This window comes from Sphingobium abikonense NBRC 16140 (genome assembly GCF_001598335.1).
GTDB lineage: Bacteria > Pseudomonadota > Alphaproteobacteria > Sphingomonadales > Sphingomonadaceae > Sphingobium > Sphingobium abikonense.
Map to the genome: position 1 here is coordinate 168999 of NZ_BCYT01000005.1, position 55589 is coordinate 224587.

Sequence of the window (55589 nt, forward strand, 5' to 3'; positions counted from 1 at the left end):
GGGGCCGTTTGGATTCATGATTGAACCGGTTGCCATGGCTGAATTCGGGGATGTTGCTGTTGACCAGCCACACCTGGTTACCCTTCACCTCGGCATAGCTTTCAGCGATATTGCCTTCGCCAAAGCGCAGCGATTTGACCTCGGTGCCCTGCAGGGCGATGCCGGCCTCGAACACATCCTCCAGGAAATATTCGAACTTCGCGCGCCGGTTTTCGGCGACGATCTTCTTCTTGTCGAAGGTTTCGGGGCGGGGGCGGGCCATTATTTTCTACTTCATTCCGTTCGGTTCGGTCCTGTCGCTTACCCTGTCATTCCGGTTCCCGACAGGTTCGGACCGAACGGATGTAGGGTTTTAAACCAGTCCCGCAATCTCCAGCGCCCGGTCCACCGCCGCCCGGCTCGATTCCGACGGCCAGGTGATGGGCAGTCGGACGTCGCCGGGCATGTCGGGGCGAACCCGCGTGAGGGCATATTTAACCGGGCCGGGTGAAGAATCGCTGAACAGGGCATCGTGCAGCGGATAGAGACGATCCTGGAGCGCCAATGCGCCATCCCAGTCATGGCGGGCCATCGCGGACTGGAAATCGGCGCACAGGCGCGGCGCGACATTGGCGGTGACGCTGATGCATCCCTTGCCGCCCATCGCGTTGAATCCCAATGCCGTTTCGTCATTGCCCGACAGTTGGCAGAAGTCCGGGCGGCAGGCCAGACGCTGCGCGGTGACCCGCCCCAGATTCCCGGTCGCGTCCTTGATGCCGACGATGGTCTGGAATTCCTCCGACAGGCGGTGGATCACCGGCACGCCGATGTCGGTGATGGTGCGGCTGGGCACATTATAGAGGATGATGGGCAGGTCGCAGCGTTCGGCCAGATAGGCGAAATGGCGATAGACGCCTTCCTGATTGGGCTTGTTGTAATAAGGCGCGACCACCAGCGCCGCATCCGCGCCCGCGCCCTGCGCTGCATACATATGGTCGAGCGCGATGCGCGTGTCATTGGACCCACAGCCTGCTATCACCGGGACGCGGCCCGCCGCCTGGTCGACGCAGATGGCGATGACGCGGTTATGCTCCTCCACCGTCATCGTCGCGCTTTCGCCGGTCGTCCCGCACGGCACCAGCGCGCTCGATCCTTCCGCGATCTGCCAGTCGACGAACGCGCGAAAGGCGGCCTCGTCGATCGTCCCGTCGCGGAACGGGGTGACCAGAGCCGGAATCGAGCCCGAAAACATGATGAAACTCCTTCAAATCTCCGGGCTGCCGGGGCATGATGGGACAAGCGGCGCGCTATAGCGCGTCATTCAGGGCCTGATAAGGACGCAAATGCGATTATGTCCAGCATGCGCACCCCTCCTCCTGTCGAAAGTTATCTGATCCGCATGCCGATTATTGCCTTGTTGCTGATGACCGCTGGCGCCAGCGCGCAGACCGAAGACGCCGCGCCTCCTGCGCCCTCGGGCGCGATGGTGCAGCCGGTGCCGCCCGAATATGGCCAACCCAGCCAGTGGAACCGCGTCCAGGCGCAGATCGGGCAGCCCACCGACGGCTCGATCGCTGGAACGATCAGCCAGTGGCGCGCCCTGCAACAAAGCGATGGGCTGGGCTTTGCGCCCTATGCCAGCTTCATCATGGCCAATCCGGGCTGGCCGGGCGAAGACCGGATGCGCCGGCTTGCCGAAACCGGCATTAATCCCGACAGCTATGCGCCCGCGCAGGTCGTCGCCTTCTTCGCGCAGTTCCCGCCGCGCACGCCCGTGGGCCACGCCCGCAACGCGGTGGCGCTGATGCAATTGGGTCGGATGGACGAAGCGCGAATCGCCGCGCGCAACGCCTGGGTCGGCGGCACGCTGCAACCCAGCGACGAAGCGCGGCTGCTTTCGCTGTTCGGATCGGCCTTCACGCCTGTTGACCATGATCTGCGCGCCGACATGCTGCTATGGAATGGCGACATTGCCGGCGCGATGCGGATGCTGCCCTATGTCAGCGCCGCGCGCCGCCCGGTCTTTTCCGCGCGCATCGCCTTCAAGCGCAAGGCGCCCGAAGCGACCGCGCTGATGCAATCGGCCGATGCGATGGGCGCGGCCGATGCCGGCTATGTGGCTGACAAGGCTGTCTGGCTGCGCGACAGCGGCAACTGGATCGCCGCGCGCCAATATCTCGCCAACCGCCCCGCCGCCACCTATCGCCCCGGCGATCCGGAGGAATTTTACGAAGTGCTGCTCAATCACGCGCGCAGCGCGGCGAATGACAGCCAGTGGAGCTTTGCCTGGGGCATCGCCAGCAAGATTGACGACGCCGTGCCGCCCGGCTCGGACGTCAGTGATCAGCCGATCGGCGTGCGCGACGATTATACCAGCCTTGCCTGGCTGGCGGGTACCACCGCCTTCTACAATCTCAACCGTCCCTCGGACGCGGTTGGCATGTTCCGCCGTTATGCCGACGCGGCCAAATCGCCCCAGACCCGGTCGAAGGGCTATTATTGGGCCGGCCGCGCCGCCCTGTCGGCGGGCGACAGCGCCAGCGCGAACAGCTATTTCGCCCAGGCCGCCAATTATGGCGACCAGTTCTACGGCCAGCTGGCGCTCGAACGGCTCGGCCGTCCGGTGCCCGCGCCCGCCACGGTCGAACGGCCGGTGGCGATCTCCGCGGCCGAACGCGCGGCGTTCAACAGCCGCTCGGTCGTGCGCGCGGTCAAGGCGCTGGGGCAGATGGGCTATTGGGCCGACCAGAGCAAATTCGCCCGCGCCATCGCCAATAATGCCGACAGCGACACCGATCATTTCCTCGCCGCCGAACTGGCGCAGCAGATCAACCGTCCGGACATGAGCGTGATGGTCGGCCGCCGCGCCGTGTCCAGCGGCCTGACCGGCTATGGCGACAGCGCCTTTCCACGCGTGCCGGTGCCCAGCCAGGCGCAATATAACTGGACCATGGTCCACGCCATCGCCCGGCAGGAAAGCCAGTTCGACAAGCAGATCGTCAGCCATGCCGGCGCGCGCGGCCTGATGCAGCTGATGCCCGGCACCGCGCGCGAACAGGCGGGCAAACTCGGCATGAGCTATGATCCCGCGTCCTTGAACGATCCCAGCTACAACATCATGCTGGGGTCGGGCTATTTCCAGCGCATGCTCGATTATTATGGCGGCAGCTATCCCCTTGCGGTGGCGGCCTATAATGCCGGGCCGGGCAATGTGAACAAATGGATCAGGGCCAATGGCGACCCGCGCCTGCCAGGGTCGGACATATTGCGCTGGATCGAGAATATTCCGATCTACGAAACGAAAAACTACGTCCAGCGCGTGCTCGAAAACGCCGTCGTCTATGAAGCGATGAATCCGGAACGCGCCAAATTCCGCGGCAGCAACGCGGTGCTCAGCCGCTATCTGGGTAAACAGACGCCGGGCTGACGCCTCTAGAAGGAGTCGGGACGCCCGTCTCGACTCCGCTCCGCCCGAACGGCTAGGAGGGGGCGGCCATGGCCACCCCTTATCCCAATTACATCACGCCCGAAGGCTTCGCGAAGCTGCGCGCGGACTATGACCACCTGCTCGGCGTCGAACGCCCCCGCATCGTCGAGGTGGTCAGCTGGGCGGCGGGCAATGGCGACCGCAGCGAAAATGGCGACTATCTCTATGGGCGCAAGCGGATGCGCGAAATTGACGGGCAGTTGAAGCGCCTGTCAAAGAAGATGAAGGACGCCAAGGTCGTCGATCCCCGGCATCAGCCAGACAAGAGCCGCGTCTATTTCGGCGCGACCGTCACCATCGCGGATGAAGACGACAATCATCGCACCGTTACCCTCGTCGGCAATGACGAAACCGATGTCGACGCCGGCCGCATCGGCTGGGGTTCTCCCATCGCCCGCGCCCTGCGCGGCGCGGCGGTCGGCGACCTTCGCCGCGTCCTGCTGCCGGCGGGCGAACGCGACTATGAAGTCATGGCGATCCGCTATCCAGACTGACGGGCACCGACGCCCACCAGGATTTTTCCGACGCCGCCTTTCTTGACTTGGTCCCTGTCTACGAGCAATGGAACGTATCAGGAACAAGCAATGGTCGACTCCCCTTCGGAAACATCGTGCCCACGGCGTGCTCGCCATGGGTGTTCGCAGGATGGCGGCGCGTTGCGTGGCGGCATGCCGCCTGCACGAGGCGGTCGATGAACGCCAGGACGGCACGTGACGTCAGGCAGTCGGCGCCGCGCCGCTATCTGGCGCTGAGCTTTCCCTTCCTGCCGATCGATCGCTTGCGCGTCACGCGGCCCGACCTTTGGGCCAGAGGCGAAGGGCCGGCGGTGGTGGTGGAAAGGCTGCGCGGCGCGACGCGCCTCTCCTGCGTCGACGCCGACGGGCACGCGATGGGCCTGGTGCCGGGCATGGCGTTGGACGACGCGCGCGCCATAGCATCGGATCTGCGCATCTTTGATGCTGATCCTCATGCCGATCAGGATTGGCTGGAGCAGCTATGCGCTGGCTGCACCCGCTACACGCCCCATATCGTGCCGGATGGAATCGACGGACTGACGCTCGACGTCAGCGATTGCGCCCCCGAATGGGGCGGTGACGGCGCGCTGGTGGCGGACGCAGTGCGGCGTCTGGATCGGCAAGGGCTGCGCCTGGGCCATGCCATAGCCTCCAGCCCTCAGGCCGCGCAGGCGCTCGCTCGCTTTCCCGGTCCTCCCGCACCCGACGAAGGAGCCGCCATTCGTCGCTTGCCTATCGCGGCGCTGGGCCTCGATCCGGACAGCATGGCGGCGTTGCGTCACGCCGGGCTGCGCACCGTCGGCGATCTGGCGTCCCGCGTTTCCGTCACGCATTTCGGGCAAGAGGTGGCAGAGGCGCTCGACGCCCTGCTTGGTCAGAGCCGCCGCGCCCCTATGCCGCGTCGGCCGTGCGCTGCCATTCGTATCGACCGGCCTTTGGCCGAACCGATAGGCGACATCGGTCAGGCGTTCGCCTTGTTGGAGGACATGGTTGTGGAAGCGGTGGCCCGGCTCGCCGAGCGAGGCGAGGGCGCGCGACGCTTTGAGACCGTGTTTTTCCGCAATGACGGCCTGGCCCTGCCCTTGCGGGTTGAAACGCGCCCACCGGTGAATGACGCGTCTGCGATCCTGCGTCTTTTGCTTGATCGGATCGGCGCTCTGCCGAACCCGACGGATTCGCACTTGCGCTTTGACCTGCTGCGTTTTCTCATCCTCCAGGTGGAAAGGCTCCCCGCCACGCAGTTGGCCTTGGAAGGGGGAGGGGTGCGCCGTGACAGGCCTACCGACCCGCCGGGCGATCATTTGTCGTGCCGCGCAGGACATGCGCGCGCCACGCGCACTTCCTCTCGCGCCAGCCTTGATTTGGAACAGGCTGAACTGCCGCTGCCTGCCGTCACGGGGCGAGCGCCGACGTCTTGGGAAGATGGGGAAACGACTGGTGGACTGACGGCTGATGGCTTGACGCACCCCGTTCATCTTTTCGATCCGCCCCAACCGATCAGCGTGACGACGCCAAAGCCCGATGGCCCTCCACACCAATTTCGTTGGCGCCGAAGACGGCATGACGTCGCCCGCTTTGATGGCCCGACTGCATCGCAGTCCCATGGTCTTGCGCGAACCTATTACCGGGTCGAGGATGCACGCGGCCGTCGATACTGGATTTTTCACGGATCGCAGGATGCGGAGACGTCCGCCCCGGCTTGGTATCTTCACGGCGTATTCGCCTGAGTCGATACGACATGCCGACCATCATCTGCTACTCTGGAGCAACCAGAACAAAGGATATAATTAGGTAGCTAACTAACGATTTGGCACTATTTTTCGTCTTGTCGCCTTTCCTGTCACACTTGCCGCGCGCCGGTCATCCCGCTAGGTTCCTGTTTCGTTCCCAAAAGGACCTCCAATGGACAGTCTGGCCGCTCTTTTCCTCATCCTCGCGCTCCTTATCGGCCTGGTTGCCGGGTGGCTCCTCCGCGCCCGTTCCGCCGCACCTCTTGCCGCTGAAAAGGCCGACCTAGCTGCCCGGCTGGACACGGCGACGACGCAGCGGAACGCCGCGATCGCCGAACTGGCGGTGGAACAGGAACGGGTGGCCCAGGGCGCGGCCCAGATCGCCCGGCAGGAAGAGGCGCAGCGTGCCGCCGCCCAGCGTCTGGAGCAGCTCCAGTCCGCCGCCGACACGCGGCTTCAGGCGGTGCAGGCCGAGCGCGAAGTCGCGCTGCGCGACCTCGCCGCGCTGCAATCCGACATTCAGGCCCGCACCCGTGCCTTCGAGCAACAGATCACCGCGCTCAAGGACGCCAAGGAGCAATTGTCCGCGCAATTCAGTGAAATCGGCGGTCGCCTGCTCGAAACCGCCCAGTCGCAATTCCTCACTCGCGCCGACCAGCGTTTCGCCCAGGCGCATGAAAAGAGCGAGGCCCAGCTCAAGACCCTGCTCTCTCCGGTCGAAACCACGCTCAAACGCTATGAGGAAGGATTGGCGCGCGTGGAAAAGGACCGGGTCGGCAGCTATGCCGAACTGCGCGAAGCGATCGCCATGGTCCATGCGGGGCAGGGGCAGGTGCGCGAGGAAACCGCCAAGCTCGTCAACGCTCTACGCGCCGCGCCCAAGACGCGCGGCCGCTGGGGCGAACAGCAGTTCAAGAATCTCATCGAGACCGCCGGCCTGTCCCTCTTCGTCGATTTTCAGGAGGAAGTATCGGTCACGGTGGAAGACGGCCGGCTGCGCCCCGACTTCATCATTCGTCTGCCCGGCGACCAGCAACTGGTGGTCGACGTCAAATGCTCGCTCGAAGCCTATCTCAACGCCGTCGAATCGGTGGATGGCTCGACCCGTGACCGATTCCTGGCCGACCATGCCCGCGCCGTGCGCACCCATGCCGACGCACTCGGGCGCAAGGCCTATTGGGAGCAATTCGACAAGGCGCCCGACTTCGTCATCATGTATGTGCCCGGCGACAATTTCGTCACCGCCGCGCTGGAAGCGGACATGGATCTGTGGGAACGCGCCGCGCGCAACCGCGTCATCATCTGCGGCCCCGCCACCTTTCTGCCGCTCGCCCGCACGCTGGCCGGCCACTGGCGTCAGGCCAAATTGCAGGATCAGGCCAAGGAGGTCGCCGATCTTGGCAAGCAACTTTATGAGCGGCTCGCCACGGCGGCGACGCATCTCAAGCGTCTTGGCTCGGGCCTCAGCAGCGCCGTCGACAATTATAACAAGTTCGTCGGCAGCTTTGATCGCAGCGTCCTCCCCGCCGGTCGCCGCTTTCGCGATCTCAACGTCGAAACCGGGGGTAAGGAAATCGAGGCTGTCGAGCCTCTCGAACTGCTCATTCGCGACTCACAGTCGGACGAGGCGCGCGCTCTGCCCGTAGCGGAGTAGGCCCATAGAGGAGTAGGATGGCAGCGATCGCCTGCTTCTGACCGTTCAAGTCGCTGGCTCGTCCGGTCAGAAGATGCCCAGGAACTTCTTGTCCTGGCTCTTTTTCTCCGCCTTGCTGCCTTTGCCCGCTTCATCCTTGGCGGTCGTGCCACGGCCGACATCGTCGCGCGGCTTGCCGCTCTTGGTGCGCTGCGCCTGCGCGGTGGCGCCGGCAAGCACCGGTCCGCACGCCGCGCCCTTGGCATCGCCCACATCGACAAAGGCCAGCACCGCCGCCAGCGGCGTCGCCGCGACGCCCAGCGCAGCGGCTGCACCCCCGCGCGCCATCAGGTCGGGGCTGATGACGCTGATGCGCGGCTGCGCGAAATAGCCGCCAATGCCGACCGGCGACTGCCCGGAAAACAGGCTGATCTTCTTGCCGTCCGCGCGAAAGGCCAGGTCCAGCCGTTCGTTGCGGAAGGAAAATCCGCCGCGGCCGATCATGACATTCTTCTTCGTGTCGATCAGGATCGGGTCCGCCGCCGCCACGCCATTGCGCACGGTGAAGGCGATTAGCCCGCAGTTGATCTCGACCGGCTCCTTCAGCTTCTTCTCGAACATCTTGGTGATGAAGGTGCCAACGTCGATTTCCGACAATTGCACGTTGCGCGCCCACATCGTTCCGGCGGGCAGGATCGCGGCGATGCGGCCATTGGCGCTGCCGAGCGAATCATGCAGCGAATCGCCGATGCCGGTCATCTGCACCCGACCCCTGATCGTGCCGTTGGTGCCCGATTCCGCCACGCCCCATCGCGCCAACAACGTGCCCATGGGCGTTGGCGCCAGGCGAATGTCATAGTCCGTGTGCGCCGGCCTTTGCCGCGCGTCGATGCTGATATCCGACGCCACATGCCCGCCCGCCATGTCGAACGTCAGCGGCGACAGCGTCAGCAGACTCTTGTCCAGCTTCACCGTCACCGCCGCGTTGGAAATCGGCACATTGGGCGCGCGGACCGTCCTGACGCTGTAGCGGACATCGGCGTCGAAATTGCGGATCGCCTCGACCCTTAATGGCGTGTCCGGCAAGACACGCGGCGCGCCCGACACCGTCATGATCGCCCCGCTGCCGCCCTGCGTCGCCAGCCGTTCCGGATCATAGCCGATGAATGGACCCACATCGATAATGTCCAGCTTCTGCGTCGCCAGATCGCCCTTGATCAGCGTGCGCCCGCCCGGCTGCGATACGGTGAACCGCCCCGCCATATCGCTGTCGCCAAACTTGCCCTTCAAATGGGTGAAGCGCCATTCCTCGCCTGCCTTGGTGAGGTCGCTGGTGAAGCGATAGCTGCGCGTCGGCGGAATGGCCACGCCCAGAAAGTCGAACAGCCGCGCCAGATTGCCGCCCTGCGCCACCATCTGAAGGTCGCTGCCCTCCAATTGCGTCGCGCCCGGCAGCGTGCCCGAAACATCGACCCGCGTCTCCCCCGCGTCCATCCGCGCGACCAGCCGGTTGCGACCGCCCGTCACCGTCTGATCGGGGGAGAGCAGCCCGCCCTTCAACCGGAACGGCAGCGCGCGCATGGTGCCATCGCCGGCAAAGCGCACTTCGCTCGCAAATTGCGTATCGCGCGCCTTCACCGTTTCGAACCCGATATCGACGCCCAATTGCATGCGCGGATCGCGGAAGCGCAGCGTCGTCCCGGTCAGCAAGGCCCGGCTCACCAGCGGCAGGCTGAGCGGCTTGCCCTTCTTCGCCGGATCGCCAAAGGTCCATGTATTGTGCTGATGATCGCGCGACCATTCCAGGTCGACCGCACCGTTGCGAAATTCCAGCCAGCGCACGCGCACCTTGTCGCCGAAGATCAGGCTCAGCGGCGCGATCCGGCTGTCGATGCGGTCGGCGCGAAACACATCGGGGCGGCTCGCCCAGCTGGTATTCGACACGCGCATGCCTTCGGCCAGAAACTTGATCGTGATCGGCGCGAAATAGAGCTGGAAATCCCCGTCCACCCGAACTTGCCGATTGAGGCTGTTGCCCAGCACATGCTCGAACGGCCGCTTCAAAAACCGCCCCTTGGTGACGAACAGGATCAGCCAGATGGCAAACAGCAAGCCGACGATCCCGATCGCGACGCGCGCGGGCAGGGGCAGGGCGCGCCAGCGGGCCTGCGCGCGGCGCACGGGATGGCCCGCCCCGCCACCGGTCGCCACGGTTGTCCCTTTGATGTGCGCGTCGGGTTCGGTATCGGCCATGGCAGCATCAACGTCATCGCCCCGCTTTGGGTCCGAATCACTTGCCTTTTGCGCCGCAGGTCACTAAGGGCCGCCCTTCGCGATATTCAGTGTGACCGCCCGGCTAACTAGGGCTGCCGTGGCTGTCTGTAATCGTCGCGCCAGATAAGGAGACGAAAATGCCCAAGATGAAGACCAAGAGCGGTGTGAAGAAGCGCTTCAAGTTCACCGCCACCGGCAAGGTCAAGCATGGCGTCGCTGGCAAGCGTCACCGCCTGATCAGCCACAACGCCAAATATATTCGCCAGAATCGCGGCACCAGCGTGCTGTCGGATTCCGATGCCGGTCATGTGCGCCTGTGGGCGCCGTACGGCCTGAAGTAAGAGGAGTCTGACGAATGGCACGTGTCAAACGTGGTGTAACCACCAAGGCGAAGCATAAGCGGATTCTGGATCAGGCGAAGGGCTATTATGGCCGTCGCAAGAACACCATCCGCATCGCGCGCCAGGCCGTCGAAAAGGCCGGCCAGTACGCCTATCGCGACCGCAAGGTGAAGAAGCGGACCTTCCGGGGTCTGTGGATTCAGCGCATTAACGCCGGCGTCCGCGCCGAAGGCCTGACCTATTCGCAGTTCATGCATGGCCTCAAGCTCGCCGGCGTCGAACTGGACCGCAAGGTCCTGGCCGACATCGCGATGCATGAAGGCGAAGCGTTCAGCGCCATCATCGCCCAGGCGAAGGCCGCGCTGCCCGCCGCCTGAGCGGATTGATCGCAAGATCGTCTAAAAAGGGCGCTGGGGCATCAGCCTTCGGCGCCCTTTTTTGGTTCTCCCCTCCGTTCGCTTCGAGCTTGTCGAGAAGCCGGAAAGGCAGCACTCCGGTTTCTCGACAAGCTCGAAACGAACGGAGGGGATGGACCGCATCGAAAGCACCCATCCCATGTCGCTGCATCTCTGGTGGATCTACGTCACAGCGGTGTTCCTCATCTCGGCGACGCCCGGCCCCAACATGCTGCACGTCATGGCGCAGAGCATCGCCCATGGCCCGCGCAAGGCGCTGGCGACGATGGCGGGCCTGATGAGCGCGGTCCTGTTATGTCTCATCGCCTCGGCGCTGGGTCTGGGCGCGCTGCTCAAGGCATCGCCGCGGCTGTTCGATGTCTTGCGCTATGCCGGCGTCGCCTATCTGGTCTGGCTCGGCGTCAAGGCGTGGCGCGCGCCGGTGGACATGGGCGATGCCATGCGTCCTGCCAAATCCGACCATGCGCTCTTCGCCACCGGGCTATTGACGGGCCTTTCCAATCCCAAGCTCATCATCTTCGCCGCCGCGCTCTTCCCGCAGTTCATCGTCCTCGATCGTCCCTTCTGGACGCAGCTCGCCATATTGATCGCCAGCTTCGTGGTGATCGAAAGCTTCTGGTATGGCGTCTACGCGCTGGGCGGCGGTCGTTTGAAGCGCTGGCTCGCCCCCGCCAACCGCCAGCGCCTGTTCAACCGCGGCACCGGCCTGCTCTTCATCGGCTTCGGCGGCGCGCTGCTGGGGACGCGGGCCTGACCCTTCCCATGCAGCGCTCGCGTCGCTAAGGCGCAACGCGACGCTTTGCCATTACGGCCCATGGGAATGATATGACCGAAATTAGCGCACTCAAGACCGGCCTGATTGCCGACATCGCCGCTGCCGATACGCTGGACGCGCTCGAAGCGTTGCGGGTGGGGGCATTGGGCAAGAGCGGGGTCGTCACGGGCCTGTTGAAAACGCTTGGCCCCATGTCGCCCGAGGAGCGTCTTGAAAAAGGCCCGCCGATCCAGGATTTGCGCGAAAGCGTGACCGCCGCGCTCGCCGAGCGCAAGGCGCAGCTGGAACAGGCCGCGCTCGACGCGAAACTGGCCTCCGAAAGGGTCGACATGACCTTGCCCGCCGACATCGGCCCGCAAGGCAGCGTCCATCCCGTCAGCCAGGTCATGGACGAACTGGCCGAAATCTTCGCCGACCTCGGCTTCTCCGTCGCCACCGGGCCGGAGATCGAGGACGACTGGCACAACTTCACCGCGCTCAATATCCCCGAAACCCATCCGGCGCGCGCGATGCACGACACTTTCTACTTCCCCGACGAGGAGGGGCAGAAAAAGATGCTGCTGCGCACCCATACGTCGCCGGTGCAGATTCGCACGATGATGAACCAGCCGCCGCCCATTCGCATCATCGCGCCGGGTCGCGTCTACCGCAGCGACAGCGATGCCACCCATACGCCGATGTTCCACCAGATCGAAGGTCTGGTGATCGACCGGGGCATCACGCTCGGCCACCTTAAATGGACGCTGGAAACCTTTCTCAAGGCCTTTTTCGAGCGCGAGGATATCGTCCTGCGCCTGCGGCCCAGCTATTTCCCCTTCACCGAACCGTCGGTCGAGGTCGACGTCGGCTACACCCTTGTCAACGGGCAGCGGATCATCGGCGGCGATGGCGACGCGGCGGACGGCGGCTGGCTCGAAGTGCTGGGCAGCGGCATGGTCAACCGCCGCGTGATCGAGGCGTGCGGGCTGGATCCCGACGAGTGGCAGGGCTTCGCCTTTGGCACCGGGGTCGATCGGCTGGCGATGCTCAAATATGGGATGAACGACTTGCGCGCATTCTTTGACGGCGATCTGCGCTGGCTCAAACATTATGGCTTCTCGGCGCTGGACGTGCCGACGCTGAGCGGGGGAGTGGGCGCATGAAGTTCACGCTGAGCTGGCTCAAGACGCATCTGGATACCGATGCCGATCTTGCCACCATCCTCAAGACGCTGAACGCCATCGGCCTGGAGGTCGAGGGCGTCGAAAACCCGGCCGAAAGGCTCGCCGGGTTCAAGATTGCCAGGGTGCTTACCGCCGACAAGCATCCGCAGGCCGACAAGCTGCAGGTGCTGACCGTCGATCATGGCGATGGGGAGCCGTTGCAGGTCGTGTGCGGCGCGCCCAATGCCCGCGCGGGCCTGATCGGCGTCTTCGGTCTGGAAGGGGCGGTGGTCCCGTCCAACGGCATGGTGCTGAAGAAGACCGCAATCCGCGGCGTTGAATCCAACGGCATGATGTGTTCGACCCGCGAGCTGGAGCTGGGCGACGATCATGACGGCATCATCGAACTCGCGCCCGACGCGCCGGTCGGCCGCGTCTATGCCGACTGGGCCGGGCTTGACGATCCGGTCATCGACGTGTCGGTGACGCCCAACCGGCAGGATTGCATGGGTGTGCGCGGCATTGCGCGCGATCTCGCGGCCGCCGGCCTTGGCCGGCTCAATGCCATCATCGTGCCGACGATCGAGGGCGCGGGTCCGGGACCGGACGTCCGCACCGACGATCCCGATGGCTGCCCCGCTTTCTACGCCCGCACCGTGCGCGGCGTCACCAATGGCGCCTCGCCCGACTGGATGGCGCGGCGCTTGAAGGCCATCGGCCAGAAGCCGATCAGCGCGCTCGTCGATATCACCAACTATATCATGATCGACCTTGGCCGGCCGCTCCACGTCTATGACATGGCAACCCTGAAAGGCGGGCTGGTCGCGCGCAAGGGGCGCAGCGGCGAGCAGGTGCTGGCGCTCAATGGCAAGACCTACACGGTCGATGAAAGCATGACCGTCATCGCCGACGACGAAGCCGTGCACGACATTGGCGGCATCATGGGCGGCGAACATTCGGGCGCGCAGGACGACACGAGCGACGTGCTGATCGAATGCGCCTATTTCACGCCGGAACGGATCGCTGTCACCGGACAGAAGCTGGCGCTCACCTCGGACGCGCGCGGCCGGTTCGAGCGTGGCGTCGATCCCGCCTTCCTGGATGACGGGCTGTCGATCGCCACCAGCCTGGTCGTGACCCTGTGCGGCGGCACGCCGAGCGAGGCGACGCGCGCAGGCGCGCCGCCTCTCGCTCTGCGCACCATTGCCTATACACCCGATCAGTGCCTCGCGCTTGCCGGCGTGGATGTGCCCGCTGACGAACAGAAGCGCATTCTCGAAAGTCTGGGCTTCAGCGTGTCGGGTGACGCAGACAGCGTCGAATATCAGGATGGCATGCCCGTCAGCGTGCCGGGCCACTGGACCGTCACCGTGCCCAGCTGGCGGCGCGATGTCGATGGCTGGCCCGACCTTGTCGAGGAAGTGGTGCGCATCGTCGGGCTGGACCATGTGCCCTCCACCCCGCTGCCGCGCACGCCCGGCGTTGCCCGCCCCACCGCCACGCCCGAACAGCTGGTCGAACGGCGCGTACGCCGCACCGCCGCCGCGCGCGGCCTGGCCGAAGCGATCAACTGGTCCTTCCTTTCCGAAAAGGAAGCGGCGGCCGTGGGTGGCGGCGACTGGACGCTGGCCAATCCGATCTCGGAGGATCTCAAGGTCATGCGGCCCTCGCTGCTGCCGGGCCTCCTTTCCGCAACGAAGCGCAATGTCGATCGCGGCGCCGCGTCGGTCCGTTTGTTTGAACTGGGCCGCCGCTATTTCAAACAGGGCGAGCGCGCGACGGTCGGCTTCGTGCTGGCGGGGGAAAAGGTCGCGCGTGGCTGGCAGTCGGGCAAGGCGCAGCCGTTCGACGCCTTTGACGCCAAGGCCGAAGTGATCGCGCTGCTGGCCGCAGCCGGCGCCCCGGTCGCCAATCTGCAAGGCTTTGGCGAAGCGTCCGCCGCCTATCATCCCGGGCAGTCCGGCACGTTACGCCTGGGGCCCAAGATGATGCTGGCCGAATATGGCGTGCTGCACCCCAGCCTGGCGCGGCAGTTCGGCCTGTCGGGCGCCGTGGTGGCGGGCGAGATTTTCCTCGACGCCATTCCGCCCAAACGCAAGAGCGGGGCGCTGCGCGCGCCCTACGCGCCGCCTGCCCTGCAAGCGGTCAAGCGCGACTTCGCCTTCCTGGTGCCCGCCGATGTTGAAGCCGACGCGCTCGTGCGCGCAGTGCGCGGCGCGGACAAGAAGGCCATCGTCGACGCGCGCCTGTTCGACGTCTTTGTGGGACCGGGGGTCGAGGACGGGCAAAAGTCGCTCGCCATTGAAGTCACGCTGCAACCGGGGGACAAGAGCTTTTCCCAGGAAGAGCTGGAGGCGATCAGCGCATCGGTGGTCAAGGCCGCCGGCAAGCTGGGCGCGACCCTGCGGGGATAAGAGGCAGAGTGCTCCCGCCGGGGCGGGAGCACCGTTTCTGGCTTATTTCTTGTTACCGCCCTTCGCTGCCGGTTCCGGCGCGATCGGCGCGATCTTGCATCCCTTGGCCGCCGCCATGCCGCGAATATAGCCGCGGCGCGCAATGCCGGCGGTCACGGCCGCCTGCAACCGGCGCTCGGCGGGCGCGGCGCCGCTGATCTCGCGCACCAGGCCGCGAAACGGGATCAGCGAATTGACCACCGTCTTGCCGACCGCCTCCGCGATCTTGCCGGTGCGATTCTCATTGGCTTCCTTGCTCGCGGTGAAATCGTCGCCCAGCACGGCGTTCAATGCGCCCAGTTCCCGGTTCAGCCCCTTGCAACTGCGGCTGGCCGGGGCGGCATAGGGATTGTCCACCGCCTTGGTCAGGATCGGCGGAATCTCATCCTTGTCGAGGCCGATGTCGCGCGCCGGCTGGCTCGCGATTCGCCCGGCCTTGTCCATCGTGTCGTCCCTTTTTTCCTTTTCCTGCGCCGACGCTGTTCCCGCGAGCAGAGTAGCGGCCATCACGGCCAATCCCATATATTTCATTGTTCGATCCTCCGGCTGCAGAACCGGCGATGAACCCCTCTGGTTCCAGAAGCGAAACGACATGATGGCAGACAGGCGGGCGGCGCATTGATATGCGCGTCCTGTCATTGCCGGAGGCCCGCTTGCCCGAAAATCGCATCGTCATACGTTCAGCGTCGCTGACCGCGCAGATTGACCCCATGGGGGCGGAACTCTGGTCGCTCAGGGACGCGCAGGGTCGCGAAATGATGACCGACGCCGATCCGCGCTGGTGGACGGGGCATGCGCCGCTGCTCTTTCCCTTCGTCGGGCGCTCGCGCGAGGATGTCTACCGTCTGGGCGGCCACGCATTTCCCATGCCCCAACATGGCTTCGCGCGCCGCGAATGTTTCGCGCTGGAAGAGCAGGCACCCGATCATGTCCTGCTGCGGCTCGAAGCGGACGCGGCGACGCGTGCCGTCTATCCGTTCGACTTCCGGCTCGACATGCGTTTCGCGATTGAAGGCGCAACCTTGCGCATGACCGCGACAGTCAGCAATCGCGGCGAAGCGCGCATGCCCTTTTCCTTCGGCTATCACCCGGCCTTCGCCTGGCCGCTTCCCTTTGGCGGCGCGGTGGAGGATCACCGCATCGTCTTCGAAAAGCCTGAGCCGGCGCCGATCCGCCGTGTGGGGGCAGAACCCGGCCTGATCGCGCGGGACAGCGAAGCCTCCCCGGTCGAAGGCGATACGCTCGCGCCCACCCATGCCATGTTTGAAGGCGACGCGCTGATCTGGGACGATCTTGCCAGCCGCTCGCTCACCTGGGGCGTGCCGGGCCGACCGCACCTCAAAATCGACTTCCCCGACACGCCCTGGCTTGGCCTCTGGCAAAAGCCCGGCGCCCATTATCTGTGCGTCGAACCCTGGGCGGGCATGGCCGATCTGGTGGGCTTTGACGGCGATGTCTGGGACAAGCCCAGCATCATGGCGCTGCTGCCGGGCGAGAGCCGCAGCTTCCGCATGGACGTGACGCTTGTTGCGGACTAGATAGCCCCGTTTCCGTTCGTCCTGAGTAGCCATTGAGCGAAGCCGCAATGGCGTATCGAAGGATCGGCCTGGGCACGAATGCTTCGATACGGGCCTTCGCCATGCTCAGTCCCTACTCAGCACGAACGGCTGTTGTTTGTCTGGACCCAATATGACCATCCCCTCTCGCCGCACCTTCGCCATCATCTCGCACCCTGACGCGGGCAAGACCACGCTCACTGAAAAGCTGCTGCTGGAAGGGGGGGCGATCCACCTTGCCGGTGAGGTCAAGGCGCGCGGGGCCAATCGCCGCGCCCGGTCCGACTGGATGAAGATCGAGCAGCAGCGCGGCATCTCCGTCACCTCCTCGGTCATGACGTTCGAGCGCACGCGCGATGGCGAAACCATCACCTTCAACCTGCTCGACACGCCGGGGCACGAGGATTTTTCCGAGGATACCTACCGAACCCTGACCGCCGTTGACTCCGCCGTCATGGTGATCGACGCGGCCAAGGGCATCGAGCCGCAGACGCGCAAGCTGTTCGAGGTCTGCCGCCTGCGCAACGTCCCCATCATCACCTTCGTCAACAAGGTCGATCGCGAGGGCCGCGAAATCTTCGGCCTTCTGGACGAGGTCGCCGACCAGCTGCAACTCGACGTTTGTCCCATGAGCTGGCCCGCCGGTATGGGTGGCGAGTTCGAAGGCATCTACGACTTTGCCACCAACCGCCTGCGCCAGCCGAGCGGCCCGTCGCGCGAGTTTGAAGGCAAGGAGGCGCATGTCTCCGGCCTCGACGATCCGAAGCTTGGCGAACTCCTCTCTGAACAGGCGCTCGAACGACTGCGCGAGGACGCTGAACTGGCGCAGGGCGGCTATGCCGAATTCGATCTCGACCGCTATCGCGCAGGCGACCTGACCCCGGTCTATTTCGGATCTGCGCTCAAGCTCTTCGGCGTCACCGAACTGATCGATGCGCTCGGCCAGCACGCCCCGCCGCCGCGTGCCCAGCCCGCCGAACCCGCCGCCGTCGAGCCGGACCAGAGCGAAGTGACGGGCTTCATCTTCAAGGTGCAGGCGAACATGGACCCGATGCACCGCGACCGCATCGCCTTCATGCGCCTCGTTTCGGGCAAGTTCCGCCGCGGCATGAAGCTGACGCCATCCGGCTCGGGCAAGCCGCTCGCCGTGCATTCGCCGATCCTCTTCTTCGCGCAGGACCGCGAACTGGCCGATGAGGCCTTTCCTGGCGACATTATCGGTATCCCCAATCATGGGGCGCTGCGCGTGGGCGACACGCTGTCCGAAAAACCCGGCCTGCGCTTCACCGGCCTCCCCAATTTCGCGCCCGAAATCCTGCGCCGCGTGGCGCTCAAGGACCCGACCAAGACCAAGCAGCTGCGCAAGGCATTGGACGACCTCTCCGAAGAGGGCGTCATCCAGGTTTTCTACCCCGAAATCGGCAGCCAGTGGATCGTCGGCGTCGTGGGGCAGCTACAGCTCGAAGTGCTGATCTCGCGTCTGGAAGCGGAATATAAGGTCGCGGCGGGGCTTGAACCCTCGCCCTTCGATACCGCCCGCTGGATCAGCGGCGACGACGCCGCGATCAAGGATCTGGTCGCCTATAATGGCACCAACATAGCCAAGGATCGCGACGGCAACCTCGTCTTCATGGCGAAAAGCGCCTGGGACATCGGCTACCAGCAGGAACGCCACCCCCAAGTAAAGTTCAGCGCCACCCGAGAGCGTTAACTGCTAGTCGGTTCGTTTCGAGCGAAGTCGAGAAACGGTCCGCGCAGAGCGTCCCGTTTCTTGAGAGGTTACGCCGCCACCCAGTCGCGACGCAACGCCTTGCCCGCCAGCGCCATGAACAGGCCGGCCAGCAGGTAAAAGCCCAGCGCCGCGACGATGGCGTAGCGCAGCGCCTCATTCCCATAGGCCGGCGTCAGCGCGTCCGACAGGCTGCCCACCGCCCAGCTGCCCAGGCCCAGGCCGACAAGGTTGTTGATGAGCAGGAAGCTTGCCGCCGCGCTGGCCCGCATATGCGCGGGGACCAAATGCTGGACGGCGGTCAGCACCGGACCGAGCCAGACATAGACCAAAGCCTGGGGGATCAGGAACAGCGCGAAGGCAAAGGAGACGCTGTCGGATAGCACGCCGATCACGAACAGCGGCATGCCGACCACATAGCTGACCGCCGGCACCCAGGCATAATAGGCCTTGTCGCGGCCGCCCAGCCGGTCGCCCAGAAAGCCACCGAGCAACACGCCGGCCACCCCGCCGATCAGCAGCAATCCGCCCAGAAACTGTCCCGCGCCCATCAGGTCCAGGCCGAAACTGCGCATCAGCAGGCTGGGCAGCCAGAAGGCGACGCCATAACCGCACATCGAACTGCACGCCGCGCCCAGCGCCAGCAGCCAGAAGCCGCGCTTGGCCGCCAATATGCCGAATACGGCGCTGACCGGCACGGCGTCGGCGGCCTGAACCGGGCGGGCGGGTTCGCGCACGACCAGGCGGAAGACGGGCGCGATCAGGATGCCGAGCAGCCCCACGACGATGAAGGCGGTGCGCCATTCGACCGCCTGCGCGATATAGCCGCCCAGCAGCACGCCGCCCGCCGATCCCAGCGGGATGCCCAGCGAATAAATGGACAGCGCCCGCGCGCGCTGGTGCGGCGGGAAATAGTCGGAAATCACCGCATAGGATGGCGCGACCCCGCCCGCTTCGCCGATGCCCACGCCGATGCGGAACAGGAACATCTGCACGAAGCTGGACGCCACGCCGCACAGCGCCGTAAAACCGCTCCAGATGGCAAGGCTGACGGTGATGACCCAGGTGCGGCTGGTCCGGTCGGCCAGCAGCGCCAACGGAATCGCCAGCGTCGAATAGAGCAGCGCGAAGGCGATGCCGCCCAAAGCGCCAAGCTGCGTATCGCTAAGCTGCAGGTCCGCCTTGATCGGCACGGCCAATATGCCCAGAATCTGCCGGTCGAGAAAATTGAACGTATAGACCAGCAACAGCATCGCCAGCACGACGGCGCGGTATCGGGGGGATGCAATTTTTTCGGTCATGGCTTGTACCCATCTCCGTTCAGTTCGAGCTTGTCGAGAACCATCGCGCGAAGGGTTCTCGACAAGCTCGAACCGAACGGAGGGTACTCATCAGAACTTGATCGATCCCGTCACGAACACCTGCCGCGGATTGCCGTAGAAAGCGGTCAGCGTGCCTTCGCGGCCCAGCGACGGGGTCGGGAATCCGGCCGCATTGTTGACGATCGCGCCTGTCGTCGGATCTGCGACGACGAAGGTGTAGCCCGACGTCTTATATTCCTTGTCCAGGATATTCTTGCCGTGCAGGCCGATGCTCCAGCGGTCGCTGGGCGCCGTGTAGACGATGCTGGCGTCCCACAGCGCAAAGCCCTTCTGGTCGATATAGGGGTTGGGGATTTCGAACTGATAGGTCTTGGACCGCCACGACACGGTGGTCCCGGCATAGAGGCTGCCGTCGCCTACGGGCGTCTGGTAGGACAAGGTGCCGCTCGCCGTCCATTTGGGCGTATTCTGCACCTCGCGATATCGTGCGACGTCAGTCGGCACGCCGCCGATATTGGTGATATATTCCTTATATTCCGCGTCGATGAACCCGATCGCTGTCTGCAGGTTCAGCCGGTCGCCGGGCGTCATCATGTCGCGGCCCAGCCGCGCATTGCTTTCGAACTCGACGCCCTTGAACGTCGCCTTGCCTGCGTTCGATACGACGCCGCAGAAGGACGGGATGCCCCCCACGTCGCAGGCGACCGATCCGGGGATCTGCACATCCTTGTAATCGGCATAGAAGCCGGCGAGCGCGACATAGAGCGCGCCGTCCATCAGATTGCCCTTATACCCCACTTCATAACTGTCGACTTCCTCGGGCGCGAAGCTGAGGAAGGATGCGACCTCGCTGTCCTGGCGGATGCCGTCGCCATTGAGGTCCGGCGCGTTGACGCCTACGCCGCGCGGGTCGAAGCCGCCGCCCTTGAACCCCTTGGACCAGCTGGCATAGATATTATGGTCGGGCGTCGGCTTGTAGCTGACCGACAGGCGCGGCGTGAATTTCTTGAATTCACTTTCGCCCCGGAAATTGGTGCTGGGCGCGCCAAAGGCCGTGCCCGCGCCGCCGAAGACGGGCGATCCGCCGCCCAGATAATTTTGCCGCAAAATGTCGGCCCGGCGCTTGTCCCAGGTATAGCGCCCGCCCGCCGACACGCTCAGCTGCTGCGAAATGTCGAAGGTGAAGTCGCCGAACACCGCGTAGGTTTCGGTATCGACATTCGCCTGGGTGAAGGCGGTGAGGCCCGGGACCGTGGTGAACAGGCGCACGTCGAACTGGGTGTCTGCGCTGGCGTCGAGATAATAAAAGCCGACCATGCCCTTCAGCGGCCCGTTGTCGTAGAGCAGCTGGAATTCCTGGCTGAGCTGTTCGTTGAAATAATAGGCGGGCACGTCGACATCGACCGCTGGCAAGGCGTCGAAGTCGATCGGCGATGCGCTGTCATCCTTGCGCCAGGCGCTGATCGAGCGCAGCGTCACCGCGTCGGACAATTCGGCCGAAATATTCATCGAAAGCCCGTAGGACTTCACATATTGCCTGGGGTCGGCCAGGCCGCCGCGTGTGTCGAACACATCGTCCAGCACCGGCGCACCCGAAACCTGGCCCGGGATCAGGCGGTGGCCACCGCGTGCGTTGCTGTTATCCTTGGTATAGTCGCCGGTGATCCGCATCAGCACCGGCTCGCCATAGCCGCCCATCTCGAACGTGGCGCGCCCGGCCCAGATATCCTTGTTGTAATTATCCTCGCCCGTGGTGAGGTTCTTGCCGAAACCGCCGCGCGACAGGCGGGCAAAGGCGCCGCCGACGCGGATCAGGTCGCCGATCGGCGCCGACGCGCTGATGATGCCATCGGCCTGGTCATAGCTGCCATAGGTCCCCTTCACTTTGAGCGAAAAGTCCTGCGGCAGCATTCGCGTCACATATTTGACCGCGCCGCCAATGGTGTTGCGGCCATAAAGCGTGCCCTGCGGCCCGCGCAGCACTTCGATCCGCTCGACATCGTAAATATCCAGCAGCGCGCCCTGCGGCCGGTTGAGATAGACATCATCCAGATAGATGCCGACGCCCTGTTCGAAGCCGGACACCGGATCCTGCTGGCCCACGCCGCGAATGAAGGCGGTCAGCGTCGAATTGGTGCCGCGCGATGCTTCCAGCGTGGTGTTAGGCGTCACATTGGCGAGGTCGCTGATGTCGATCGCGCCGCTGCGTTCCAGCGCCGCCCCGGAAAAGGCGCTGACGGCGATCGGCACGCTGACCAGCGTTTCCTCGCGCCGGCGGGCTGTGACGATGATGGCGGCGCTGTCCTCTTCGCTGGCGGCGGCGGGCGGCGTCGCGGCGTCCTGCGCCAACGCGGGAAGGGCAGCGAGGCCGCTCCAGGCGGCAGAGGCGAGCGCGAATGTGCGAATGGTCTGACGGGCCTTCATGGGGACTCCTCTCCTGAATATGGGGCGCCCGGTCTGCCGGATCGCGTCCTTGATCCGATTCGATAATGAAAGTTGAACCAGCTTTCAACTTCAAATAAGGAGGTCGCTGTCGGCGCGGCGTGACTGCGGCAAAAAGAACACAGGAGAGGGAGAGGCAGATGAGCGCTGGCGACGCCGCGAAGGATGACAAGGCTCCGCGCACCGCGCGCGGCGAACGCACCCGACGCGCCTTATTGTCGGCCGCAGCGGCGGAATTTGGCGAGAAGGGATTTCACGACGGGTCGATCAGCGGAATCACTCGCCGGGCGGGCTGCGCGCTGGGCAGTTTCTACACCTATTTCGACAGCAAGGACGATATTTTCCGCGCGCTGGTCAATGACATGTCGGGTCAGGTGCGCGACTATGTCTCACCCCGGATCGCGCAGGCGCGCGACGGCATCGACGCGGAACGCATCGGCCTTTTGAGCTTCCTGGAATTCGCGCGAGCGCACAAGGAAATCTACCGCATCATCGACGAGGCGGAGTTCGTCGATCAGGCCGCCTATCGCGCCCATTATGAAAATACTGCCAGCCGCATGGCCGCGCGCCTGGCCCATGCCGCCGCGCGCGGCGATGTGCGGCCGGACGTGGAGGAGGTTCATGCCTGGGCAATCATGGGCATGAATGTCTTTCTGGGGCTGCGCTATGGCGTGTGGGATGACAGCCGCCCGGCCGAGGAGGTGGCTGCCATCGCCAATGCGTTGATCGAGCGGGGGATCGGCCGGAACGACTGAGGGCGCTATTTCTCGTTAGCTGCCTTACCCTCCAGCCGCTGGCTGAAATAGACCATCTGCATCGCCTGCAACCGCGCGCCCTGTTCAATGTCGGCGTCACCGGAATGGCCGCCGGCGGTATCCTCGTAGAAATGGTAGGGAATGCCATATTCCTTGAGCCGCGCGGCAAATTTGCGGGCATGTTGCGGGCCGACCCGATCATCCTTGGTCGTGGTCCAGATATAGGGCGTGGGATAGTCGACGCCCTTTTGGATATTGGCATAGGGCGAAATCGTCTGGAGGAACGCCTTTTCCTCCGGAACGCTGACGCTGCCATATTCGTCGACCCAGGACGCACCGGCCGCGATCTGCTCGTAACGGATCATGTCGAGCAGCGGCACCTGGATCACTACCGCATTCCACAGGTCGGGATGCTGGTTGAACTCGACCCCCATCAACAGGCCACCATTCGACCCGCCGTAAATGCCGAATTTGTCCGGGCTGGACAGTTTGCGCGCGAAAATATCCTGCGCCACGGCCGCAAAATCATCATAGATGATCTGCCGCTTTGTCTTCAGGCCCGCCTCATGCCAGGCTGGGCCGAACTCGCCGCCGCCGCGAATGTTGGCAAGGACGAAGCTGTTGCCCCGCTCCAGCCACAGCTTGCCGGTAATCGCGGCATAGCTGGGCGTCATCGGGATTTCGAAACCGCCATAGGCGGTCATGATCGTCGGCGTCGATCCGTCCTTCTTCATGTCCTTGGCATGGACGATGAAATAAGGGATTTTCGTGCCGTCGCTCGACGTCGCCTCGAACTGTTCGACCACCAGGCCCTCGGCGTCGAACCGGGCGGGCATGGCTTTCACCTGACGCGGGGCCGGATTGGCGGCATCCATTTCCCACAGCGTCGTGGGGGCCAGGAAACCCGCGATCGACAGATAGGCCTTGTCGCTCTTGTCGCTGGCCGAAGCGATGGAGATGGTGGCATTATCGGGCAGGTCGACCGTCTTGCTGGTCCATCCCGCCGTGCCCGGCGTCAGCACCATCACCCGGCCGCGCACATTATCGTTATAGGCCAGGATGACATGGCCCTTGGTCGCCGCTACGCCGTCGACCGACTGGCGGGGGGACGGGGCGAAAAGGATTTGCGGCTTGAGCGTCTCGCCCGATTGCAGCGCCTTCAACGGCACGGCGACAAGCGCGCCCGTAGGCACGCTGACGCCGCCGCTTTGCCAGGCCTCGCTGGTCTGGATCAGCACCTGGCCATCCACCATGCCCTGCACATTGCTCTTTGCGGGCAGCGGCAACCGCTTCACCTGCGCGCCATCGACCAGATAGGTTTCGTTGCCGAAGAAGGTGACGCCACGATAGAGGAAGGCGGCGCGATTGCCCGACCCGTCCGACAGGACGAGGGGGAAGGTGCCGACCTGATCGCTCTGCGCCCCGCGATAGATTTCCCGCGCGCTCGACAGCGGTTCGCCGCGCTTCAGCGCCTTGACCACGAAGGGATAGCCCGACTTGGTCATGGTGCCATCCCCCCAGTCGCGCGCGATCAGGATGGTGTCGCGGTCCAGCCACGCCTCATTCTGCTTGGACGTGGGGATGGAAAAGCCGCCGTCCACGAATTGGCCCGTCTCCAGATCGAATTCGCGCAGGCTGACCGCATCCTCGCCGCCATCCGACAGGTTGACGAGCGCCAGCCGTTCGTCGGGGTCGAGGATCGACGCGCCCTTCCACACCCATTTCTTGCTGTCCGCCTTCGACAGGGCATCCAGGTCCAGCACGGTGGTCCAGTTGGGCGCTTCGCGCGCATAATCGGCTTCGCTGGTCCAGCGCCAGATGCCTTGGGGATGATCGGCATCGCGCCAGAAATTATAGACGCGGCCATGGATCAGCATCGGCATCGCGATCCGGTCCTTGGCCGACGCGATAGCAAGCGCTTGCGCGTGATAGTCGGCATAGCGCGGATCATTCTGGAACGCGGCCTCCGTCGCCTTATTCTCCGCCTCCACCCATTGCATTGCGCGCGGGCCGGTCCAGTCCTCCAGCCAGATATAGGGGTCATCCGATGGATTGGGCGTAGATGCGGGCGGCGCGCCCGCGCCGGTCAGCAAGGCAGCGGAAACCAAAGTCAAAATCCTCTTCATGCGCGGTCAGTCCCCCCTGGAGATGGTCATGCGTCCCCGGCGATAGCGCCGCCGCAACACAGCAGCGGCGATCAGCAGGGGTAACGCGACAGCGATCAGCATGATCCCCAGCACGCTGGGCGACCAGCCGAAGATGGCGTGCAGGTCGAGCGCGGACGGCAGGATCATCAGCAGTGCGCCCGCCGTCAGCAGCCACAACCCCCACCGGCGCGGTCGCACCGCGACCATGCGCATTTCGTGGCGGAAAGCCTTGCGGCCGGCTTTGGTGCCTAGGTCCGGGATGCTGTCGTGGCTCATAAGCTGCTGGACCTTGTGCGCCCAAGCCCCTATCATGTCCAGCATCCCCGGGGGACCGTCCACAGACGGTTGAGAGGCGGCTGACGTGGCCGCGACCCGCTGAACCTGATCCAGTTGACACTGGCGTAGGGAGGGTAGCGAGCCTTCAACCCGCCCGCAGTCTCTCTCTCCGTCGTAAGGAGAGCATAGCATGGCAGACGTCCCCGCCCGCACCGAAATGCGCGTGACCACCGGCCCCATTCGCGGGTCGCGCAAAATCCATGTCGGCCCCTTCAAGGTCGCGATGCGGGAAATCGACCTTGAACCTTCGAGCGGCGAGCCGCCCGTGCGCGTCTATGACACGTCCGGCCCCTATACCGACCCCAATGCCCGCATCGACATCATGGCGGGCCTGCCGGCGCTGCGGCGCGACTGGATCATGGGTCGCGGCGACGTGGAGGAATATGACGCGCGTGCCGTCAAGCCCGAGGATAACGGCCTCAAAGGCCCCGACCGGACCGGCGGCGTCCAGCCCTTCCCCAATGTCGTCAAGCGCCCGCTCCGCGCGAAGGCCGGCGGCAATGTCTCCCAGATGCATTATGCCCGCCGCGGCATCATCACGCCCGAGATGGAATATGTCGCCGAGCGCGAGAATCTGGGCCGCGCTCGCCTCGCCGAATACATCCGCGATGGCCAGAGCTTCGGCGCATCCATCCCCGACTATGTGACGCCCGAGTTCGTGCGTGACGAGGTCGCGCGCGGCCGCGCCATCATCCCGTCGAACATCAACCACCCCGAATCCGAGCCGATGGCGATCGGCCGCAATTTCCTGGTCAAGATCAACGCTAATATCGGCAACAGCGCCGTCGCGTCCGATGTGGCGAGCGAAGTCGACAAGCTGGTCTGGTCGATCCGCTGGGGCGCTGACACGGTGATGGACCTGTCCACCGGCCGCAACATCCACGACACGCGCGAATGGATCTTGCGCAACTCGCCGGTCCCGATCGGCACCGTCCCCATCTATCAGGCGCTCGAAAAGGTCGGCGGCGTCGCCGAAGACCTGACGTGGGACATCTTCCGCGACACGCTGATCGAGCAGGCGGAGCAGGGCGTCGACTATTTCACCATCCATGCGGGCGTGCGCCTGGCCTATATCCCGATGGCGGCCAAGCGCGTCACCGGCATCGTGTCGCGCGGTGGCTCCATCATGGCGAAATGGTGCCTCGCGCACCACAAAGAGTCCTTCCTCTACGATCATTTCGACGAGATCACCGAGATCATGAAGGCCTATGACATCGCCTACAGCCTTGGCGACGGCCTCCGCCCCGGCTCCATCGCCGATGCCAATGACGAAGCGCAATTCAGCGAACTCTACACGCTGGGTGAATTGACCCACCGCGCCTGGAAGCAGGATGTGCAGGTGATGATCGAAGGGCCGGGCCATGTGCCCATGCACAAGATCAAGGAGAATATGGAAAAGCAGCTACAAGTCTGCGGCGAAGCGCCCTTCTATACGCTCGGGCCCCTCACCACCGATGTCGCGCCGGGCTATGACCATATCACCAGCGCCATCGGCGCGGCGCAGATTGGCTGGTATGGCACGGCGATGCTCTGCTACGTTACGCCCAAGGAGCATTTGGGCCTGCCCGACCGCGACGATGTGAAGGTCGGCGTCGTCACCTACAAGCTCGCCGCCCATGCCGCCGACCTTGCCAAGGGCCACCCCGCCGCGCAGGTCCGCGACGATGCGCTGAGCCGCGCCCGCTTCGAGTTCCGCTGGCGCGACCAGTTCAACCTGTCGCTCGATCCCGACACGGCCGAGCAATATCATGACCAGACGCTCCCGGCCGAAGGCGCGAAGACCGCGCATTTCTGCTCGATGTGCGGCCCCAAATTCTGCTCGATGAAGATCACGCAGGAAGTGCGCGACTTCGCCGCGAAGAAGAACCAGCCCGCCGACGGCTTCCTCGAAGCGGGCCTCACCGGCGCGGAAGTGGCGCAGGCCAGCAAGGACGCCGCGCTCAAGGGCATGGAGGAGATGAGCAAGCTGTTCAAGGAAACCGGCAGCGAGCTCTATATGGGTGCCGGTGGCCGCGACCATGACTGACGGGCGGTAACGGCTTGGCACGGGCGGGCGGCGCAACGCCGTCCGCCCAGCGCCTGCCACCCTTAAAAGTCCGACTTTTTCTGCTCCGAATAAACCATATGCCGCGCCCCCGCGTTCCGCCTTCGAATGACAGCAAGGAGCGTCCCGATGGCCTATGACTTCTGGTACTGGCCGACCATTCCCGGCCGGGGCGAATTTGTCCGGCTGACGCTGGAAGCCTGCGGCATCGCCTATCGGGACTGCGCGCGGGAAGACGGGGGTGAGGCGCTGATGGCCGACATGGCCAGCCATGATCGAGGCCCAGCCTTCGCACCGCCCTATCTCAGCATCGATGGCGCTACCGTGTCCCAGACCGCCAATATCCTTCTCTATCTGTCCGAACGGCACGAATGCGGCCCGTCAGGCCTCAAAAGTCGCTATTGGCTGGCGCAGCTCCAACTCACCATCATGGACATGGTGGCCGAAGCGCATGACGTGCATCATCCTGTCGGCGTCCATCTTTATTATGCGGACCAGAAGGCGGAGGCGCTGCGTCGCGCCGAGGGATTTCGTGACGAGCGCATTCCCAAATATCTCAGCTATTTCGAGCGGGCGCTTGGCTCTGAACCGGGGAACTGGCTGGCCGGCGCGCGCTGGGGCTATGCCGACCTGTCCTTGTTCCAGCTGGTCGCCGGCCTGACCTATGCCTTTCCGCTGCGCATGGCGTCGCTAGGCGGACGCTTCCCCGCCCTCACGGCCCTGCACGACAGGGTTGCGGCCTTGCCCGAATTGCAGGACTATCTTGCCAGCGACCGGCGGTTGCCCTTCAATGAGGAGGGCATCTTCCGCCATTATCCCGAACTGGATGCGGCATGACTTTCGACGATCTCATTGTTCAGACCATCACCCCCGTCAGCCATAATCTGGGCGACTTCAAGGTGCATCGTTCCCTGCCGTCCAAGGGGCGCACGATGGTCGGGCCCTTCATCTTCTTCGACCAGGCCGGGCCGGCGCAGATCGCGCCGGGGCAGGGGATCGACGTGCGGCCGCACCCGCATATCAACCTCGCCACCGTGACCTATATGTATGAAGGCGCATTCCTGCATCGCGATTCGCTGGGTACGGAGCAATTGATCGAGCCGGGTGCGGTCAATCTGATGACAGCGGGCAGCGGCATCGTCCATTCCGAACGATCGCCCGACGAAGACCGGGCAAAGGCATCCAAATTATCGGCCATCCAGACCTGGCTGGCGCTTCCCGACCGCGTCGAGGAAATGGATCCTGCGTTCGAGCATGTCGGCGAAGGCGGACTGCCGGTCATCGAGGACGGATCGGCGCGTGCGCGCGTCATCATGGGGTCGCTCTGGGGCGAAACCTCGCCCGTCACCACCTATGCCGACACCATCTATGCCGACATTCAGCTGGCGCCGGGCGGCCGGATCGCCATTGATCCGTCCGCCGACGAACGCGCCCTCTATGTCTCGGGCGGCGATGCCGCACTCGATGGCATGACGCTGACGCCGCAGACGCTCTATGTGCTGCGGCCCGGCACGTCCGCCACATTGATGAGCGTCGATGGCGGCCGGATCGTCTTTTGCGGCGGCGAAGCCTTTTCCTCGCCGCGCCATGTCTGGTGGAATTTCGTGTCCTCGCGTCAGGATCGGCTGATGCAGGCGCGCGAGGATTGGGACGCGATGCGCTTTCCCCTCATCCCCGGCGACGATCAGGAATTCATCCCGATCCCGCAGGGCCGGCCCAAGACCGTCAGCTATCCCTGACGGCGACGGCGCGCGCCGTCATGGCGCGACCGTTATTGAACGAAGGTCAGCGACAGATTTTCGGCGTTCTTGGGAATGTCGATCCGGCTTTCGTTGATCGACGCTTCCTCGCCCGGTTTCAGCCGCGTCTTGTCGGCCTTCGTCGTCCAGCTGAAGACAAGCCGGTTCTGCCGGTCGCGCAATTGCACCAGCACCGGCGGCACGGGCAGCGCCTGCGTCCCGCTGTTCACGATGCGCGCGCCAAAGGCGAAATATTCCTCCCCGGTCGGCAGCTTGCGGCGCTCGGCAGGCTTCGACAGGTAGAAAAGCAGGTCCGGGTCGCCCTCTTCGGGCACCAGCCCCATCGCCACCATCCAGGACGGTGGCCCGTAATAGTACAGCGCGCCGCCGGCGGCCGCGACGATGAAGAAGAAGGCGGCGGCCGCATAGGTCCACAGCTTGACCGGATTGCGACGTGCGCGGGTGGGAACCGGCGGCGCATAGCTCTCCTCTGCGTCCCGGCTGACGGGCGCACCGGCATAGATGTCGTCGAAGCGATGATCGGGCTGCGCCGGTTCGGGCGCGGCGGTCGGAAGCGCTTCTTCGGCGGTGTCCACGGCACTGGGCTCCGCCGCTGCGACCGGTTCCTCTGCGGCCTCGACCGCAGGCGCAGCGGGCGCTTCGGGGGCCGATGCGGGCGGAGGCGGCGGAACTGTCGAGGCGACAGGGGGCTCGGGCGGCTGTTCCGGCGCAGGCGCCGCTTCCTCGCGCACGGGCGGGGCGACCCCTTCCTGGAACCAGCTATGCTTGCACGCCGCGCAGCGGACCTGGCGCCCATTGGGACCGACGGCGCTGTCGGGCACGACATAGCGGGTCGCGCAATTGGGGCACAGCAGGATCATTTCGCTTCATAGGCACGGCTTGGACTCGCGCGCAAGCGGCAAGACGCAGGGCATCGTTCGCGCCCGCGACTCGCGACCACAGGCGGGGCGGGCTTTACGACGGCACGCCCGCTGTGCCATGGCTGCGCCTTCGCCAAGCAGGGAGCGCCACCGCGCCTGAATCCGTCCATGTCGGCCATCGTCCAGTTCGAAAATGTCGGCCTGCGCTACGGGCTGGACAGGGAGACGCTTTCGGACGTCAGCTTTTCGCTCGCCAGCGGCGGTTTCTATTTCCTGACCGGCGCGTCGGGCGCGGGCAAGACCTCGCTGCTGAAGCTGCTCTACTTGGCGCAGCGGCCCAGCCGGGGCGTCATCCGCCTGTTCGGAGAAGATGTGGTGACGCTGCCGCGTAAGCGCCTGCCGGGCTTTCGCCGCCGCATCGGCGTCGTGTTTCAGGACTTCCGGCTGGTTCCGCATCTGTCGGCCTATGACAATATCGCCCTGCCGCTGCGCGTTGCCGGCATGAAGGAGGATGAGGTCGACGCGCCGGTCGCGGAAATGCTGAACTGGGTCGGGCTGGGCGATCGCGGCGACGCGCGGCCCGCCACCCTGTCGGGCGGGGAGCAGCAGCGCGTCGCGATCGCCCGCGCGGTGATCGGCCGGCCCGAAATCCTCGTCGCCGACGAACCGACCGGCAATGTCGACGCTGACATGGCCCGCCGCCTGCTGACCCTGTTCGAAGCGCTCAATCGCCTGGGCACCACCGTCGTCGTCGCCACCCATGACCTGCCCTTGATGGCGCAGGTGTCGGGCGCGCAGATGATGAAGCTCGACAAGGGGCGGCTCGCCGATCCCACCGGCACCCTGCGCTATCCTCCGCGCGCGCGCGCCGACCAGGACGGGGGCGAAAGCGGATGAGCGGCCGCGCCGAACGAAAGGCCGCCATTGCCGCGCGTCATCGCCTGCTGCCCGGTGGGCGGGTGGCGGGGCCGATGCCGTGGATCATTGCGATCATGATGTTCGTGACGGTGCTGGCCGCCGCTGCGGGCCTTGGCCTTGGCGCGGCGGTCCAGTCGATGCGCGCTGATCTGGCCGGACGCGCCAGCGTGCAGGTGGTGGAGGCCGACGCGCAGACCCGCGCCGCGCTGGCCGCGCAAACGCTCCGGATGCTGCGCGCCGCGCCCGAAGTGCGCACGGCCGATCCCGTTCCGTCCGCCGTCCTGGCCGATCAGCTGCGCCCCTGGCTGGGCGAAGAGGCCTTTAACGGCGACCTGCCGGTCCCCGCGCTGATCGACGTCATGCTGACACCGGGGGATGCCGGGGCCAAGGTCGATCGCCTGCGCCAGCGGCTCGCCGCCCTGTCGTCCAAGCTGCGCGTCGATCCGCACGCCGCCTTCCTGACGCCGCTTGCCGGCCTGCTTTCGGCGCTTGGCCTGCTCGCGCTGGGCGCGGTCCTGCTGATGATGCTGGCGACGGCGGCGGTCGTCGTGCTGGCGGCGCGGGGCGCGCATGACAGCCATCGCGGCACCATCGACGTGCTGCATCTCATGGGGTCGACCGATGTGCAGATCGCTCGCCTGTTTCAGCGGCGCATCGGGCTCGATGCGCTGATGGGCGGCGCGCTGGGCTTTTCCTTCGGTATTTTCGTCATCCTGCTGATCGGGCTGCAACTGGGCGCGACCGGATCGGAACTGCTCGCGGCGATCACGCTGCCCTGGCAGGGCTGGCTCATCCTCGCCGCGTTGCCGGTCGCGGGCGTGCTGTTGGCGACGCTGACCGCGCGCTGGACGGTGCTGCGCGCGCTGGGACGAACGCTGTGATCGTGCGCCTGGCCGCGCTGGCGCTGCTCGGCTGGGTGCTGGGCTTCGCCTGGTTCGCCATCTTCCTGCCCGAACCGCTCGACGGTCGCCGCACCGACGCCATCGTCGTTCTGACCGGCGGGCCGGGACGGATCGACCGGGGCATCGCCCTCATGCAGAAGGGCGCGGCCAAGCGGATGCTGATTTCCGGCGTCGACCGGTCGGTCCGACCGGGGGAGCTGGCGGCGCAATATGATACGCCGCAAGCGTTGTTCGATTGCTGCATCACGCTCGGCCGCGAAGCCATCGACACCCGTTCCAACGGCCTTGAAACCGCGCGCTGGCTGGCGCGCCGCGATTATCAGACGGTCCGGCTCGTCACCACCGACTGGCATATGCGTCGATCCGCGCTGGAATTGACCCAGGCGCTGCCCCCGCGCATCCACATCGTCTATGATGCGGTGCCCAGCCATCCCAGCCTGTCGGTGCTGATGCGCGAATATAATAAATATCTGCTGCGTCGCATCGCCGCGCTGATCGGCATCTGATCCTTATGACAGCCATCATGACCGCGCTGCGCTCCTTCGCCTTCATGCTGATCTTCTACAGCGGCAGCCTATTTTTCGTGCTCGCCGCCATGCTGGTCGGCGGCCTCCATCCCGACATGGTGCCGCGCATCGCCACCGCGTGGAGCCGCTTTCACCGCGGCTGCGCGCGCTGGATATTGGGGCAGACGGTGGTGGTGGACGGCGACCTGCCGCTTGGCCCCTATCTCTATATCATCAAGCATGAATCGATGTTCGAAACCATCGACATGCTGTGCCTGTTCGATCGCCCGGCGATCGGGGCCAAGCGCGAACTGCTCGACATTCCGCTCTGGGGCCTCATCGCCCGCCGCTACGGCCTCATCCCGATCGAGCGCAGCGCCGGGGCCAGCGCCCTGCGCGCCCTGCGTTCAGCGGCCCGCGCGGCGACGGAGCAGGGCCGCGCCATCTGCCTGTTTCCGGAAGGCACGCGCGTCCCCCATGGCGAAGCGCCCCCGCTCAAATCGGGATTTGCCGGGCTGTACAGCCTGCTTGGCCTCCCCGTGGTGCCGATCGCGGTGGACAGTGGCCGCGTGTCACCGCGCGGGCGCTTCATGAAGCGCGCCGGCACGATCACCTACAAGGTTGGTGCGATCGTCCCCACCGGCCTGGACCGGAAGGAGGCGGAACGGATCGTCCACGCCGCCATCAACGCGCTCAATCCGCCCCGGCCCTGAACGCCAGCGACCCGGTCGTCCTCAGTGCGACCGGCCGAAGTCCGGCTTGGCGTCATCCTGCCCCTGTTCGATGATAGACCGGCGAATGTCGCGCGTGCGGGTGAACAGGCTGAACAGCGCATCGCCGTCATTCCACCGGATCGCACGCTGCAAGGCCGACAGATCCTCCGAAAAGCGTTGCAGCATTTCCAGCACGGCGTCCTTGTTGGCCAGGAACACGTCGCGCCACATGGTCGGGTCGGACGCGGCGATGCGGGTGAAATCGCGAAAGCCGCCGGCCGAATATTTGATGACCTCGCTCTGGGTCACATCCTCCAGATCGCTCGCCGTCCCGACGATCGTGTAGGCGATCAGGTGCGGCAAATGGCTCGTCACCGCCAGCACCAGGTCATGATGCGCCGGGTCCATCACCTCGACATCCGCGCCCACGCGCCGCCACAATTCGGCGATCCTTTCGATCGCCGCCGGGTCGGCATCGGCGGGCGGCGTCACGATCGACCAGCGGCCCTTGAACAGCGTGGCAAAACCGGCTTCCGGGCCGCTATTTTCGGTGCCGGCGACCGGATGCGCGGGGATGATGGTGCGGCCGGGCAGGGCGGCGCTCAACTGCGCCAGCACGTCCGCCTTGCACGATCCCACGTCGCTGACGATGGCCTCGGCGGGCAGATCGTCGGCAATCTCCGCCGCCACCGCGCCCATCGCGCGGACGGGCACGCACAATATCACCAGGTCGGCGTCGGTCACGGACGCGCCCGCCGTGTCGGTGACATCGTCGCACAGGTCGATCCGCCGCGCTATGTCGCGCACGCCGGCGTCGGCGTCATGCCCGGTCACGCGCACGGTCGGCATGTCCGCCCGGATCGCGCGGGCGAGCGAGGAGCCGATCAGCCCCAGGCCGATGATGGTGACGCGGGCAAAGGGCAGCATGGCGTCAGGCGGCCTCCGCCATGGCGCGCAGCTTTGCCGCGACGGCGCGGGTCTGCTCCTCGGTGCCGATGGTGATGCGAAGGCCGTTGGGCAGGCCCTGACCGGGCAGCCAGCGCGTGGCAAAGCCCTCGTCCCACAACCCCTTCATCGCCGCTTCGGCGGTCAGCTTCCCCTCGAATAGGATCAGCAGGAAGTTCGTCTTGCTCGGGATCGCGCGCAGCCCGTAATTGGACAGCGAAGCGACCTCGCCCGCCAGCCATTCGCGCCACTGGTTGTTATGCGCGCGGCTGCGCGCCACCCAGTCGTCATCGCCGATCGCCGCGATCGCCGCAGCCTGGCCCACGGTCGTGACGTTGAAGGGCGCGCGGATACGGTGGAGAATGTCGATCACCTCGGGCGAACCATAGCCCCAGCCGATCCGCTCGGCGGCCAGCCCGTAGATTTTCGAAAAAGTGCGCGTCACGAACACATTGGACGCGTTGCGGGCCAGCGCCAGCCCGCCATCATCTTCGTCCTCGTCCAGATATTCGGCATAGGCCTGGTCCAGCACGAACAGGATATCGGGGCGCAGGCCCGCATGCAGCCGCGCAATCTCCGCCCGGCTGGTCATGGTGCCGGTGGGGTTGTTGGGGTTGGCCAGGAAAACGACCTTGGTCCGCTCCGTCACCGCCGCCAGCAGCGCGTCGACGTCCGTGGCATAATCCTTGTCCGGCGCGATCACCGGGGTCGCGCCGACGCGCCGCGCGGCGATGTCGTAAACGGCAAAGCCGTAGCGCACATAGAGGATCTCGTCGCCCGGCCCGGCATAGCCGCTCGCCGCCAGGTGCAGCAATTCGTCCGATCCGGTGCCATAGATGATGCGCGCGGGGTCCAGCCCATGCTTCGCGCCGATCGCTTCCCGCAGCTTGGCTGCGGCGGGGTCGGGATAGGTCGCCATGTCCGCGGCGGCGGCCATGAACGCGTCGCGCGCCGCCTGGCTCGTTCCCAGCGGATTTTCGTTGGCGGACAGCTTGACCAGCGGCCGACCGTCATCGGCTGCGGCCTTGCCGGGCACATAGGCGTGAATGCCCAAAATCCAGTCCTTGGGCGCGGGATATGCAGCGGGATATGCAATGGTGTCTGTCATGGCCGGGGGCTTTACCCGCTCGACGCCAAAAGGCCAAGCGCAGTAGGGCGCATCCTTATCGCCCGGACCGATGGGAGCCTGACCCCTCCAGGCACATCTTTCCTCCGACGCCTGGTTGCGACATATACGGCAAAGGAAAAAATGGCGGAGACGGAGGGATTCGAACCCTCGGTAGCCCCTTAAGGCTACGACGGTTTAGCAAACCGCTGGTTTCAGCCACTCACCCACGTCTCCGCACGAATTTGCCCACCGGGAAAGGCGGGCAGTGGCTAGGGAAGGGCCTATAGCGAGCGGTTTGCGGCATGGCAACGGGTCTGCATGACGATTTTTGCAGCCCCCGCCAGCGGGGATTCGATCCGGCCCGGAATCGACTCGATTGGCCGTTCGTTCATTGTCGTTTCAGCTTGGCGGTTGATACTCTACAGGATGATAGTGAGAGCGGATTTTCGGGGAGCTTCGGGCATGATCGGCATTTCTGGGCGCATGGGCGCCCGCTTCGCGCGCGCGGCGGGACTGGTGGCGGCGGTGGCCGGCCTGGCGGTGACGCCGCTCGCCGCCTCGGCGCAGGTGCGCACGATCGATCCCAACACCGCCATCGACGCGGACCTGGCGCCGCCGCCTGCGGCCAGCAGCACACCGACCGATCCTGGCGTCGACCCCACGGTCAACCAGGGCGCAGGCGCGACCTATAATGCGCCCGCCGGTGCGCCCCCGCCGGTCAGCAGCGCGCCGCCGCCATCGGGCGCCACGACCGCGACCGGCGCGCCGGTGACGCAGGCGTCGCCGCCCGCCGCCCCTTCGCCCAGCGAATCCTATCAGGAAGACGACCTCATCGGCGCGGCCGAGGGCGTGTTCGGCAAGGGCGCGGAAGGACTGGCCGGCATCATCGAAAAAATCCTGAAGGATCAGGGCCGGCCCAACGCCTATATCGCCGGGCGCGAAGCATCGGGCGCGTTTGTCGTCGGCCTGCGCTACGGATCGGGCACGCTCAATCACAAAATCGAGGGCAAGCGCGAAGTCTATTGGACCGGCCCGTCGATCGGCTTCGACGTTGGCGGCAATGCCTCCAACACCTTCGTCCTCGTCTATAATCTCTACGACACGCAGGACCTTTATCATCGCTTCCCGGCGGCGGAGGGCACCGCTTATCTGGTCGGCGGCTTCACCGCTTCCTATCTGCGCTGGGGCGATGTGGTGCTCATCCCGATCCGGCTGGGTGTCGGCTATCGCCTCGGCGTCAACGCCGGCTATATGAAGTTCAGCGAAAAGCGGAACTGGCTGCCTTTCTGAGGCGCGGGTTATAGGGCGAAGGCAAGCTGCGCGCCGTCCTCGCTCTCCTCCTCCGCCTCCAGATTATGCACGCCAAGGCCCAGCAGCCGCGCGCCCAGTGGCAGCGGCAATTGCGCCAGCAGCAATTCGCGCCCCGCCTGCGCCAGCTGCTCGGCCGATCGCACTGGCGCGGCGAAGCTGCGCGAGCGGGTGATGATGCGGAAATCCGCGAACTTGACCTTCAGCACCACGGTGCGGCCCCACGCCTGCGCCTTTTCGATCCGGGACCACAGGCTGGCCGCGATCCGGTCCAGCTCCGTCACAAGCGCATCGCGATCAATGAGATCGTCGAAAAACGTGTCCTCCACGCTCACCGACTTGCGCGACTGGCGTTCGCGCACCGGCCGATCATCCTCGCCCCGCGCCGCACGGTAGTAGAAATCCGCTGCGTTGCCGAAATGCGCCTGCAGGAACGCCAGGTCGCGCGCGCGCAGGTCCGCGCCGGTTTCGATGCCCAGGGCCTGCATCCGCCGCGCCGTCACCGGCCCCACGCCATGGATGCGCCGCACCGGCATGGCGGCGATGAAAGCGGCGCCCTCGGCCGGGGGGACGACGCAGATACCGTCGGGCTTGTTCTGGTCCGACGCCAGCTTGGCGATCAGCTTGTTGTAGGACACGCCGGCCGACGCGGTCAGCCCGGTTTCCGCGCGGATCATCCGCCTTATCTCCTGCGCCACCCGCGTGGCCGATGCGATGCCCGGCTTGTTCACCGTCACGTCCAGATAGGCTTCGTCCAGCGACAAGGGCTGGATGATGTCGGTGAAGCGCGCGAAAATCTCGCGAATCTGGCCTGATACGGCGCGATATACCTCGAACCGGGGTTTGATGAACAGCAGGTCGGGGCACAGCCGCCGCGCCCGCGCGCCTGGCATGGCCGACCGCACGCCAAATGCGCGGGCCTCATAGCTGCATGTCGCCACCACGCCGCGCGGACCGCCGCCGCCCACCGCGATCGGCAGGCCGCGCAGCGACGGGTCGTCGCGCTGCTCGACCGACGCATAATAGGCGTCCATGTCGACATGGATGATCTTGCGCGGCGCGGGCGAGTCCATGGCGCTTCTCATGCCACAGACAGGAACGAAAGGGAAACGTCAGTCCAGCAAGCGCAGATTGCCCAGCAGCGCCTGCAAATGCGCGCGGCTGATCCGGCTCCAGACATTATAGGTGCAGGTCTGGCCGCCGACATGGACATAGGCGATGGATTGCAGCCCATGGCCTTCGGGATTGTCTTCCGGATACGGCTCCGCGCCCGACAGGCCATATCCGGCAAAGGAGGGGGCGGGCAGCTGGTCCAGCTCCTGCATATAGGGCCATTGCCGCGCCAGCCGGGTGCGCTGCGCCTCGGGCGGGGTCTCGTCGTCGGGCAGGACACCAGGGCCGGCAAAGCCATAAGCGCTGCGCAGATTGGGCAGGTCGAACGCCACGCCCCAGCCGCCGCTGAAATCGGCCGCGCGCGGCACGCCATCGGCCCCGGCCGCACTGGCCAGCGCCAGCGGCGCGCAACGCGGCGTCTTCCCGCTCTTGCCGTCGTCCGACCGCGCCCATTGTGCGCGCGCCACGTCCGCGCCGACCAGTTCAGGTGCTGGCGCAGGGGCGGGCGGCGCTTGCACGGGCTGCGGCGCCGGCACCGGCGGAACCGCAGAGGCCGCCGTCATCCGCGTGACCGTCGCGCCATCCTGTTGGCGCGCAGGCCCGTCATGGCATCCGCCAAGAGGGATCAGCATGATAAGGGCGAGCGCGCGTTGCATGCTCCATCGACGCAGGGACGGGCGGCAAAGTTCCTTAGCGATCGCCTTTCAGCGCCAGCAGCGCGGCGAAGGGACCGGCCTGCTCCTCGCTCAGCACGCCTGCTTCTTTGAGCGCAATGTCGGCCTGCGGCGATCGAGGATAGGGCGTCATCGCCAGCGCCATGGTTTCGGCCACCGCTTCGCCCATGTCGATCTGCTGACCGTCATAGCCGATCGTGTCGACATCCTCCGCGTCCAGCTCCAGTTCCTCGCCGTCGGCGGCGCTGTTGTCTTCCACGACAAAGCGCAGCGCGAAATCGCTGTCGATCTGCTCGGGAACCGGCTCGGCGGTGGCGACGCAGGGCTGGGCCAGGCTGGCGCGCACGCGGCCGCGCGCCAGGATGATGCCGTCCTCCTCGCTCAGCGCATAGTCCGCCTCCAGCCGGTCTAGCGTCACCAGGCCAAAGCGCTTCGCCAGCGCCGCCCGCTCTTCGGCGTCGGCCTCGATATGGACCTCGCCGGTCATGCGGCGGATCTGTTCGGCGCGCACCGGGCGCGAAAATTCGGGTGTCGTCATCCTATGTCTCCTGCCAGCAGCGCGTCGCGCGACAGGCAGCCCAGCCGCACCCAGCGTTCGCGCAACGCGCCCTCCACATGGGCCACCGCTTGCTCGGGCACGGCCGCGCCGCGATACAGATTGCGGCGCAGCGCCTCGCCCAGATCGGCCCCGCCGGTCAACGCCGCGCGATAGGCGCTGATCCGGCCGCCCAGCGCGCTCATCATCCGGCCAACGTGCTTGCCCACGACCACGTCGCCAATCCCTTCCTGCCGCAACTGCCCGTCCATATCGTCGACGAACAATTCGGTCAGCCAGGCGCTGTCCTGCGCGGCGCCCTGCTGCTCTAGCCGGATAAGCACCTGCGCCAAAATCGCCACGATCATGTCGAAACGCCCGTCGATCGTGTCGGGCACCGCGCCGTCCAGATACCAGTGTGGCCGCCGTCCTTCGTCTACGATGGCGCGGTAAAGCGGCGCCAGCCCCTCGCGCGGGTCGGACCGTCCCAGCAGGCGTTGGAGGAAAGAGGGGGCATTGGGCATGGCGATCGGCTTTTCGTGACGGATGGAATGGGCGCGCGCGGCGACCGGTGTGCGCTCGCCCCTTGCCGGACCCTGCGCATTTCCATATTGATCGCAGCGCCGCCCAATGCAATGGCGGCATCACTTTTATCGGGTTCGCGGGCCATGCCCCCGCAGGAGACGTTCATGCCCCAGTTCAGCCGCCATTCCCGCCGCGGGCGCATCCTGATCGCCATCGGGCTTGGCGCGTTGCTGGTCGGCACATCGGCCTGCACCCGCATCCGCACGCATCAGGGTTATCAGGTCGACAAGCTGCTGGTCGATTCGGTTCAACCCGGCATCGACAATCGCGCCTCGGTTGAAGGAACGCTGGGTCGCCCCAGCTTCGTGTCGCAGTTCGGCGAACAGGACTGGTATTATGTGTCGCGCGACATGCGCGCCCTTGCCTTTTCCAGCCCCAAGCCGGTCGATCAGACCGTGCTGCGCGTCCGTTTCGATCCCGCCGGCAATGTCGTCGCGGTCGATCGCATGGGCCTGGAAAAGGTCGCCAACATCTCGCCCATGGGCGCCACGACGCCGACGCTTGGCCGTCATCGCAGCCTGTTTGACGAGATCTTCGGCAATATCGGCGCGGTGGGAGCGGCCGGCATGGGTGGCGCGGGCGGCGGCGGTGGCCCCGGCGGCGGCCCCAACGGCAGCTAAACGCCTCTGAAACGCCCGGTTCCTCGCCTGAGGAGCCGGGTGGCGCATGCCCTTATCGCCGCAGCAGGAACACCGCATGTTCGGCGAAAAGATTGGCGTTGGCATGGGTGGTTTCGCGGTCGCCCTTCAAAAACCACTGCCCGTCGATATGCCAGCCGCGTTCCTTCACCAGCGCGCGAAAGTCATCCACCGTCACATGGTGGATGTTGAGCGTATCATACCAGCTATCGGGCAGCAGCCGCGTCACCGGCATCCGCCCCCCCCACATCAGCGACAGCCGCCCGCGCCAATGCGCGAAATTGGGGAAGGATACGAACGCCTGGGCCGCGATGCGCAGCAATTCCTCGACCACCAGGTCGGGGCGGCGCGTCGTTTGTAGCGTCTGGCTCAGGATCGCATAGTCGAAACTGGCGTCGGGATAATAGGTGAGGTCGGTGTCCGCATCGCCCTGCACCACCGACAGGCCGCGCCCGACGGCGGCGGCGACGTTGGACGCGTCGATCTCCAGCCCGCGCGCATCCACCTGCGCCCGGTCGCGCAATTCCGCCATCAGCGCGCCGTCGCCGCAGCCCACATCCAGCACCCGCGCCCCCGGCCGCACCGTCCGCGCGATCAGCGCCAGGTCGGGGCGCAGCGCGCTCACGCCCGGCCCCCGCGCAGGAATCCGTCCACCACCCGGTTGAGTTCGGGACATTCCAGCAGGAAGGCGTCATGCCCGAACGGGCTCGACAATTCGACGAAGCTCGCCTGTGCGCCCCCGGCGTTGAGCGCATGGACGATGGCGCGCGATTCGGCGGTGGGGTACAGCCAGTCGGTGTCGAAACTCACCAGGCAAAACCGCGCCCGTGTCGCGGCAAAGGCGCGCGCCAGCGATCCGCCATGGTCCTCGGCAATGTCATAATAGTCCATCGCCCGGGTGATGTAGAGATAGCTGTTGGCGTCGAACCGGTCGACAAAGCTCAACCCCTGATGGCGCAGATAGGATTCGACCTGGAAATCCGCGTCGAACCCGAATGTCTTGGCGTCACGTCCCTGCAATCGCCGCCCGAATTTTTCCGTGAGGCCCGCTTCGGACAAATAGGTGATATGCGCCGCCATGCGCGCGACCGCCAGCCCCGCGCTCGGCACCAGCCCATCGGCATAATAATCGCCCCCGCGCCAGTTCGGGTCCGCCATGATCGCCTGCCGCCCGACTTCGTGAAAGGCGATATTCTGCGCGCTGTGCCGCGCGGTCGACGCAATGACGACGCAGTTTTCCACCCGGTCGGGGAACAGCGTCGGCCAGGTCAGCGCCTGCATGCCTCCCATCGACCCGCCGATCACCGCGGCCAGCCGCTTGACGCCCAGATGATCCAGCAACGCCGCCTGCGCGCGCACCATGTCGGCGATGGTCAGCACTGGAAAGCGCATCGCATGCGGTTCGCCCGTCGCGGGATCGACGCTCGCCGGCCCGGACGATCCCATGCAGCTGCCGATGACGTTGGAACAGATGATGAAATGGCGCGCCGGGTCGACGGGCTTGCCCGCGCCCACCATCCGCCACCACCAGCCCGGCTTGCCGGTCACGGGATGGTCGGATGCGACATATTGGTCGCCGGTCAGCGCGTGGCAGATCAGGATGACGTTCGACGCGTCGGCATTCATCGCGCCATAGGTTTCATAGGCGATGTCGACCGGGCCTAGGCTTGCGCCGCTCGACAGGGCGATCGGCCCTGCCAGGCGAACCTGCCGGCGCAGGCCGAAACGGCTGTCATCGGATCGGGGAAGGCTGGCCATGGTCGGCCCGCGCTAGGACTGGCGCGATGGCCTGTCAATCTGGCATGGCGGCGCGACACTGCCTTGGATGGATGACCATGACCGACACCCAACGCCCCGCCATCGTCGCCTATGGCCCGCTTTACCCCTATCTGACGCAGCAGCTCGAAAGCCGCTTCACCGTCCATGCCGTGGCCGCCGATGCCGATCTTGATGCCCTCCCGGCCGGGGTGAGGGACGCGCGCGCTTTGGTCAGCTTCGGCTCCGTCGGCGCGCCGGCCGCGATCATGGACGCGCTGCCCGCGCTGGAAATCGTCGCGCTCTTTTCGGTCGGCTATGACAAGGTGGATGTCGATCATGCGCGCGCCAAGGGCATTCGCGTCACCAACACGCCCGACGTGCTGACCGACGATGTCGCCGACCTTGCCGTGGGCCTCCTCTATGCCGCCGTGCGTAATATCCCCGCCAATGACCGGCTGGTGCGGTCCGGCGGTTGGGCGCGCGGGGAAAAGCCGCCTTTGTCGGCGCGAGTCACAGGCGCGCGCATCGGCATATTGGGTCTGGGCCGCATCGGCCGCGCTATCGCCTGGCGGCTGGAGCGGCAGGCCGGCGAGATTCTCTATCATAATCGCAGCCAGGCGCAGGACGCACCCTATCGCCATGTCGCCGACGCGATCGACCTCGCCCGGCAAAGCGACATGCTGATCGTCGCCACCTCCGGCGGGCCGGAAGCCGCCGGCCTGGTCGACGCCGCCATGCTGGACGCGCTCGGGCCGCAGGGCGTCATCGTCAATATCAGCCGGGGCAGCGTGATTGATGAAGATGCGCTGGTCGCCGCGCTGGCGGATGGGCGCATCGCCGGCGCGGGGCTGGACGTGTTCGCGCACGAACCTCATGTGCCGCCCGCGCTGCTGGCGATGGACCATGTCGTGCTGCAACCCCATCAGGGCAGCGCGACCGTGCATACGCGCGCGGCGATGGCGGATCTGGTGATCGCCAATCTCGATGCCTGGTTTACGGGCAAAGCCCTGCCGACGCCAGTGGTCTAGGGCCGCCGGCAAGTCGGCAATCGGCAAGGGCAGGGCCGGAAATCTCTTTCCTATTGCGCCCCCTTCTGGTTCATCCTTGTCGATGGACCAGATGCCTGACCGCTCGCGCGCGACCGCGCGCCGCCGCCGTGCTTATTGGACGCCCGCGCGCCAATGCCAGTTCCTTGCCGCCCTGATGGAAAGCGGCAGCGTCGCGCGCGCGGCGCGCGCGGTCGGCATGTCGCGCTCCAGCGCGCATCGCCTGCGCCACCGGCTCGCCGGCACTGCCTTCGATCGGCAATGGGAAGAGGCGTTGGCAATGCATGCCGGATTGACGGCGGATCCGATGGTCTGGACTGCCGCCCGCGCGTCCATGGACACGGCCGGGCGCTGATGGCGATCACCCGCGCCAACCGGCAAATCCGGCCGGTTTCACCGGTCGACCACCTGTCGCTTAGTGGTCGCTTCGCGGTCGCCTTATGGTCGTCTCACGGTCGCTTCAGGCCGAAAAAACGCATATCGATTGAACTTCGACAGGCATGGCCGGCGCGCCGGATCACTCCTCCAGCAGCACCGCGCTGCGGCGCTTCTGCCAGTTCATCGGCACGCCGATCCGCTGGCTCCAGCTGCCGTCCCACTGGGTTTCCAGGCCATGCGCCTCCAGCTGCGCGACGATGCGATAGCCGACCGCGATAGCCGCTGCCTCGCCCTGTTCGCACGCGCCATAGCTCATATAGAGGCCATGGCCTTCGACCGCCGCCTCGGTGTCCTGCATATGGAAAAAGACATAGCCCTGGACCGCGATATCCTCGGCCTGCGCCGCCTCTATCTCTTCCCAGATCTCGCTCGCGCCGCAATTGGCGCAGCAGGTGAAGTTCTGCCGCGCGATGATGCCCTCGGCCTCCAGGGCGGCGAAGGCCAGCTCCAGCCGGTCGCAATCGGTCATCTGCGTCCATCCCTGCTCGGCGGCACGATGCTCGGCCAGCGCCTCGCGCAGCGCCGCGGACGCTTCGCGGCGCAGCGTCGGCCGGGGCAATTCTTCCTCGAACAGATCGTGCGCGTTGGTCAGGATCGCGTCATCGTCGAAATAGCCGCCCAGCACCTCGCGCCGCATCTGGTCGCGCAGCGCCGTCACGGGATCATAGGGCGTCTCCGCCGTGGGGGCGGGCCGTTGCGGCTCCGCTTTCGCTGCTCTGGTCCCGAAAATCCGTTTCCACAAAGCCTCGAACATGCGCCGTCCTGCCTCCTGCGTCGCGTTGCATGGGGTCAACATGCCCATGCGCGCGGCAAAGTTAAAGGGGGGATATTGCGTTTTGCGGCGGCGCGGCCCTGGCGGCGGGCGGCGCGGGCACTGGATTGCCGCGCCAGATCGCCTAAATAGCATGGGATGCCTCCCGAAAATCCCGTTACCGCGCCGCTCCCGCCCGTCTGGGCGACATTCCGCCGGTTCCTGCCCTATCTCTGGCCGGCCGACGCGCCCGCGCTGCGCCGCCGCGTCGTCATCGCCATGCTGCTCGTGGCCCTGGCCAAGGCGGTGACGCTCATCATGCCCTTCGCCTATAAAGGCGCGATCGACCGGATGGCGCCGGGACTGGAGCCGGCGGTCGGCCTCGCCCTCGCTCTGGTGGTCGCCTATGCCGGCGCGCGCTTTGCCGGCGTGCTGTTCGACAATCTGCGCAACGCCGTGTTCGAAGGGGTAGGGCAGGAAGCGGGCCGGCGTCTGTCCGACGACGTCTTCGTCCATCTGCACCGTCTGTCGCTGCGCTTCCATCTCGACCGGCGCACCGGCGCGGTCACGAAAATCGTCGAGCGCGGGACCAAGAGCATCGACACGATGCTCTATTTCCTGCTGTTCAACATCGCGCCGACCGTGATCGAACTGGTGGCGGTCTGCGTCATCTTCCTCGTGAAATTCGGTCCCGGCCTGGTCGCCGCCACGCTGGCGATGGTCGCGGCCTATATCTGGTTCACCCGCACCGTCACCGAATGGCGCAACCAGCTGCGCCGCGACATGGTGGACATGGACACCAGCGCCGTCGCCCATGCCGTCGACAGCCTGCTCAATTTCGAAACCGTCAAATATTTCGGCGCCGAACAGCGCGAAGCCGACCGTTATGGCACCGCGATGCGCAACTATGCGCGTGCCGCGATCAAGAGCGAAAACAGCCTGGCCTGGCTCAATATCGGCCAGTCGCTCATCACCAACCTCATGATGGCCGGGGCCATGGCCTATACCGTCTGGGGCTGGAGCGTGGGGCGCTTCACCACCGGCGACGTGGTGCTGGTCAACACCCTGCTGGCACAGCTTTTCCGTCCGCTCGACCTGCTCGGAATGGTCTATCGCACCATCCGCCAGGGCCTTATCGACATGGAGGCGATGTATGCGCTGATCGACACGCCGACCGAAGTCGCCGACCGCGCCGGTGCCCCCACGCTGGCCGTGACCGGCGGAACGGTCCAGTTCGATCAGGTGCGTTTCGGCTATGATCCCCAGCGCGAAATATTGCACGGCATCAGCTTCACCGTGCCCGCCGGTCGCACTCTGGCGATCGTCGGCCCGTCAGGCGCGGGCAAGTCCACCATCGCGCGCATTCTTTTCCGCTTCTACGACATTCAGTCGGGATCGGTGACGATCGACGGGCAGGACATAGCGGCCGTGACCCAGCAATCCCTGCGCGCCGCCATCGGCATCGTGCCGCAGGACATGGTCCTCTTCAACGACACGATCGGCTATAATATCGCTTATGGCCGCGAAGGCGCGAGCCAGGCGGAGATCGAGGCGGCGGCCCGCGCGGCGCAGATTCACGATTTCATCCTCGGCATGCCCCAGGGCTATGACACGCGGGTGGGCGAACGCGGCCTTAAATTGTCGGGCGGGGAAAAACAGCGGGTCGCGATCGCCCGCACCTTGCTCAAGGACCCGCCGGTGCTGGTGCTCGACGAAGCGACCAGCGCGCTCGACAGCCGGACCGAAACCGAAATCCAGACCGTGCTGCGCGACATCAGCCGCAAGCGCACCACTCTGGTCGTTGCTCACCGCCTCTCGACCGTGGTCGATGCCGATGAAATCATCGTGCTGGATCAGGGGCGCATCGTCGAACGTGGAGCCCATGCCGACCTCGTGCGTGCCGACGGACTGTATGCGACCATGTGGGCGCGCCAGGCGACCGAGCGCGACGCGCCCGCTGTCACGGATGAGGAGGGCGGCGACCGCGAAACGGCCGCTCCATTGCTTTAGGGAATGCCGGCGCTCTGGTTCATGCGGCGCTCGGCAAACCATTGTTCCAGCATCTTGGCGGTGCATCCGGTAAAGCCGTTGCTGCCATTGACCGAACAGCTGTTGGGCAGGGTGGACCGCTGGACCTGCTCCATCGTCGCAACCTGGCTGCCCCAGCCCGGTCCGCCGGACGGGGCGGGCTTTTCCCGCAGTTTCTTGGGAATGCGATAGCGCTCTGCCTCCGGCCGCCTTGCGCACACGACAATCTCGTCGCCCTGGCTCTGCGGGCACGGATCGTCACCATAGACCAGAAGGTTGATGATCCGCTCTGGCGGCGGCTCCGCCTGCGCCAAGGCTGGAAGGGGAAGCAGCGGGATCAGCATCAGGCCGATCAGGGGAATGGCGCCGTGGCGCATGGCAATGATCCTTCTTCCATCCCCTGTGAACGTCCACCCCGGACTTGGCGCAGCGCATGGCTGGCCAGGATCAGGACGACGCCCCGCCGCCCGATCCGTCACGGCCTTGCATCATCGCTGCGGCGGCGACGTCGTATCCTGTGGCGCGGGCCGCTGCTGCGCCTTGGCCTCAGCCGCTTCTTCGGCCTTCACCCGCGCCTCGATGGCTTCGCTGTCAGCGTCGATCGTCGACAGGCGCTTTTCGCGTTCGGCCGCGACCAGGTCCTTCCAGCTGGCATTGTCGGCCTGCTGCCGCTCCGCCTTGGCCAGACGCGCCAGCTGCGCGAAGCAACCGGTCGCCCCGCCCGCGCCCGAAGGCGAACAGCTTTCGGTGCCCGACCGGCCGACATATTCCATGGATCGTACGCGCTCGCCCCAGGCCTGATTGCTGGGCTTGTTAGGATCACCGCGCAGCGGCTCGGGAATGCGATAGCGTTCCTCCTCGCCCTTGCGCGCGCACACGACGATATCGTCGCCCTGGCTCTGCGGACAGGAATCATCGCCATAGACGATGACGATATTCACCTTTTCCGATCCCGCGCTTCCCGTTTCGGCGGCCGGTTGCTGCGCCAGCGCGGGCGCCATGGCTCCGGTCAGCGCGATGGCGGCGATCATCAGCTTGTTCTTCATCGGTCGATCCTCTTGCAGACGCGCCACGGCGTCAGATACGCTTGGACAGGGCGATGGCGGCGCGACAGCCCAAGCGAATGGCGCCCGACAAAATGGGGTAGGCCGGCGCCTGCTCCGCGCCATGGGCGATCGCGGCGTCGCGATGCTCCACCTCCTCCGCCTGAAAATCCGCGATGGCGGTGGAGAGTTCCGGATCGTCACCGCCGATCCTCTCCAGCTGTTCGGCATAATGGCGATCAATCTCGGTCTCGACCGCTGCCGTGCAGGCCATCGCCGCCTTTGGACCCAATGCGGCTGTCACCGCGCCTAGCGCATATCCCGCGACATTCCAGAGCGGGCTCAGCGCCGTCGGCCGCACCCCGCGCCGCACGATCATCGCGTCGAACAGCTCGCGATGCCGCTCTTCCTGGCTGGCCATGCCCGCGATCACCCGGCCATAGGGATGACGATCGCCCATCACCGCCAGTTGCCCGGCATAGATACGGGTCGCGCCGAATTCGCCCGCCTGATCTACCCGCAGCATTGCGGCGCGATCCGGGTCGGTCAGCCGCTTCGTGGGGCGCGGATAATCGGGACTTGCGCTCATGACTTCCTCGCTTTCAGCAGCAGCGCCAAGATGGCAAGCGCCGCCGCGCTCGACAAGAGGCCGTTATAGCCCGCCATCGATATGCCCATCAGGCTCCATGGCGCCACGTCGCAGCGGGTGATGGGGCTGGCCATGATCTGGCTGAGCAGATCGGCCGCATTGCCCGCCGCTGGCGTCGTTGAACAGGTGGTCAGACCCTCCCACCAGCCATATTCGACCCCGGCGTGAAACAGTCCGATAAGGCCGCTGACGCCGACCGCCAGCCCGGCAAGCCCCACGAACAGCGCGCTGACGCAGGCCCGCGCGCGCACAATGAAGGCGACCAGAGCCAGCGGCACGGCAGCGAAATGGGCATAGCGTTGCCACCAGCACATCTCGCAGGGGTGCAGCCCACCCAGATATTGGAAGCCATAAGCTCCCGCGAGCATGAGAATCGGGACAATGAGCGCAAGCGCGCGGGCGAGGGACAGGCTCTTCATGCCTTGGGCTTAAAGCCTTCATGCCCTTTCGTCATGCTGAACTTGCCCTGCCGCGTCCGCGCTTATTTTGCGCCCGGCTTGCGGGCCGCGGCCTGGGCCACCACCGCGCCAGGCGCTTTTGCGAGCCGCGCGATCGTCTTGAGCGCATAGTCCATCTGGAAATCCTCGATGCCCTGCTTTTTCAGCTCTTCGGCCGATAGGGCAAAGCGCGGATCATCCTTCACATCCTCCTCCAGCGCCGCATCGTCGGTTTTGATCTCATTGATCAGGTGACGGCGCAGGTCGCTTTCGCGGAATTTGGGCCGGTTCTTGTAATCGGGATCGGACAATTGCGGCACGCGAATATCAGGCTGGATGCCGCCTTCCTGCACGCTGCGGCCCGATGGCGTATAATAACGCGCCGTCGTCAGCTTGAGCGCGGTGGTGTTGCTCAGCGGCAGCATGGTCTGCACGCTGCCCTTGCCAAAGCTGCGCTCGCCCATCACCAGCGCGCGATGCTGGTCCTGCAAGGCGCCCGCGACGATTTCCGATGCCGATGCCGAACCCGCGTCGACCAGCACGATCACCGGCAATCCCTTCGCATCATCGCCCGGCTTGGCGTAATAGCGTTCGACATCGCCCTTCTGCCGACCGCGCTGCGACACGATCTCGCCGCGCTCCAGGAAGGTGTCGCTGACCGTCACCGCTTCGTCCAGCAGACCGCCGGGATTGGAGCGCAGGTCCAGCACATAGCCGGTAGGCTTGTGACCGAGGCTCTTGTCGATGCTGCGGATCGCCTGGCGGACGTCCGCGCCGGTGTTGGCGGAGAAGCTGACGATGGTAATGACGCCGATATCCTTCTTCACCTCCCATTTGACGGGCTTCAACTGGATGATCTCGCGCGTCAGGGTCAGGTCGATCGGCTTGTCGCGGCCCGGGCGCACCAGCGTCAGCTTCAGGCTGGTGCCCGGCGCGCCACGCATCTTGTCGACTGCCTCGTCCAGCGTGCCGCCATAGATAAGCTGCCCGTCGATATGGGTGATATAGTCGCCCGCCTTGATGCCCGCGCGCCAGGCCGGCGTATCCTGCGTCGGCGCGATCACCTTGACCGCGCCATCCTCCTGCGTGACCGACAGGCCGAGGCCACCATAGCTGCCTTCGGTCTGGGTGCGCAGATTCTGGAAGTCGCGTGCGTCGAGGAAGCTGGAATGCGGGTCGAGGCTGGCGAGCATGCCGTCGATCGCCCCCTTGATCAGCTTTTCGTCATCGACTTTCTCGACATAGTCGGTGCGCACCTTCTGGAACACGTCCATGAATTCGTCGAGCGCCTTGTAGCTCGACGCCTCCCCGTCCGCGAGCGCGGCGGTGGTGGCGGGAATGAGCGCAAGCGCCCCGAGCGCGATCGCGCCCTGGAGGAAGGATGTCTTCATGGCTGTCCTAGGAGTCCGCATCTATGTTCCATCATAGACCGATTGATCGGCCAACGCAAAAACATGCTTCGACCAATATCATCCAGCAGCGATGAGCGTGGGGTGAATGCAGCCTCGATCCCCACGCTCATAACGTTCAAGCGAACAGCGGCGTCACAAGCCGCTGGAACTCGGCAGGCGCGGCCTGGAGACGGGCCTTGGCCTGATCCCGCTCCTGATCGGTCATCGTCGCGAGCTTCTTGCGACCGGATTCGAAGATCGAATGATCGGTTGCCGGTGCGCCATGAACGAAACGCTGCGTGATCTGTAGTAATAGATGCGTGGGCTTCACGAGTTGGACAAGGTTGGTGTCGACTCCTGCTGGCTGATAGGCATAGACGACCTCCTGAAAGCCGTAAGACAGGGCTTCCGTCAGATTCGTGCCGAAACTATCGCCAAATATGAGCAGCTTCCCAGCGATCGGGGCCGATGCGTTCCGATAGACACGAATATTGCCGTGATTTGTTATCTCATTGTCAAATACCAGCCGATCGGGCGGCAGGTCACAGAACACTAATCCAAAATATGACGTAGCAGGCTGCAATTTGCTACCAAGGTCGCCATTCGACTGCTTCACTGCAAATTCGTTAGGAAATGCGTCGATCGGAAGATCCCAACGCTTGGCCAATGTCCTAGCGGCGATTGTAGCACCATAATCCGTCCAGTGCGTATCCACCGCACTATAGGCCAAATGGCGACTATTCCACAGCTCCCACCGGGGCATTATCACCGGTCCGTTGCCGAACCGCTTAAGGAAATCATCGAAAACGGTGTTTGAAGCTCGCCGAAACGGATAGTGGTCGCGCAAAATTTCTTCTTTAGCCGGCGCGATCATTAGCATGATTTTTTCGAGGCCGAATTGCTGCTCCCATCCAGGCAATCGGGCAAAAATATCACTCCATTCGCTGGCGCTGGACTCACTAAGTTTACCCGAACGCGTGAACTGACCCACACTGTCATTGGTGTCTCCGATCAGGAAAAGCTGGCCCATGCGGCCGAGCAGTGCCTGTGCACCACCCGATGGAGCGCCGGGCGCCGGCACGCCGCGCTGCACCATGCCCACCAGCGCCATGTCCTGACGTTCCTGGTCCACGACTTCCCAGCGGCAGACGACATCGCGGCCCTGCTCCTGACGGACCGGCATTTCGATGTGATACACGCCTTGGCGCGCAGGCACGTCGATCACGAAGCCGGGATTGGCTATGCCGATCGCCAATATGTCCGCGCCATGACGGATAGACACGGTGACGCCGTTGCCGGCATTTCCGACATGGCCTGAAAAGACCAGCCGATCCTCGCCAACCGGCAGTGGTTGCGCGATCCATACCTTGCCCAGTTGATCTGGCCCCTGTGCGCCATGCTGTTCGATCGCCCAAGTTGCGCCTGTCATGGCACTCATAAATTCGCCTCTTTATATTTTTGAAAACACGCCAAAAGACGGCATGCCGTCCCATCGCATTCACGCTATGAGCAAAAAAACCATGGCTCAACGGTAAAAGTGCCGGTCACGGTCAAACCGGTCCAATAAGGGGAATTATATCCACCGGGCGGCCATTGCGGCGCAGTTCGACGATGATATCGCTGCGCCGCGCGCCGGTGACGCCCACCGGATCGCCCTGCCGCACAGTTTCGCCCACGCGCACGGACAGGCGATGCAGTCCGGTGATCAACGTGGTCCAGCCGCCGCCATGGTCGATGATGAGTATCTGGCCATAGTCGCGATAGGGCCCGGCAAAGGCGATGCGGCCCGCCGTCGGCGCGATGGCTTGCGCGCCAGGCTGGACGGCCAGCGTCAATCCCCTGGCACGTACGCCGCTCTCATTGACTTCGCCGAGCCCGGTGACGAGTTGACCGACAACTGGCAGGCGATAGGGCGGCGGGCCGCTCGCCGCTTTTTCTCGCTCCGGCGGCGCGGCGCCGGCCTGGTCCGGGCGGTCCGGGCGAAGCAGCGGCCCCGACAGTGCGGCGAGCCGTTCGCGCAGGTCCCCCGCCTGTTCCAGCCGATCCATCAGATCGACGATGTCGCGCGCTCGCTCCCCTAGCGCCAGCGCCCGCTCGCTTTCCATGCCGGCATTGGCGCGATAGTCGCGCGCGGCGAGGCGCTTGCGCGCTTCCAGTTCCGCCAGTTCGGCTCGCTGCGCCTTGCGATCCTGCTGCGCCTGGGCGAGCGCATCGGATGCTTGCTGAGCGGTCGCGCGCAAAGTGCGGCTGCGCGCCAGTTCCGCGCGCAGCCCGGCCGTGCGTTGCTCGATCACCGGCAGGATCTGCCCCAGAACTGCACGCAGATGCACCGCGTCACTGATGCTGCCTGGCTGCACCAGCGCCAGCGCCAGCGGCCGCCGGGCCATCATCTGAAGCGCGGCGGTCAGCCGGACCACCGGTTCCTGCCGCGCCGCCAGCCGTTTGGCCTGCGCGCGTTGCAAGCGGGCGATGATGGCGATGCGGGCGTGGGCAGCTTGAATATCGGCTTCGGCCTGCTGGATACGGGCGGCCACGGCGGCTGCGCGGCGGCGGGCCTGTTCGGCGGCGTCCCGTGCGGCCATCGCCTGCTGCGCCAGGCGCGCGGCGCGGTCGCGCGCCTCGTCGGACTGACGGCGCGCATCCTTGAGCGCCTGTTGCTCCTGCGCCAGGCTGGTGCCCGCCGTCCCTGGCAGAACCAGTGCGTCGTCGTCGGCGGCAACAAGGCGCGTACCGGCCAGCAGCAACAGAGCCGCGATGCCGCCGGTGATGAAAAAATGTCGCGTCACCCGATGTCCCGCCCTTATGAAGCGGTGACTAGGCATAAGCGGCCCGCGTGTCGAGCCGTCAGCCTTCGCGGTGATAGGGATGGCCGGCCATTATGGAGGAGGCGCGCCAGAGCTGTTCGGCCAGCATCGCGCGGGCCATCATGTGCGGCCAGGTCATCGCGCCGAATGCGATCAACAGGTCGGCATTGGCGCGTTCTGCATCCTCGAACCCGTCCGCCGCGCCGATCAGGAACCGGCATTCGCGCGTGCCCGCGTCGCGCCAGCCTTCGATCCGGCGGGCAAAGTCCACAGAACCCAGTTGCTTGCCCTTTTCATCGAGCATGACCGTCACGGTGCCGGGTCCGGTTGGCGGCAGCTTGCCACCCCGGTCGGGCATTTCGGTGACGCGACAGGGCATGGTCAATCGCCTGAGGTAGCGGTCGACAAGCTCGGCTTCAGGTGATCGTCCTATCTTGCCGCGCGCGATGATGTGGAGAAGCATCGGCGTCTCCTAATTCATCATCGCCCCGCTGTCTAAGCGTCAGGACGTCAGGCGTTGCCCGCGACCGGCGCGTCGACAAAGCCCCACATCCGTTCCAGATTGTAGAAGCTGCGCACTTCGGGCCGGAACAGGTGGACAATAACGTCGCCTGCGTCGATCAGCACCCAGTCGGCGACCGGCAGGCCCTCGACACGCGCGGAGCGCCCGGTTTCCTTCTTGATCCTTTCGGCCAGATGCTGGGCCATTGCCGCGACCTGGCGCGACGAACGGCCGCTTGCGATCACCATGTGATCGGCGATGCTGCTTTTGCCTTCAAGGGGAATGGAGATGGTTTCCTGCGCCTGGTCGTCGTCGAGCGACTGCATGACAAGGGCGTGCAGGGCGGCCACGGAATCGGCGCTTTGCGCGATGTCGTTGGCAGGGGCGGGGCTGGTCAAATAAACTCCAATCTAGACGATATACCGGCGCGTGAGCGGATCGCGCACACGCGTTGCTTCATATTCGCGATGCCAGAGGGGGTCCGCCTGCCGCAGCAGGGTCGCCGATCTTGGATCAGGGCGGAAGCGCAATAGCACGAGCGCCGGCACTCTCCAATTCGTCCAGTCTGCACTCTGGCGCGCGGGCCGGACGAAGCGCCGCAGCCAGCTCATGGCCGCAGAGCCACGGGCACCCGCATCATAGCCCGGACGGGCGATCACCGCAATGGGCATTAGATGGGCGATCCCGCGCCAATTCTTCCACCGGCTGAATTGCGCCAGATTGTCGGCCCCCATCAACCAGATGAATTCGTGGCGCGGGTAGCGCAGGCGCAGGGCGCGCAGCGTGTCGATCGTGTAGCGCGTGCCCAATTGCCGCTCGATCGCGGTGGCGCGGATCGGCGCGCGGCGTGCGACCTCGCGCGCATGGGCCAAGCGCGCGGGCAGCGGCGCCATCCCCTTTTCCGGTTTCAGCGGATTGCCCGGCGATACCAGCCACCAGACTTCGTCCAGGTCGAGCGCGTTGCGCGCGAAAAGCGATATCGCCCTATGTCCGCCATGCGCCGGATTGAAGGAGCCGCCCAGCAAGCCGATGCGTGTCATCCTTGCGCCCTGCGAGGGCGCAGCCGATGGGCCATGCCTGCGTCAGCCGTGATCATGATCGTGATGATGGCCATCGCTTGCGCCATGAATGGCCTCCAGCACATCCTCCAGCCGCGCCGGATCGCCCAGCGCCAGGACATGGCCTTCGCTCGTCGCGGTCAGCGGCTCGCCATTCCAGTCGCACATCACCCCGCCTGCTCCTTCGACCACCGGAACCAGCGCCGCAAAATCATAGCTTTGCAGGCCCGATTCGATGACGATGTCCAAGAAGCCCGACGCGAGCAGGCCATAATTATAGCAATCCCCGCCATAGACCGGCCCCTGCCGTGGCGCGCCGCCCGACACCGCTGCGACCAGCGCCATATAATGGGGCACGTCGCCCTCAGCGAACAAATGCGGGCTGGTGGTCGCGATGCCCGCGCCCTCCAGGCTGCGGCAGGCGCGCGTGCGGACGGGCGTGCCGTTGAAGGTGGTGGGCTGTCCGCTCATCCCCGCCCATCGTTCGCGGGCGATCGGCTGATCGATGATCCCGATCGTCGGCCACCCGCTTTGGGTCAGCGCGATCAGCGTGCCGAATATCGGACGCCCAGCAATGAAGCTGCGCGTGCCATCGATCGGATCGAGGATCCAGATCCGCTCGGCATCGGTGCGAACCGATCCATATTCCTCGCCGATGATGCCGTCATCGGGGCGCTCCTGCTCCAATATCGTGCGGATCGCGGCCTCCGCAGCGCGGTCCGCCTCCGTCACCGGCGACTTGTCCGCCTTGATCTCCAGATCATAGCGGGCGCGGAAGAAGGGGCGAATCGCTTCTCCGGCGGCATCGGCAAGGCGGTTGGCCAGGGCCAGGTCATCGCGGGTCGTCATGGCGGCATGCCTAGCTGCTGATCCCGCTTTGCGCTACCCTCGTGCGATGATCGCAAGGAGAGGACAATGCCCGGTTCCCCTGTCATTCCATGCCTGCGCTATGCCGACGCGCCGGCCGCCATCGCTTTCCTGTGCGCCGCCTTCGGCTTTCAAAAACATGCCGTCTATGCCGACGATGTGGATAGCGGCGTCATCCATCATGCGCAGCTGTCATTAGGCGACGGGATGGTGATGCTGGGCAGCGTCAGGGATGGGGAGGGCGAATCGCTCTACACCTGGTCCACCGTGCGCGATCTGGGCGGCACCACGGCCTGCGTCTACATGGTCGTGGCCGATGTGGATGCCCATTGCCTGCACGCCCGCAATGAAGGGGCCGTGGTGGTCGACGAGCCGCACGACAATCCCGGCTATCCGGGGCGCGGCTATACGGCGCTTGATCCGGAGGGGAATGTCTGGAGCTTTGGCAGCTATGACCCCTGGGCGCCGCCGCCGGACGAAGGCGATTAAGTTTTTCGAAACGTCGCCGTCCTAGCCTTCGGGCCTGCACGGAAATGCATGGCCAAGGGGGACTGCATGGCGCTGATCGGTTGGATATTGAGCTTTATCTGCTTGTTCGCTGGGCTGGCGCTGCGCCAGGACATGCCGATCGGCGGGTCGCTCACCCTCTCCAACCTGCTCATCATCTTTGCGCTGCTGGCCTGCCCGATCGTCTGGCGGGAACTGCCGCTCGGCGTGTCGCGCGGGCAGCGGATCGTCGCCGGCTTCGCTCTGGTCTTTGCCCTGCCGATCATCCTGTTCCCGGCGCACTGACACAGCGCGCCGGCGCGGCATCAGTCGAACAGGCTCGACACCGAACTTTCATCCGCGATGCGCTTGATGGCTTCGCCCAGCAGCGGGGCGATGGGCAGGTGGCGGATGTGGGTTGCGTTGTTTACCGCGTCCGTGCCCTGGATCGAATCGGTGATGACCAGTTCCAGCAGTTCCGACGCTTCGACCCGCGCGACCGCGCCGCCCGACAAGACGCCATGGCTGACATAGGCGATGACGTCTTCCGCGCCCTCGGCCTTGAGCGCCGCGGCGGCATTGCACAGCGTGCCGGCCGAATCGACGATATCGTCGATCAGGATGCAGAAGCGGCCTTTCACGTCGCCGATGATGTTCATGACTTCCGATTCGCCCGCGCGTTCGCGACGC

The 55589-nt window shown here is 65.4% G+C and carries 56 protein-coding genes, 1 tRNA gene and 1 riboswitch (2 of these 58 cut by a window edge); of the genes, 26 read left to right on the top strand and 31 right to left on the bottom strand.

What is annotated here, in order from left to right; genetic code table 11:
• On the bottom strand, positions 1 to 262 hold the 5' portion of the coding sequence (gene smpB / locus SAB01S_RS07925) for an SsrA-binding protein SmpB (RefSeq protein WP_021226628.1). The gene continues 221 nt to the left of window position 1, outside the view; only the first 262 of its 483 coding nucleotides appear in the window; its start codon is at positions 260 to 262; its stop codon lies off the left edge, out of view.
• A 90-nt stretch (positions 263 to 352) separates the two neighbouring features.
• Positions 353 to 1231 carry a 4-hydroxy-tetrahydrodipicolinate synthase gene (gene dapA, locus SAB01S_RS07930; protein WP_062732517.1) on the bottom strand — a complete coding sequence of 293 codons (879 nt, stop codon included), beginning with the start codon at positions 1229 to 1231 and terminating at the stop codon, positions 353 to 355.
• A 99-nt stretch (positions 1232 to 1330) separates the two neighbouring features.
• Between dapA and SAB01S_RS07935 the strand changes: the two genes are divergently transcribed.
• From SAB01S_RS07935 to SAB01S_RS07950, 4 genes are all read left to right on the top strand, one after another.
• Positions 1331 to 3406, top strand: coding sequence for a lytic transglycosylase domain-containing protein (locus SAB01S_RS07935; RefSeq protein ID WP_062732518.1), 2076 nt, complete (start codon positions 1331 to 1333; stop codon positions 3404 to 3406).
• A gap of 68 nt (positions 3407 to 3474) precedes the next feature.
• Entirely contained in the window at positions 3475 to 3960 is a 486-nt protein-coding gene (greB, locus tag SAB01S_RS07940) for a transcription elongation factor GreB (RefSeq protein WP_062732519.1), read from the top strand.
• 197 nt (positions 3961 to 4157) lie between these two features.
• Positions 4158 to 5708, top strand: coding sequence for a Y-family DNA polymerase (locus SAB01S_RS07945; RefSeq protein ID WP_062732520.1), 1551 nt, complete (start codon positions 4158 to 4160; stop codon positions 5706 to 5708).
• A 175-nt stretch (positions 5709 to 5883) separates the two neighbouring features.
• A complete protein-coding gene (locus SAB01S_RS07950) occupies positions 5884 to 7365 on the top strand; it encodes a DNA recombination protein RmuC (RefSeq protein WP_062732521.1) in 1482 nt (493 codons plus the stop codon).
• A 66-nt stretch (positions 7366 to 7431) separates the two neighbouring features.
• Here SAB01S_RS07950 and SAB01S_RS07955 read toward each other — a convergent pair whose 3' ends face one another.
• Positions 7432 to 9597 (bottom strand): AsmA family protein, encoded by a 2166-nt coding sequence (locus SAB01S_RS07955; RefSeq protein ID WP_062732522.1) that lies wholly within the window; start codon positions 9595 to 9597, stop codon positions 7432 to 7434.
• Positions 9598 to 9755: 158 nt separating this feature from the next.
• Here SAB01S_RS07955 and rpmI point away from each other — a divergent pair, with 158 nt between their 5' ends.
• From rpmI to pheT, 5 genes are all read left to right on the top strand, one after another.
• Positions 9756 to 9959 (top strand): 50S ribosomal protein L35, encoded by a 204-nt coding sequence (gene rpmI / locus SAB01S_RS07960; protein WP_009823219.1) that lies wholly within the window; start codon positions 9756 to 9758, stop codon positions 9957 to 9959.
• Positions 9960 to 9973: 14 nt separating this feature from the next.
• Positions 9974 to 10336 (top strand): 50S ribosomal protein L20, encoded by a 363-nt coding sequence (rplT, locus tag SAB01S_RS07965; protein WP_007711871.1) that lies wholly within the window; start codon positions 9974 to 9976, stop codon positions 10334 to 10336.
• A gap of 178 nt (positions 10337 to 10514) precedes the next feature.
• Positions 10515 to 11129: a LysE family translocator gene (locus SAB01S_RS07970; protein WP_062732648.1), complete on the top strand. Its 615-nt coding sequence runs from the start codon at positions 10515 to 10517 to the stop codon at positions 11127 to 11129.
• 71 nt (positions 11130 to 11200) lie between these two features.
• Complete coding sequence (gene pheS, locus SAB01S_RS07975) at positions 11201 to 12292, top strand: phenylalanine--tRNA ligase subunit alpha (RefSeq protein WP_062732523.1); 1092 nt, start codon at positions 11201 to 11203, stop codon at positions 12290 to 12292.
• A complete protein-coding gene (gene pheT, locus SAB01S_RS07980; RefSeq protein WP_062732524.1) occupies positions 12289 to 14706 on the top strand; it encodes a phenylalanine--tRNA ligase subunit beta in 2418 nt (805 codons plus the stop codon). Before pheS ends, pheT begins: the two co-directional genes overlap by 4 nt.
• Positions 14707 to 14748: 42 nt before the next feature.
• Here the strand turns inward: pheT and SAB01S_RS07985 are convergent, their stop codons facing one another.
• The gene (locus tag SAB01S_RS07985) at positions 14749 to 15276 is read right to left on the bottom strand and encodes a hypothetical protein (RefSeq protein ID WP_062732525.1); all 528 of its coding nucleotides are present in this window, start codon (positions 15274 to 15276) and stop codon (positions 14749 to 14751) included.
• Between the two features lie 92 nt (positions 15277 to 15368).
• Here SAB01S_RS07985 and SAB01S_RS07990 point away from each other — a divergent pair, with 92 nt between their 5' ends.
• Together SAB01S_RS07990 and SAB01S_RS07995 are read left to right on the top strand one after the other, a co-directional pair.
• Entirely contained in the window at positions 15369 to 16283 is a 915-nt protein-coding gene (locus SAB01S_RS07990) for an aldose 1-epimerase family protein (RefSeq protein WP_157078294.1), read from the top strand.
• A gap of 151 nt (positions 16284 to 16434) precedes the next feature.
• The gene (locus SAB01S_RS07995; protein WP_062732526.1) at positions 16435 to 18012 is read left to right on the top strand and encodes a peptide chain release factor 3; all 1578 of its coding nucleotides are present in this window, start codon (positions 16435 to 16437) and stop codon (positions 18010 to 18012) included.
• 68 nt (positions 18013 to 18080) lie between these two features.
• Here the strand turns inward: SAB01S_RS07995 and SAB01S_RS08000 are convergent, their stop codons facing one another.
• Positions 18081 to 19331 (bottom strand): spinster family MFS transporter, encoded by a 1251-nt coding sequence (locus SAB01S_RS08000; protein WP_062732527.1) that lies wholly within the window; start codon positions 19329 to 19331, stop codon positions 18081 to 18083.
• Between the two features lie 90 nt (positions 19332 to 19421).
• Positions 19422 to 21776 carry a TonB-dependent receptor gene (locus tag SAB01S_RS08005; RefSeq protein WP_062732528.1) on the bottom strand — a complete coding sequence of 785 codons (2355 nt, stop codon included), beginning with the start codon at positions 21774 to 21776 and terminating at the stop codon, positions 19422 to 19424.
• 158 nt (positions 21777 to 21934) lie between these two features.
• Here SAB01S_RS08005 and SAB01S_RS08010 point away from each other — a divergent pair, with 158 nt between their 5' ends.
• The gene (locus SAB01S_RS08010; RefSeq protein WP_062732529.1) at positions 21935 to 22549 is read left to right on the top strand and encodes a TetR/AcrR family transcriptional regulator; all 615 of its coding nucleotides are present in this window, start codon (positions 21935 to 21937) and stop codon (positions 22547 to 22549) included.
• 5 nt (positions 22550 to 22554) lie between these two features.
• Here SAB01S_RS08010 and SAB01S_RS08015 read toward each other — a convergent pair whose 3' ends face one another.
• Together SAB01S_RS08015 and SAB01S_RS08020 are read right to left on the bottom strand one after the other, a co-directional pair.
• Complete coding sequence (locus SAB01S_RS08015) at positions 22555 to 24675, bottom strand: prolyl oligopeptidase family serine peptidase (protein ID WP_062732530.1); 2121 nt, start codon at positions 24673 to 24675, stop codon at positions 22555 to 22557.
• 6 nt (positions 24676 to 24681) lie between these two features.
• On the bottom strand, positions 24682 to 25017 hold the full coding sequence (locus tag SAB01S_RS08020; RefSeq protein ID WP_439646661.1) for a hypothetical protein: 336 nt from the start codon (positions 25015 to 25017) through the stop codon (positions 24682 to 24684).
• Positions 25011 to 25121: riboswitch (TPP riboswitch) on the top strand. (Overlaps the previous gene by 7 nt.)
• A gap of 41 nt (positions 25122 to 25162) precedes the next feature.
• Here SAB01S_RS08020 and thiC point away from each other — a divergent pair.
• From thiC to SAB01S_RS08035, 3 genes are all read left to right on the top strand, one after another.
• Positions 25163 to 27058: a phosphomethylpyrimidine synthase ThiC gene (gene thiC / locus SAB01S_RS08025; protein WP_062732531.1), complete on the top strand. Its 1896-nt coding sequence runs from the start codon at positions 25163 to 25165 to the stop codon at positions 27056 to 27058.
• A 147-nt stretch (positions 27059 to 27205) separates the two neighbouring features.
• A complete protein-coding gene (locus SAB01S_RS08030; RefSeq protein WP_062732532.1) occupies positions 27206 to 27913 on the top strand; it encodes a glutathione S-transferase in 708 nt (235 codons plus the stop codon).
• A complete protein-coding gene (locus SAB01S_RS08035) occupies positions 27910 to 28815 on the top strand; it encodes a pirin family protein (RefSeq protein ID WP_062732533.1) in 906 nt (301 codons plus the stop codon). Before SAB01S_RS08030 ends, SAB01S_RS08035 begins: the two co-directional genes overlap by 4 nt.
• A 32-nt stretch (positions 28816 to 28847) precedes the next feature.
• Here SAB01S_RS08035 and SAB01S_RS08040 read toward each other — a convergent pair whose 3' ends face one another.
• Positions 28848 to 29696 (bottom strand): zinc-ribbon domain-containing protein, encoded by an 849-nt coding sequence (locus tag SAB01S_RS08040; RefSeq protein WP_062732534.1) that lies wholly within the window; start codon positions 29694 to 29696, stop codon positions 28848 to 28850.
• Positions 29697 to 29864: 168 nt separating this feature from the next.
• Between SAB01S_RS08040 and ftsE the strand changes: the two genes are divergently transcribed.
• Genes ftsE through SAB01S_RS08060 form a run of 4 tightly spaced genes read left to right on the top strand, consistent with a single transcriptional unit; the run spans position 29865 to position 32735 of the window.
• Complete coding sequence (gene ftsE, locus SAB01S_RS08045; protein ID WP_062732535.1) at positions 29865 to 30593, top strand: cell division ATP-binding protein FtsE; 729 nt, start codon at positions 29865 to 29867, stop codon at positions 30591 to 30593.
• Positions 30590 to 31495, top strand: coding sequence for a cell division protein FtsX (locus SAB01S_RS08050; protein WP_062732536.1), 906 nt, complete (start codon positions 30590 to 30592; stop codon positions 31493 to 31495). Before ftsE ends, SAB01S_RS08050 begins: the two co-directional genes overlap by 4 nt.
• On the top strand, positions 31492 to 32022 hold the full coding sequence (locus SAB01S_RS08055; RefSeq protein WP_062732537.1) for a YdcF family protein: 531 nt from the start codon (positions 31492 to 31494) through the stop codon (positions 32020 to 32022). Before SAB01S_RS08050 ends, SAB01S_RS08055 begins: the two co-directional genes overlap by 4 nt.
• A gap of 14 nt (positions 32023 to 32036) precedes the next feature.
• A complete protein-coding gene (locus SAB01S_RS08060) occupies positions 32037 to 32735 on the top strand; it encodes a lysophospholipid acyltransferase family protein (RefSeq protein ID WP_062732651.1) in 699 nt (232 codons plus the stop codon).
• 21 nt (positions 32736 to 32756) lie between these two features.
• On the opposite strand, the gene SAB01S_RS08065 is transcribed toward SAB01S_RS08060, so the two are convergent.
• The 3 genes from SAB01S_RS08065 to SAB01S_RS08075 all read right to left on the bottom strand — a co-directional run bounded on the left by SAB01S_RS08065 (position 32757) and on the right by SAB01S_RS08075 (position 35022).
• On the bottom strand, positions 32757 to 33662 hold the full coding sequence (locus SAB01S_RS08065; RefSeq protein WP_062732538.1) for a prephenate/arogenate dehydrogenase family protein: 906 nt from the start codon (positions 33660 to 33662) through the stop codon (positions 32757 to 32759).
• 4 nt (positions 33663 to 33666) lie between these two features.
• Positions 33667 to 34788, bottom strand: coding sequence for a histidinol-phosphate transaminase (gene hisC / locus SAB01S_RS08070; RefSeq protein ID WP_062732539.1), 1122 nt, complete (start codon positions 34786 to 34788; stop codon positions 33667 to 33669).
• 142 nt (positions 34789 to 34930) lie between these two features.
• Positions 34931 to 35022, bottom strand: a tRNA-Ser gene (locus SAB01S_RS08075).
• A gap of 228 nt (positions 35023 to 35250) precedes the next feature.
• Here SAB01S_RS08075 and SAB01S_RS08080 point away from each other — a divergent pair.
• The gene (locus tag SAB01S_RS08080) at positions 35251 to 36078 is read left to right on the top strand and encodes a DUF1134 domain-containing protein (protein ID WP_062732540.1); all 828 of its coding nucleotides are present in this window, start codon (positions 35251 to 35253) and stop codon (positions 36076 to 36078) included.
• Positions 36079 to 36086: 8 nt separating this feature from the next.
• Here SAB01S_RS08080 and dinB read toward each other — a convergent pair whose 3' ends face one another.
• The 4 genes from dinB to SAB01S_RS08100 are packed head-to-tail and all read right to left on the bottom strand — an operon-like array spanning position 36087 to position 38942.
• Positions 36087 to 37169: a DNA polymerase IV gene (dinB, locus tag SAB01S_RS08085; RefSeq protein ID WP_062732541.1), complete on the bottom strand. Its 1083-nt coding sequence runs from the start codon at positions 37167 to 37169 to the stop codon at positions 36087 to 36089.
• A gap of 39 nt (positions 37170 to 37208) precedes the next feature.
• A complete protein-coding gene (locus tag SAB01S_RS08090) occupies positions 37209 to 37865 on the bottom strand; it encodes a hypothetical protein (protein ID WP_062732542.1) in 657 nt (218 codons plus the stop codon).
• Positions 37866 to 37899: 34 nt separating this feature from the next.
• The gene (locus SAB01S_RS08095) at positions 37900 to 38421 is read right to left on the bottom strand and encodes a DUF177 domain-containing protein (protein ID WP_062732543.1); all 522 of its coding nucleotides are present in this window, start codon (positions 38419 to 38421) and stop codon (positions 37900 to 37902) included.
• Entirely contained in the window at positions 38418 to 38942 is a 525-nt protein-coding gene (locus SAB01S_RS08100; protein ID WP_062732544.1) for a ubiquinol-cytochrome C chaperone family protein, read from the bottom strand. The genes SAB01S_RS08095 and SAB01S_RS08100 overlap by 4 nt, the downstream gene beginning before the upstream one ends.
• A 165-nt stretch (positions 38943 to 39107) precedes the next feature.
• Between SAB01S_RS08100 and SAB01S_RS08105 the strand changes: the two genes are divergently transcribed.
• Positions 39108 to 39623, top strand: coding sequence for an outer membrane protein assembly factor BamE (locus SAB01S_RS08105; protein ID WP_157078296.1), 516 nt, complete (start codon positions 39108 to 39110; stop codon positions 39621 to 39623).
• A gap of 52 nt (positions 39624 to 39675) precedes the next feature.
• Here the strand turns inward: SAB01S_RS08105 and metW are convergent, their stop codons facing one another.
• Both metW and metX read right to left on the bottom strand, forming a co-directional pair.
• A complete protein-coding gene (metW, locus tag SAB01S_RS08110) occupies positions 39676 to 40317 on the bottom strand; it encodes a methionine biosynthesis protein MetW (RefSeq protein WP_062732545.1) in 642 nt (213 codons plus the stop codon).
• The gene (gene metX / locus SAB01S_RS08115; protein ID WP_062732546.1) at positions 40263 to 41399 is read right to left on the bottom strand and encodes a homoserine O-acetyltransferase MetX; all 1137 of its coding nucleotides are present in this window, start codon (positions 41397 to 41399) and stop codon (positions 40263 to 40265) included. Before metX ends, metW begins: the two co-directional genes overlap by 55 nt.
• A gap of 71 nt (positions 41400 to 41470) precedes the next feature.
• On the opposite strand from metX, the gene SAB01S_RS08120 reads away from it, so the two are divergent.
• Together SAB01S_RS08120 and SAB01S_RS08125 are read left to right on the top strand one after the other, a co-directional pair.
• Complete coding sequence (locus tag SAB01S_RS08120) at positions 41471 to 42427, top strand: 2-hydroxyacid dehydrogenase (protein WP_062732547.1); 957 nt, start codon at positions 41471 to 41473, stop codon at positions 42425 to 42427.
• Between the two features lie 82 nt (positions 42428 to 42509).
• The gene (locus tag SAB01S_RS08125; RefSeq protein WP_062732548.1) at positions 42510 to 42800 is read left to right on the top strand and encodes a helix-turn-helix domain-containing protein; all 291 of its coding nucleotides are present in this window, start codon (positions 42510 to 42512) and stop codon (positions 42798 to 42800) included.
• 162 nt (positions 42801 to 42962) lie between these two features.
• Here the strand turns inward: SAB01S_RS08125 and SAB01S_RS08130 are convergent, their stop codons facing one another.
• Positions 42963 to 43637, bottom strand: coding sequence for a DUF6891 domain-containing protein (locus tag SAB01S_RS08130; protein WP_062732653.1), 675 nt, complete (start codon positions 43635 to 43637; stop codon positions 42963 to 42965).
• A 156-nt stretch (positions 43638 to 43793) separates the two neighbouring features.
• Between SAB01S_RS08130 and SAB01S_RS08135 the strand changes: the two genes are divergently transcribed.
• Positions 43794 to 45644 carry an ABCB family ABC transporter ATP-binding protein/permease gene (locus SAB01S_RS08135; protein WP_062732549.1) on the top strand — a complete coding sequence of 617 codons (1851 nt, stop codon included), beginning with the start codon at positions 43794 to 43796 and terminating at the stop codon, positions 45642 to 45644.
• Here SAB01S_RS08135 and SAB01S_RS08140 read toward each other — a convergent pair.
• From SAB01S_RS08140 to SAB01S_RS08190, 11 genes are all read right to left on the bottom strand, one after another.
• Positions 45641 to 46039, bottom strand: coding sequence for a hypothetical protein (locus tag SAB01S_RS08140; RefSeq protein ID WP_083951221.1), 399 nt, complete (start codon positions 46037 to 46039; stop codon positions 45641 to 45643). The two genes, SAB01S_RS08135 and SAB01S_RS08140, sit on opposite strands and share 4 nt — an antisense overlap.
• 111 nt (positions 46040 to 46150) lie before the next feature.
• Positions 46151 to 46708 (bottom strand): hypothetical protein, encoded by a 558-nt coding sequence (locus SAB01S_RS08145; RefSeq protein ID WP_062732550.1) that lies wholly within the window; start codon positions 46706 to 46708, stop codon positions 46151 to 46153.
• 31 nt (positions 46709 to 46739) lie between these two features.
• A complete protein-coding gene (locus tag SAB01S_RS08150; RefSeq protein WP_062732551.1) occupies positions 46740 to 47294 on the bottom strand; it encodes a demethoxyubiquinone hydroxylase family protein in 555 nt (184 codons plus the stop codon).
• Complete coding sequence (locus SAB01S_RS08155; protein WP_062732552.1) at positions 47291 to 47773, bottom strand: disulfide bond formation protein B; 483 nt, start codon at positions 47771 to 47773, stop codon at positions 47291 to 47293. The genes SAB01S_RS08150 and SAB01S_RS08155 overlap by 4 nt, the downstream gene beginning before the upstream one ends.
• 62 nt (positions 47774 to 47835) lie before the next feature.
• Positions 47836 to 49182, bottom strand: a complete 1347-nt coding sequence (locus SAB01S_RS08160; RefSeq protein ID WP_062732553.1) for a S41 family peptidase — start codon at positions 49180 to 49182, stop codon at positions 47836 to 47838.
• 136 nt (positions 49183 to 49318) lie between these two features.
• The gene (locus SAB01S_RS08165) at positions 49319 to 50620 is read right to left on the bottom strand and encodes an alginate O-acetyltransferase AlgX-related protein (protein ID WP_062732554.1); all 1302 of its coding nucleotides are present in this window, start codon (positions 50618 to 50620) and stop codon (positions 49319 to 49321) included.
• A 112-nt stretch (positions 50621 to 50732) separates the two neighbouring features.
• Entirely contained in the window at positions 50733 to 52004 is a 1272-nt protein-coding gene (locus tag SAB01S_RS08170; protein WP_062732555.1) for a murein hydrolase activator EnvC family protein, read from the bottom strand.
• Between the two features lie 22 nt (positions 52005 to 52026).
• Positions 52027 to 52449 carry a 23S rRNA (pseudouridine(1915)-N(3))-methyltransferase RlmH gene (locus SAB01S_RS08175; RefSeq protein ID WP_062732556.1) on the bottom strand — a complete coding sequence of 141 codons (423 nt, stop codon included), beginning with the start codon at positions 52447 to 52449 and terminating at the stop codon, positions 52027 to 52029.
• Positions 52450 to 52496: 47 nt separating this feature from the next.
• On the bottom strand, positions 52497 to 52886 hold the full coding sequence (gene rsfS / locus SAB01S_RS08180; RefSeq protein WP_021227667.1) for a ribosome silencing factor: 390 nt from the start codon (positions 52884 to 52886) through the stop codon (positions 52497 to 52499).
• A 12-nt stretch (positions 52887 to 52898) separates the two neighbouring features.
• Positions 52899 to 53528 carry a nicotinate-nucleotide adenylyltransferase gene (locus SAB01S_RS08185; RefSeq protein ID WP_062732557.1) on the bottom strand — a complete coding sequence of 210 codons (630 nt, stop codon included), beginning with the start codon at positions 53526 to 53528 and terminating at the stop codon, positions 52899 to 52901.
• Positions 53529 to 53570: 42 nt separating this feature from the next.
• The gene (locus SAB01S_RS08190) at positions 53571 to 54395 is read right to left on the bottom strand and encodes an inositol monophosphatase family protein (RefSeq protein ID WP_062732558.1); all 825 of its coding nucleotides are present in this window, start codon (positions 54393 to 54395) and stop codon (positions 53571 to 53573) included.
• Between the two features lie 66 nt (positions 54396 to 54461).
• Between SAB01S_RS08190 and SAB01S_RS08195 the strand changes: the two genes are divergently transcribed.
• Positions 54462 to 54902: a VOC family protein gene (locus tag SAB01S_RS08195; protein ID WP_062732559.1), complete on the top strand. Its 441-nt coding sequence runs from the start codon at positions 54462 to 54464 to the stop codon at positions 54900 to 54902.
• 66 nt (positions 54903 to 54968) lie between these two features.
• Positions 54969 to 55205 (top strand): hypothetical protein, encoded by a 237-nt coding sequence (locus SAB01S_RS08200; protein ID WP_031298802.1) that lies wholly within the window; start codon positions 54969 to 54971, stop codon positions 55203 to 55205.
• Between the two features lie 20 nt (positions 55206 to 55225).
• Here SAB01S_RS08200 and SAB01S_RS08205 read toward each other — a convergent pair whose 3' ends face one another.
• Positions 55226 to 55589, bottom strand: the 3' end of a protein-coding gene (locus tag SAB01S_RS08205; protein WP_021227672.1) for a ribose-phosphate pyrophosphokinase. Its footprint extends 572 nt past the window's final position; the window shows 364 of its 936 coding nt (coding positions 573-936); its start codon lies beyond the right edge, outside the window — the gene reads right to left on this strand; its stop codon occupies positions 55226 to 55228.

Coding starts and splice junctions, on each gene's coding strand:
- dapA (WP_062732517.1), bottom strand. CDS start 1,231: ATGTTTTCGGGCTCGATTCCGGCTCTGGTCACCCCGTTCCGCGACGGG.
- SAB01S_RS07935 (WP_062732518.1), top strand. CDS start 1,331: ATGTCCAGCATGCGCACCCCTCCTCCTGTCGAAAGTTATCTGATCCGC.
- greB (WP_062732519.1), top strand. CDS start 3,475: ATGGCCACCCCTTATCCCAATTACATCACGCCCGAAGGCTTCGCGAAG.
- SAB01S_RS07945 (WP_062732520.1), top strand. CDS start 4,158: ATGAACGCCAGGACGGCACGTGACGTCAGGCAGTCGGCGCCGCGCCGC.
- SAB01S_RS07950 (WP_062732521.1), top strand. CDS start 5,884: ATGGACAGTCTGGCCGCTCTTTTCCTCATCCTCGCGCTCCTTATCGGC.
- SAB01S_RS07955 (WP_062732522.1), bottom strand. CDS start 9,597: ATGGCCGATACCGAACCCGACGCGCACATCAAAGGGACAACCGTGGCG.
- rpmI (WP_009823219.1), top strand. CDS start 9,756: ATGCCCAAGATGAAGACCAAGAGCGGTGTGAAGAAGCGCTTCAAGTTC.
- rplT (WP_007711871.1), top strand. CDS start 9,974: ATGGCACGTGTCAAACGTGGTGTAACCACCAAGGCGAAGCATAAGCGG.
- SAB01S_RS07970 (WP_062732648.1), top strand. CDS start 10,515: ATGTCGCTGCATCTCTGGTGGATCTACGTCACAGCGGTGTTCCTCATC.
- pheS (WP_062732523.1), top strand. CDS start 11,201: ATGACCGAAATTAGCGCACTCAAGACCGGCCTGATTGCCGACATCGCC.
- pheT (WP_062732524.1), top strand. CDS start 12,289: ATGAAGTTCACGCTGAGCTGGCTCAAGACGCATCTGGATACCGATGCC.
- SAB01S_RS07985 (WP_062732525.1), bottom strand. CDS start 15,276: ATGAAATATATGGGATTGGCCGTGATGGCCGCTACTCTGCTCGCGGGA.
- SAB01S_RS07990 (WP_157078294.1), top strand. CDS start 15,369: ATGCGCGTCCTGTCATTGCCGGAGGCCCGCTTGCCCGAAAATCGCATC.
- SAB01S_RS07995 (WP_062732526.1), top strand. CDS start 16,435: ATGACCATCCCCTCTCGCCGCACCTTCGCCATCATCTCGCACCCTGAC.
- SAB01S_RS08000 (WP_062732527.1), bottom strand. CDS start 19,331: ATGACCGAAAAAATTGCATCCCCCCGATACCGCGCCGTCGTGCTGGCG.
- SAB01S_RS08005 (WP_062732528.1), bottom strand. CDS start 21,776: ATGAAGGCCCGTCAGACCATTCGCACATTCGCGCTCGCCTCTGCCGCC.
- SAB01S_RS08010 (WP_062732529.1), top strand. CDS start 21,935: ATGAGCGCTGGCGACGCCGCGAAGGATGACAAGGCTCCGCGCACCGCG.
- SAB01S_RS08015 (WP_062732530.1), bottom strand. CDS start 24,675: ATGAAGAGGATTTTGACTTTGGTTTCCGCTGCCTTGCTGACCGGCGCG.
- SAB01S_RS08020 (WP_439646661.1), bottom strand. CDS start 25,017: ATGCTGGACATGATAGGGGCTTGGGCGCACAAGGTCCAGCAGCTTATG.
- thiC (WP_062732531.1), top strand. CDS start 25,163: ATGGCAGACGTCCCCGCCCGCACCGAAATGCGCGTGACCACCGGCCCC.
- SAB01S_RS08030 (WP_062732532.1), top strand. CDS start 27,206: ATGGCCTATGACTTCTGGTACTGGCCGACCATTCCCGGCCGGGGCGAA.
- SAB01S_RS08035 (WP_062732533.1), top strand. CDS start 27,910: ATGACTTTCGACGATCTCATTGTTCAGACCATCACCCCCGTCAGCCAT.
- SAB01S_RS08040 (WP_062732534.1), bottom strand. CDS start 29,696: ATGATCCTGCTGTGCCCCAATTGCGCGACCCGCTATGTCGTGCCCGAC.
- ftsE (WP_062732535.1), top strand. CDS start 29,865: ATGTCGGCCATCGTCCAGTTCGAAAATGTCGGCCTGCGCTACGGGCTG.
- SAB01S_RS08050 (WP_062732536.1), top strand. CDS start 30,590: ATGAGCGGCCGCGCCGAACGAAAGGCCGCCATTGCCGCGCGTCATCGC.
- SAB01S_RS08065 (WP_062732538.1), bottom strand. CDS start 33,662: ATGCTGCCCTTTGCCCGCGTCACCATCATCGGCCTGGGGCTGATCGGC.
- hisC (WP_062732539.1), bottom strand. CDS start 34,788: ATGACAGACACCATTGCATATCCCGCTGCATATCCCGCGCCCAAGGAC.
- SAB01S_RS08080 (WP_062732540.1), top strand. CDS start 35,251: ATGATCGGCATTTCTGGGCGCATGGGCGCCCGCTTCGCGCGCGCGGCG.
- dinB (WP_062732541.1), bottom strand. CDS start 37,169: ATGGACTCGCCCGCGCCGCGCAAGATCATCCATGTCGACATGGACGCC.
- SAB01S_RS08090 (WP_062732542.1), bottom strand. CDS start 37,865: ATGCAACGCGCGCTCGCCCTTATCATGCTGATCCCTCTTGGCGGATGC.
- SAB01S_RS08095 (WP_062732543.1), bottom strand. CDS start 38,421: ATGACGACACCCGAATTTTCGCGCCCGGTGCGCGCCGAACAGATCCGC.
- SAB01S_RS08100 (WP_062732544.1), bottom strand. CDS start 38,942: ATGCCCAATGCCCCCTCTTTCCTCCAACGCCTGCTGGGACGGTCCGAC.
- SAB01S_RS08105 (WP_157078296.1), top strand. CDS start 39,108: ATGCCCCAGTTCAGCCGCCATTCCCGCCGCGGGCGCATCCTGATCGCC.
- metW (WP_062732545.1), bottom strand. CDS start 40,317: ATGTCCCGAACTCAACCGGGTGGTGGACGGATTCCTGCGCGGGGGCCG.
- metX (WP_062732546.1), bottom strand. CDS start 41,399: ATGGCCAGCCTTCCCCGATCCGATGACAGCCGTTTCGGCCTGCGCCGG.
- SAB01S_RS08120 (WP_062732547.1), top strand. CDS start 41,471: ATGACCATGACCGACACCCAACGCCCCGCCATCGTCGCCTATGGCCCG.
- SAB01S_RS08125 (WP_062732548.1), top strand. CDS start 42,510: ATGGACCAGATGCCTGACCGCTCGCGCGCGACCGCGCGCCGCCGCCGT.
- SAB01S_RS08130 (WP_062732653.1), bottom strand. CDS start 43,637: ATGTTCGAGGCTTTGTGGAAACGGATTTTCGGGACCAGAGCAGCGAAA.
- SAB01S_RS08135 (WP_062732549.1), top strand. CDS start 43,794: ATGCCTCCCGAAAATCCCGTTACCGCGCCGCTCCCGCCCGTCTGGGCG.
- SAB01S_RS08140 (WP_083951221.1), bottom strand. CDS start 46,039: ATGCGCCACGGCGCCATTCCCCTGATCGGCCTGATGCTGATCCCGCTG.
- SAB01S_RS08145 (WP_062732550.1), bottom strand. CDS start 46,708: ATGAAGAACAAGCTGATGATCGCCGCCATCGCGCTGACCGGAGCCATG.
- SAB01S_RS08150 (WP_062732551.1), bottom strand. CDS start 47,294: ATGAGCGCAAGTCCCGATTATCCGCGCCCCACGAAGCGGCTGACCGAC.
- SAB01S_RS08155 (WP_062732552.1), bottom strand. CDS start 47,773: ATGAAGAGCCTGTCCCTCGCCCGCGCGCTTGCGCTCATTGTCCCGATT.
- SAB01S_RS08160 (WP_062732553.1), bottom strand. CDS start 49,182: ATGAAGACATCCTTCCTCCAGGGCGCGATCGCGCTCGGGGCGCTTGCG.
- SAB01S_RS08165 (WP_062732554.1), bottom strand. CDS start 50,620: ATGAGTGCCATGACAGGCGCAACTTGGGCGATCGAACAGCATGGCGCA.
- SAB01S_RS08170 (WP_062732555.1), bottom strand. CDS start 52,004: ATGCCTAGTCACCGCTTCATAAGGGCGGGACATCGGGTGACGCGACAT.
- SAB01S_RS08175 (WP_062732556.1), bottom strand. CDS start 52,449: ATGCTTCTCCACATCATCGCGCGCGGCAAGATAGGACGATCACCTGAA.
- SAB01S_RS08185 (WP_062732557.1), bottom strand. CDS start 53,528: ATGACACGCATCGGCTTGCTGGGCGGCTCCTTCAATCCGGCGCATGGC.
- SAB01S_RS08190 (WP_062732558.1), bottom strand. CDS start 54,395: ATGACGACCCGCGATGACCTGGCCCTGGCCAACCGCCTTGCCGATGCC.
- SAB01S_RS08195 (WP_062732559.1), top strand. CDS start 54,462: ATGCCCGGTTCCCCTGTCATTCCATGCCTGCGCTATGCCGACGCGCCG.
- SAB01S_RS08200 (WP_031298802.1), top strand. CDS start 54,969: ATGGCGCTGATCGGTTGGATATTGAGCTTTATCTGCTTGTTCGCTGGG.